Consider the following 56,683-nt stretch of genomic DNA (forward strand, 5'->3'; position numbering starts at 1 on the left):
AGGTGATCGCCGCCGATGGCACCGAGGCGCCGTACGATCGCCTGCTGCTGGCCACCGGCTCGCTGCCGATCGTGCTGCCGGTGCCGGGCAAGGAGTTGAAGGGCGTGATCGGCTACCGCGACATGCACGACACGCAGACCATGATCGACACCGCAACGCGCAAGCGCCACGCGGTGGTGATCGGCGGCGGCCTGCTCGGCCTGGAGGCGGCGAACGGGCTCAAGCAGCGCGGCATGAAGGTGACCGTGGTGCATCTGGCCGACTGGCTGCTGGAGCGCCAGCTCGATCCGGTCGCCGGGCAGTTGCTGCAGCAATCGCTCAGCGAACGCGGCCTGGAGTTTCGCCTCGGCACCTCCACCACCGAACTGCTCGGCAACGCCGACGGCGAAGTGGTGGCGGTGAAGTTCTCCGACGGCAGTGAAGTGCCGGCCGACCTGGTGGTGATGGCCGCCGGCATCCGCCCCAACATCGGGCTGGCGCAGGCCGCCGGCATCCACTGCACGCGCGGCGTCGTGGTCAACGACACGCTGCAGACCTTCGACCCGCGCGTGTACGCGGTCGGCGAATGCGCCAGCCACCGCGGCATCGCCTACGGCCTGGTCGCGCCGCTGTTCGAGCAGGCCAAGATCTGCGCCAACCACCTGGCCGGGTTCGGCATCGGCATCTACCGCGGCTCGGTGGCCTCGACCAAGCTCAAGGTCACCGGCATCGACCTGTTCTCCGCCGGCGATTTCATGGGCGGGGAGGGCAGCGAGGAGATCGTGCTGTCCGATCCGGCCGGCGGCGTCTACAAGAAGCTGGTGCTGAAGGACGATAAGCTGGTTGGCGCCTGCCTGTACGGCGATACCAACGACGGCGCCTGGTATTTCCAGCTGCTCAAGGACGCCAGCCCGATCGGCGAGCGCCGCGAGCGGCTGATGTTCGGCGAAAGCGCGCTCGGCGACGCCGGCACCGCCGGCCAGGACCGAGCCAGCGCGATGCGCGACAGCGACGAGGTATGCGGCTGCAACGGCGTGTGCAAGGGCACCATCGTCAAGGCGATCAACGCGCAAGGCCTGTTCACCGTCGACGAGGTCAAGAAGCAGACCAAGGCGGCCAGTTCCTGCGGCTCGTGCACCGGCCTGGTCGAGCAGATCCTGATGAACTGCCTGGGCTCCAACTTCCAGCAGACGCCGAAGACCAAGGCGGTCTGCGGCTGCACCGACCTCAGCCACGGCGAGGTCCGCCAGGCGATCCGCGAGGGCAAGCTGCTCACGCATGGCGCGGTGTACACGCAGTTGCAGTGGCGCAGTCCCAACGGCTGCGCCACCTGCCGCCCGGCGATCAATTACTACCTGCTGTCGACCTGGCCGCGCGAGGCGGTGGACGATCCGCAGTCGCGCTTCATCAACGAGCGCGCCCACGCCAACATCCAGAAGGACGGCACCTTCTCGGTGATCCCGCAGATGAAGGGCGGGGTGACCAACGCCTCGGAACTGCGCCGCATCGCCGACGTGGCCGACAAGTACGCGGTGCCGATGGTCAAGGTCACCGGCGGCCAGCGCATCGACCTGCTCGGCATCCGCAAGGAAGACCTGGTGGGCGTGTGGAAGGACCTGGGGATGAAATCCGGGCACGCCTACGGCAAGTCGATCCGCACGGTGAAGACCTGCGTGGGCAGCGAGTTCTGCCGCTTCGGCACGCAGAACAGCACGCAGATGGGCATCGACCTGGAAACGATGCTTGCCAACATGTGGAGCCCGCACAAGGTGAAGCTGGCGGTGTCCGGCTGCCCGCGCAACTGCGCCGAATCCGGGATCAAGGACGTGGGCATCATCGCCGTGGAGTCGGGCTGGGAGTTGCATATCGGCGGCAACGGCGGCATGAAGACCGAAGTCGCCAAGTTCCTGGTCAAGGTCAAGACCGCCGAGGAGGTGAAAGAGTACACCGGCGCGTTCCTGCAGCTGTACCGCGAAGAGGCCTACTACCTGGACCGCACCGTGCACTACATCGAGCGTGTGGGCATGGACTACATTCGCCAGCGGGTGATCGAGGACGCGCCCAACCGGCGTGCGCTGTACGAGCGGCTGCTGTACGCGCTGGAAGGCCTGCCCGATCCGTGGGCCGAGCGTATCGCCGGTGCCAGGCAGCGCGAATTCCAGCCGCTGCGCGTGGCCGCGCCGCTGGCGCTGGTGGAGGACTGAGCGATGCACGCAGCCGCTTCCGACCTCGTCGCGTCCGACAGCAGCGCCGCCGACGCCAGCGCCCGCCACTGGATCCGCATCTGCCGGCTCGACGACATCCCCGCGCTCGGTGCGCGCGTGCTGGAGATCTCCGGCATCGACCCGATCGCGCTGTTCCGCACCGCCGGCGACCGTGTGTTCGCACTGGTCGATCGTTGCCCGCACAAGGGCGGGCCGCTGTCGCAGGGCATCGTCGCCGGCGACAGCGTCACCTGCCCGCTGCACAACTGGAACATCGCCCTGGACAGCGGCCAGGCCTGCGCGCCGGACGTGGGCTGCGCGCGCCGCTACCCGGTGCGGGTGGACGACGGCGAGGTGTGGCTGTCGTTGCAGAGCGCCGCATGATGGACGGCGCGCACGTGCCCGCAGCGAACGCGGCCGCGGACAACGCGGCGCGGCGCACGCTGACCCGTTCCACCTGCTGCTACTGCGGGGTCGGCTGCGGCGTGCTGATCGAGACCGAGCACGGCGCCGACGGCGCGGCGCGCATCGTCGGCATCGAGGGCGACCCGGAACACCCGGCCAACTACGGCCGGCTGTGCAGCAAGGGCCGCACCTTGCCGGAGACCGTGCGCAGCCTGCATGGGCGCGCGCTGCAGCCGGAACTGCGCACGCACCGCGACGCGCCGCGGCGCGCGGTGAACTGGGCGGTGGCGCTGGACAGCGTGGCCGAGCGCCTGGCCGGCATCGTCGAGCGGCACGGGCCGGACGCAGTGGCGTTCTACCTGTCCGGGCAGTTGCTGACCGAGGACTACTACGTCTTCAACAAGCTGGCCAAGGGCCTGATCGGCACCAACAACATCGACACCAATTCGCGGCTGTGCATGTCCAGCGCGGTCAGCGGCTACAAGCTGGCGCTGGGTGCGGACGGCCCGCCGACCTGCTACGAAGACCTGGAACTGGCCAGGACCGTGCTGCTGGCCGGCAGCAACATGGCCTATGCGCATCCGGTGCTGTTCCGCCGGCTCGAGGACGCACGCGCGCGCGATCCGGACGTGCGCTGGATCGTGGTCGATCCGCGCCGCACCGACACCGCGGCGATGGCCGATCTGCATCTGCCGATCCAGCCCGGCACCGACGTGGCGCTGTTCAACGGCATGCTGCATCACCTGATCTGGGAAGACCGCATCGACCGCGCGTTCATCGCCGCGCACACCCAGGGCTTCGCCGAGCTGCGGCAGACGCTGCGCGAATACACCCCGGCGATGGCCGCCGACATCTGCGGCATTCCGGTCGCCGATCTGGTGCAGGCGGCGGAATGGTTCGGCCGCGATGCGCCGGCGCTGTCGCTGTATTGCATGGGCCTGAACCAGTCCGCGCACGGCACCGACAAGAACCTGGCGCTGATCCACCTGCACCTGGCCACCGCGCAGATCGGCAAGCCCGGCGCCGGCCCGTTCTCGCTGACCGGGCAGCCGAACGCGATGGGCGGGCGCGAGGTCGGCGGCATGGCGACGATGCTGGCGGCGCACCGCGAGATCGCCAGCGCCAGCGATCGCGCCGAGCTGGAAGAGCTGTGGCAATTGCCGGCCGAGCGCCTGTCGGCGCGCCCGGGCCTGCCGGCGGTGGCGCTGTTCGATGCGCTGCGTAGCGGCGAAGTCAAGGCGGTATGGATCGCCTGCACCAATCCCGTGCACTCGATGCCGGACATCGCCCAGGTGCGCGACGCGCTGCGCCAAGCCGAGCTGGTGATCGTGCAGGACGCCTTCGTGCACACCGATACGGTGCCCTACGCCGACGTGCTGCTGCCGGCGGCGAGCTGGGGCGAGAAGGACGGCACGGTGACCAATTCCGAGCGCCGCGTCTCGCGCGTGCGCAAGGCGCTGCCGGCAGCGGGCGCGGCCAGGCCGGACTGGTGGATTGCCAACGAGGTGGCGCGGCGGCTGGAAGCGCGGCTGGACGCGCCGGCCGCCGGCTCGCGTTTTGGCTTCGCCGATACCGCGGCGGTGTTCGACGAGCACCGTGCATTGACGGTCGGCCGCGACCTGGACATCGGCGGACTCGACTACGCGCGGCTGGACGCGCAAGGCCCGCAGCAATGGCCGCTGCCGGCCGGCGCCGCACACGGCCAGGCGCGGCGCTATGCCGATGGCGTGTTCGCCACCGCCGATGGCCGTGCGCGCTTCCATCCCACGCCGTACAAGCCGGTCGCCGAACCGACCTCGGCGCGGTTTCCGTTGAGACTTTTGACCGGCCGCCTGCGCGACCAGTGGCACGGCATGTCGCGCAGCGGCCGGGTGCCGGCACTGTTCGCGCACAGCCCGCAACCAGGCCTGCGCATGCATCCGCAGGACGCCGCACGGCGCGGGCTGCGCGACGGCGACCTGGTGCGCATCGTCAGCAAGCGCGGCAGCCTGGTGTTGCCGCTGGAGGCGTGCGAGGAAATGCGCTCGGGGGACGTGTTCGCGGCGATGCACTGGAACGCGCAGTTCCTGGACAGCGGCGGCGTCAACGAACTCAGCCTGGGCACGGTGGACGCGCGTTCGCAGCAGCCCGAGCTCAAGCACGCCGCGGTGCGCGTGGAGAAGGCCGAATTCGGCTGGCACCTGCTGCTCGCGCGGCGCGGCGATGTGCTCGCGCTGCAGGCCGCGGCGCAACCGTGGCTGCGCGACCTCGGCTATGCCGCGTTGAGCCTGCAGGCCGAGGCCGGCGAACAGGAGCAGGCGTGGCTGGTGCTGCGTGCCGCCGCCGAGCAGGCACCGGCGCCCGCGCAGCTGGAAGCGCTGGCCGCGGCGCTGACGCTGGCCGGCGGCGACGCCGATACCCTCGAATACCGCGACGCACGCCGCGGCCTGCTCAAGCGCGTGGCCTGGCGCGGCGCGGCGCCGGTCAGTCATCTCGATGGCCTGCTGCTGGCCGGCGCGCAGCGCGATGCCGGCGGCGAAGCGTTGCTCGAGCGCGCGTTGAGCGGCGAAGCCTGGCACGGCGCGCGGCTGGCGGCATTCGCCCAGGCCGGCGGCGCGGCGCGCGATCCGGTGGTGTGCCAATGCACGCAGGTGCGCGAATCGGCGATTCGCACCGAAGCCGCGCGCGGCGCGGCGCCCGCCGAGATCCGCACGCGGCTGGGCTGCGGCAGCGTATGCGGCTCGTGCATGCCGCAGGTGCTGCGGCTGTGCGCCACGGCGGTGCGCGCATGAGCGGTCGCAATTTCCAGATCGCCTGTGTGCCGGCTGTCGAGTGCGCAAGAAGCGCTGTATGCGCCTGCCACACGAATGGCGAAGCGAGGCGACAACGCGCGTGGCGGGCGCGTGCAGGCGGCGTTGCGGATGCGCGCAGCTGTGCACCGGCGGGTCCGATGTCTCGGGTGTTGTTCCTTCTTCCTGGGTGGAGTCTGCGATGAACGATGCAAGCGTGTCTGGTGTGCATGTCGGTGGAGTGGTGCTGCTGTCGGCCGGTCCTGGTGACCTGGAACTGCTGACGCTGAAGGCGGTCAAGGCGCTGGCCGCGGCGCAGGTGCTGTTGCTCGACGATCTGGTCAATCCCGACATCGTGCAGTTCGCGCCGCAGGCGCGGGTGATCCGCGTCGGCAAGCGCGGCGGCTGCCGGTCCACACCGCAGGATTTCATCTGCCGGCTGATGCGGCGCTATGCGCTGCAGGGTGCCAACGTGGTGCGTGCCAAGGGCGGCGAAGCGCTGCTGTTCGGCCGCGCCGGCGAGGAGATCGCGTTCCTGCGCGCGTCGGGCGTGGAGGTGCGTATCATCAATGGCGTCAGTGCCGTGTTCGCTGCGGCGGCCGGGCTGGGCATGTCGCTGACCCATCGCGATCACTGCCACGGCATCACCTTCGTCACCGCGCATACCCAGGACCATGGCGAGCCGGACTGGGCGGCGCTGTGCGCCACCCGCACCACGCTGGCGATCTACATGGGCATGAGCCGCATCGCGGCGCTGACGGCGGCCTTGCTAAGCCACCTGCCTGGCGCTACGCCAGCGGCGGTGGTGCAATCGGCGAGCCTGCCGCAGCAGGCGCAGTTGCTGACGACGCTCGAGCGCCTGGCGGCCGATGTGGAAGGCCTGGGCATCTGCGCACCCGGGGTGATCCTGATCGGCGGCGCGGTGGGCGAAGCGCAGGTGCAGCCGTTCGTGCAGTCGCACGCAATGCAGGCGATAGCGTGATTCTTGTGGGAGCGACTTCAGTCGCGACGGGCGTCACCGGTAAAGCCCGTCGCGACTGATGGTTTGAGGCCACCCAGAGTCGCTCCCACAAATGACAGCATCGGCATCGGAATTCACCAGCGCTCCCTGTAGGAGCGGCTTCAGCCGCGACGAACGCAGTCGCAGTGCGTCGACATCGCACAACACCCCGAAGCCGACGACCTCGAGCCATCGCGACATCTTGAACGCTGATGGGCTACCGGCTACGGATACAGTCGCGGCTGAAGCCGCTCCTACAGTGCACCGCATGCAATGTGCCGCGGTCCTGTAGGAGCGGCTTCAGCCGCGACGAGCGGAGTCGAAATGTCTCGGCATCGCATAACGCTCCGAAGTCGATGACCCCGAACCATCGCGACATCCTGAATCCGGATGGGCTGCCAGCTGCGGATACGGTGGCGGCTGAAGCCGCTCCTACATAGGCGGGTTTGTCTGTGCGGAGAGCGGCCCAGCAATCGATCTGGGCCGCTGTCTGCTACCGCTTCGGCTACGCCGCCGGTGCCGGCGGCGGCGCCGCATTCTGGTGTTGGGACGCGGCGACCTTGCCGTCGCGTTCCGCGGCCAGCAGGGTCAGCGAGCGGCAGATGCCATGCCATTGCGAGCCGCCGGGCAGGCCGTGTTCGTGATCGCGTTCGGCGGTATCGATCAGCACGCGCCAGTGCTCGCCTTCGACCATCGGCAAGGTGAAGGTCACTTCCTCGGTGGCGCCGTTGACGATCATCAGCAAGGTCACGTTCGACGCCGCCTGGCGCAGGCCGCTGGACGGCGCCCTGCCGTCCAGGCGCATCATCAGTGCGCGGGCGTGCGGGTCGTGCCAGGACGCCTCGTTCATTTCCTCGCCGTCCGGCGCCAGCCAGCTCACGTCCTTGATGCCCAGTTCTTCGTCGTAGACGCCGTCGAAGAAGCGCGCGCGGTGCAGCAGCGGGTAGTGCGCGCGCAGATGGGTCAGGCGCGTCACGAACGCGGTCAGCCGCTGCGCGCGCTCGCCGCTTTCCCAGTTCAGCCAGGTCAGTTCGTTGTCCTGGCAGTAGGTGTTGTTGTTGCCGCCCTTGCTGCGCCCGAACTCGTCGCCGGCCAGCAGCATCGGCGTGCCCTGTGACAGCAGCAGCGTGGCCAGCATGTTGCGCATCTGCCGCAGGCGCAGCGCGTTGACCTGTTCGTCGTCGCTCTCGCCCTCCACCCCGTAGTTGGCCGAGATGTTGTTGTCCGAGCCGTCGCGGTTGTCTTCGCCGTTGGCTTCGTTGTGCTTGTGCTCGTAGCTGACCAGGTCGTGCAGGGTGAAGCCGTCGTGGGCGGTGACGAAGTTGACCGAGGCGGTGGGGCGGCGGCCGCGGTGGTTGAACAGGTCGGCCGAGCCGGTCAGGCGCGTGGCCAGTTCCGCCAGTTGGCCTTCGTCGCCGCGCCAGAACGCGCGCACGTTGTCGCGGAACTTGTCGTTCCATTCCGACCAGCCGGGTGGGAAGCCGCCGACCTGGTAACCGCCAGGCCCCACGTCCCACGGTTCGGCGATCAGCTTGACCTGGCTCAGCAGCGGATCCTGGCGGCAGGCGTCGAGGAAGCCGCCCTTGGGATCGAAACCGTGGTGTTCGCGGCCGAGGATGGTGGCCAGGTCGAAGCGGAACCCGTCCACGTGCATCTCCGAGACCCAGTAGCGCAGCGAGTCGTTGACCATGCGCAGCGCGCCGGCATTGGTCAGGTCGAAGGTGTTGCCGGTGCCGGTGTCGTTGATATAGAAGCGGCGGTTCTCGGCCAGGCGGTAGTAACTGGCGTTGTCGATGCCCTTGAACGACAGCGTCGGCCCCAGTTCGTTGCCTTCGGCGGTGTGGTTGTAGACCACGTCCAGGATCACTTCCAGCCCGGCGTGGTGTAGCCGCGCCACCATCTGCTTGAACTCGGCCACGGTGCGCGTGGCCATGTAGCGCGGCTGCGGCGCGAAGAAGCCGATGGTGTTGTAGCCCCAGTAGTTGCGCAGGCCCTGCTTGAGCAGGTATTCGTCGTCGACGAAGGCATGCACCGGCAGCAGCTCCACCGCGGTCATGCCGAGCCGCTTGATGTGCTCCACCACCTCGTCCACCTTGAGCCCGGAGAAGGTGCCGCGCCAGGCCTCGGGCACCGACGGGTGGCGCATGGTGGTGCCGCGCACGTGGGTCTCGTAGATCACCGTGCGGTCCCACGGCGTCTGCAGGCGCTGATCCTTGCCCCAGGTGAAGGCCGGATCGATCACCGCGCACTTGGGCACGTAGGCGGCGCTGTCGCGGCGGTCGAAGCTCAGGTCCGCGTCCTTGTGGCCGATGGTGTAGCCGAATAGCGCGGGCGCCCATTTCAGCTCGCCGACCAGTTGCTTGGCGTAGGGATCGAGCAGCAGCTTGTTGGGATTGAAGCGGTGTCCGGCGTCGGGCGCGTACGGACCGTACACGCGATAGCCATACAACTGGCCGGGGCGTGCGTCGGGCAGGTAGCCGTGCCAGATCTCGTCGGTGTACTCGGGCAGCACGATGCGCTCGACCTCGCGGCCGCGCTCGTCGAACAGGCACAGCTCGACCTTGGTGGCGTTGCTCGAGTACAGCGCGAAATTGACGCCCAGGCCGTCCCATGTGGCGCCGAGCGGATAGGAGCGGCCTTCGCGAATGCGGGAGCGGCGGGCGAGCTTGCGAAGCGGCATGCGAAATCCTTACGACGTGGCGGGGCCGTTGCCGGCCGGGGAAAGCGAGTGGTCTTGCGGATCGGCGCGGGCTTCGGCGTCGACCAGGCGTTCGGCCATGGCCCAGTGGCGGGCGGCGCGGCCGTCAGGCCGGCCTTCGGCTTCCCAGATTTCGTGTGCGAGTTGTTCGATGCGGCGCTGGCGTGTGTCTGCGTCCATGGCGGTCTTGTCAGGGGAAGGTGGCCAGCACGGCCACCGGCATGTCAGGGAACGGCGACCAGCACGGCCACCGGGAACTCGGCGAACAGGTCCGCCACCGGCATCGAGGCCGATGCCGCGAGGTCGCGCCCGCTCAGCACGTTCTTGTACTGTGCCGCGGGCAACGTCAGAAAGGTGTTATGCCAATCCAATTGCGCGCGTAACGGCGCCGCCGCATCCAGCGCTTGCGCCGCGGCGGTGAGGCGCGGCACCACCACCAGCAGGGTCTTGCCGGCGTGTTCGCGCGCGAAGCCGAGCACGTGTTGCGCGTGCGGGCCCTGCGCCTGCAGCGGGCGATAGCCGCCATGCGCGAACAGCGCCGGATGCGCGCCGCGCAGGTGCAGCAGCTGCGCGGTCAGCCAGGCCTTGATGTGGCCGCTGTGCCAGTCGCGCAGCAGCGCCGACGCTGCGGTGTCGTCGTGCAGCCAGGCCTGGCGCAGTGCGTAATCCACCGGGCGGCGGTTGTCCGGATCGACCAGCGACAGGTCCCAGCCTTCGCTGCCCTGGTACAGGTCGGGCACGCCAGGCACGCTCAGCCGCAGCGTGGTCTGCACCAGGCTGTTGAGCGCGCCGGCCGGGGCCAGCGCGGCCGCGGCCTGCGCCAGCGCCTCGCGCAGCGGCGCGCCGGCCGGCGCCAGCAGCGCCGCGTCCAGCAGCGCGCGCGCGCCGCGTTCGTAGGCTTCGTCCGGCCAGGTCCAGTAGGTGCGCAGCTTGGCTTCGCGTGCGGCCTTCAGCTGCCAGGCGCCGATGCGCTCGGCGTAGTCGGCCAGGCCGGCGGCATCGTCGCTGGCCAGTTCCAGCGGCCAGGCGGCGACCAGCATCTGCCACAGCATCAGCACGTCGCCGGGCAGCGGCGTGGCGCTACCGGCGGGCAGCAGGTCGGCGGACAAGGCCTGCAAACGCGCCACCTGTTCGGCCCACCACGGCGCCTGCGCACTGAGCACGGCCAGGCGCATGCGCACGTCTTCGCCGCGCTTGTGGTCGTGGGTGGCGGTGGCCAGCAGCGCGCGCGGGTGCTGCTGCGCGCGTGCGGCATTGGCGGCGTGGAAATCTTTCGGCGCCCACGCGAACACGTCCGGGTCGCTGCCGACCTCGTTGCGCGACAGCAGCACGCCGTGGCGGTAGAACGCGGTGTCCTCGACCGACTTGGCATTGAGCGGCGCCGACAGCTGCTCGATGCGCCGGCGCACGATGCGCCGCAGCGCGATCTGCGCCTTGCCGGTGCCGCGGCCGTCGCGGCTCCAGCGCTCGATCGCGTCGATCGCCGCGCACACCCGCGGCTCGGCACCATTGCGCGCACGCTGCGCGGCCTGGGCCAGGCGCGCCGCATCGGCTTCGTCCAGGCCATCGGGGCCGGCGTAGGTGCGGTACACCTCGAAGTGCCGCAATAGCGCCATCAGCCCGCGCGCCAGCATCTGCGGGCTGAACTCGCGGGTGGCCGGGTCCAGGTGCGCGGCGGCGGCCAGCGCCTGCACGGTGCGCACGAACTCGGTCTGCAGCGAACCTTGCAGGATCTCGTCGCGCGCGGCGCGCTGCTCCTGGCCGAAGTCGCCGCTGCGGCCGGTCTCGCGGCGCCACAGCGCGGTCAGCGGCGCGGCGCCGGCCGGGTCGTGCAGCACGCCGGCGACCTGGTCCATGAAGTCGTAGCCGGTGCTGCCGTCGCACGGCCAGTCGCTGCGCAGGGTTTCCTGCGGCGCCAGGATCTTCTCGATGTACAGCGCGATGCCGCCAGCGGCGATGCCGCGGCGGCGCCCGGCACGGTCCAGCTGCGCGCGCAACCGCTGCACGTAGCCGGTGGGATCGGCCAGGCCATCGACGTGATCCACGCGCACGCCGTCCAGGTGGCCTTCGGCGACCAGCCGCAGCGGCAGTTCGTGCACCGCGGCGAACACCTCGTTCTGCTCCACGCGCAGCGCCGCCAGCGAGGTGATGTCGAAGAAGCGGCGGTAGTTGAGCATGTCGTTGCCGACCCGCCACCACGCCAGCCGGTAGCACTGGCGTTCGATCAGCCGATGCAGCGCGTCGTCGCCCAGCCGCGCGGCGTCGTTGAGCCGTGCCGCCCAGGCCTGGCGCGCGGCCGGCGGATCCTGGGCCACGGCGCCTTCCAGGCGGATCGGGAAGCGCTGGTCGTGGTGCTCCAGCTGCACCTCGCCGTCCTCGGCCACGCGCAGCTGCAGCGCGCCTTCGCTCAGCGCCTGCGCATAGCTGCGGTCCAGCACCGGCAGCCACAGCTTGCCGTCGCGGCCGGGCGCGCGCCAGTCGATGTCGAACCAGCCGGCGTGGCGGCTGCGCCGGCCATGCTTGAGCACGTCCCACCACCACGGATTGGCCGCGTGCGCCGCCATGTGGTTGGGCACGATGTCCAGGATCAGGCCCATGCCGTGCGCGCGCGCGCGCTCGGACAGCTGCAGCAGCGCCGGTTCGCCGCCGAGTTCGGGATTGACCTGGCGCGGATCGGTGACGTCGTAGCCGTGCGTGGAGCCCGGCACCGCGGTACCGATCGGCGACAGGTACAGATGGCTGATGCCCAGGCCGGCGTAGTAGGGCACCTGCGCGGCGGCGTCGAGCAGGGTGAAGCCGGCGTGCAATTGCAGGCGCGCGGTGGCGCGCAGCGGGGTGAAGCTCATGCGTCGGTTCCTTGCGCGGGGGAGGCGTTGCGGCGCGCGCGCGCGAACGCCTCCAGACGGGTGTCGAGCGGTGCGCCGGCGGCCGCGGTGTCCGCCGCTGGCAAGCGCCGGCGCCAGTTCGGGTGGCCATCGACGGTGCCGGGCAGATTGGGTTGCTGGTCCAGGCCCAGCGCGTCCTCGGCCGGCACCAGTGCCAGCGGCGAGGGCGTGGCGGCGACGAAGCGCAGCGCGTCCAGTTCCGGGTCCTGCGCCTGCGGCAGCGCCGCGGCGACCGCGGCGTCCATGCGCGCCACGTCGGCGCTGCGGGTCAGGTGGTCGGCGCGTTGTTGCGCGGCATCGGACAGCTGCAGGCGGCGGCGCCAGTCGATGTCCTCGCCGCGGCGCCAGCCGCGCAGCGTCGGCAGGTCGTGGGTGGTGGTGGTGGCGATGGCATCGCCGCGCCATTGCGCCGGCGCCAGGAACGCGCCCTTGGCGTCGCGGGTGAACAGCAACACATCGATGCCCATCACTCCGCGCTGCGACAGTTCGGCGCGGATGCCGTCCGGCACCACGCCCAGGTCTTCGCCGATCACGATCGCGCGGTGCCGCCACGATTCCAGCGCCAGCAGGCGCAGCAGGTCGTGCAGCGGATAACGCAGGTATACGCCGTCGGCCGAACTGGCGCCGCGCGGGATCGTCCACAGCCGCAGCAGGCCGAGGATGTGGTCGATGCGCACGCCGCCGCGGTCGCGCATCACCGCACGCAGCAGTTCGATGAAGGGCGCGAAGCCGCTGGCGCGCAGTCCGGTCGGCGAATAGCCGCCGATGCCCCAGGCCTGGCCGTCGCCGTTGAACGCATCCGGCGGTGCGCCCAGTTCCAGCCCGGCCAGCACCGCCTGCGGCCAGGCCGCGGCCTCGGCGCCGCCGGGATCGAAGCCCACCGCCAGGTCGGCGATCAGGCCGATGCCCATGCCGGCAGCGCGCGCCTGCCGCTGCACGCCGGCCCAACTGAGCGCGGCCAGCCACTGCGCGAAGCTGTGCAAGGCTGGATCGGCATCGCCGAAATCGCGCGCGGCGAAGGCGGCGTAGTCGCGCAGCACGGCGCCGCGTTCGTGCTGGAACGCAGCGAAATCCGTGTGCGGCGCGGCGTCGGCCTGAGCGAAATCGGCATGCAGCTGGCGCAGCCACTGCCACTTCGCCGCGGCCGAGGCCGGCCAGTCGATCAGCGCGCGCGTCTGCGCGTCGGCGAAGGCCTGTTCCAGCCCGGCCGCCTGCATGGCGCGCTGCGCTGCCGCGGCGCCAAGCACGCGTGCCGGGGCGGCCTGCAGCGGATCCAGGAAGCGGCGATCGCCCGGCGAATACGGGCTGTAGTGCGTGCCGATCGGCCGCGCCGCATGCACCGGACTCAGCGCGATCGCATCGCCGCCGGCACGCGCGATGCGCTCGGCCCAGGCGGCGACGCCGTCCGCATCGCCGATGCCGGCGTCGCCTGGGCCTTGCGCCGAATACACCTGCAGCGACAGGCCCCAGCGCCGCGGCGCATCCTCGCCGACCGCGTCGGCCACGCCGTAGCAACGCGCCGGCGCCACCGCCAGCGTGGTGTGGCGGTCGCCGTGCTGCAGGGTCCAGTAGCCGTGGGCATCCAACGCGGCGACGCGGCCCCGCGCATCGAAGCGGCCGTCGCGACTGCTGCCGTCCTCGTGCTCGAGCCGGTACGCCGCGCCCGGCGTGCCGCCGGCGTCGATCGGCGTGCCGACGTCGGCGGTCAGCAGCGGCGCGGCGCTGCCGCCGCCGGCCTGCAGCTGGCGCAGGCTGTCGCGGCAGGCGGCGTCATCGTGCGCGTCCAGGCCGAGCGCGCCGAGCACGCTGCGCAGCGTGTCCGGGCCGACCGTCCGCGGCGTGTCGGATGCGTCGATCCAGTCGACCAGCAGGCCGGCGGCGGACGCCAGGGTGTGCAGGGGTGTATCGGTCATGAGCGAGTCGGGGCCGCGGCAATGAGGAAAGAAGGACGCACAGCCGTCGCCGTGCGCGCGGCGCACCTGTCAGCCAGGCGCACGCTCGCGGGCGACGAACGGAATGGGCAGCTTGCCGGAAGCGCTGTCGCGATGGCGTCGCGACAGCCCGCGCTCACGTTGCGGAACCGGCTCGGTAGCGGGCGACGAAGGCGTTCGGCGGCAGCTGCGCCGGATCGTCGCCAGCGTTTTCGGCATGCACCGTCACGCCGGGCAGATCCAGCGCCACCGGCGTGTCGCCGAAGTTCGCGGCCACGTGCCACTCGCCGTTGCCCAGGTTCCAGCCGGCGGCCACCGCTTTCGGCCCCAGCGTGCGCGCGCCTATCGCGCGCGCCTGGGGCAACGCCGGCACCAGGTGCTGGCGGCGCAACGCCATCAGCGCCACGAACCAGTCGCGCCAGCGCGCGCCGTCGCCATGGGTGGCATCGCTGATGTCGGCGATGGAGGCTTCGAACGTGCTCGGCGCGTTCGGGTCGGGAATGGTCGCGCGCTGCGCGGGATCGGCGAACGCGGCGAAATGCGCGAACTCGCGGCGCCGGCCTTCGCGCACCGCCTCGTCCAGCGGCGGCGCGAAGTCGGTGAAGAACAGGAACGGGGTGCGGCTACCCCACGGCTCGCCCATGAAGAACAATGGGATCATCGGGGTCAGCGCGGTCAGCGCCAGCGCCGCGCGCAGCGCCGGTTCGGACACCTGGGTGATCAGCCGGTCGCCGCGCGCGCGGTTGCCGATCTGGTCGTGGTTCTGCGCGAAGATCACGAACTTGTGCGGCGGCAGCTGCGCGCTCGGCTCGCCGCGCGCATGCCCGCGGTGGTCGGCCTGGCCCTGGTAGGCGAAGCCTTCGCCCAGCACCCGCGCCAGGTGCTGCGCCGGCGCATCGGCGAAGCCTGCGTAGTAGCCCTCGTCCTCGCCGGTCAACAGCACGTGCAGGCTGTTGTGGAAATCGTCGTCCCATTGCGCGTTGTAGCCGCGCTCCAGCACGCCGGCCTGGTTGGCCTCGTTTTCCAGCACCAGGTGCACGTGGCGCCCGGCCGGCACGCTGGCCGCGATCGCCTCGCGCAGCGTGTCCAGGAACGCGTTCGGCACGATCGCGTGCACCGCGTCCAGGCGCAGGCCGTCGAATCGGTATTCGTGCAGCCACATCAGCGCGTTGTCGATGAAGTAGCGCTGCACCGGCGCGAGCCGGAAGTCGATCGCCGCGCCCCACGGGGTCGGCGCGTCTTCGCGAAAGAACGCCGAGGCGTACTGGCCGAGGTAATTGCCATCCGGGCCGAAGTGGTTGTAGACCACGTCCAGGAACACGCTCAGGCCCAGGCCGTGCGCCTCGTCGATCAGCGCCTTGAGTTCGTCCGGATGGCCGTAGGCCGCGGCCGGCGCGTACGGCAGCACGCCGTCGTAGCCCCAGTTGTGGCGGCCGGGGAACGCGGCCAGCGGCATCAGTTCGATCGCGGTGACGCCCAGCGCCGCCAGCGTGCGTAACTGCGCGCGCAGCCCGGCGTAGCCGCCGCAGGCACCCACGTGCAGTTCGTAGAACACCGTTTCCGCCCACGGCCGGCCGCGCCAGGCGTCGTGCTGCCAGCGATAGCCGTCGCTGGCCAGCACCGCGCTGGCGCCGTGCACGCCGTCGGGCTGCCAGCGCGAGGCCGGGTCCGGCACTGGTTCGCCGCCGTCGATCGCGTAGCGGTAGCGGGTGCCGGCGGCGCAGGCCACGGTCGCGGTGAAATAGCCGTCCGCGGCCGCGGCCAGGGGCTGCCGTGTGCCGTCGTCGAACACGATGTCGACGCTGCTCGCGTCCGGCGCCCACAACACGAAGCCGACCTTGCCGTCGGCGGTGGGCCAGGCGCCCTGGCGCAGCGCCGTGGGCGAAGCGGTGGCGGCGTTGCCGGTCGGCGTTGCGCTCGTTGCGATATTCACGTCAATGCTCCGCTTGCAACCAGAGGGTGGACAGCGGCGGCAAGGTCAGCGCCAGCGATTGCGCATGCCCGTGCATCGGCTGCGCGACGCTGCGCAAGGCGCCGCCGTTGCCCTGGTTGGAGCCGCCGTAATGGCCGCTGTCGGTGTTGAGGATTTCGCGCCACAGCCCGCCGCGCGGCACGCCGAGGCGGTAGTCGTGGTGCACGTTCGGGGTGAAGTTGCTCACCGCCAGCAGCGGCGGCGCGCCGCCGGCGCGATCGTGGCGGACGAAAGCGAACACGCTGTTGCGGTGGTCGTCGGCCACGCTCCATTCGAAGCCTTCCGCTGCGCGGTCGCTGCGGTACAGCGCCGGCAATGCGCGCAGCTGGCGGTTGAGGTCGCCGACCAACCGCGCCACGCCGCGGTGCTCCGGGCGCTGCGCCTGCGCCCAGTCCAGCGCGCGGTCGTGGTCCCATTCCTGCCACTGCCCGAACTCGCCGCCCATGAACAGCAGCTTGCGTCCCGGGTGCGCCCACATGAAGGCCAGATAGGCACGCAGGTTGGCGAAGCGCTGCCAGGTGTCGCCGGGCATCTTCGCCAGCAGCGACCCCTTGCCGTGCACCACTTCGTCGTGCGACAGCGGCAGCACGAAGTGCTCGGAGAACGCGTAGACCAGGCCGAAGCTCATCTCGCTGTGGTGGTGCTGGCGGTGGATCGGGTCGCGCCGCATGTAGCTCAGCGTGTCGTGCATCCAGCCCATGTTCCACTTGTGGCTGAAACCCAGCCCGCCCTGTTCGGGCGGTGCGGTCACGCCCGGCCAGGCGGTGGATTCCTCGGCGATCACCCGCACCCCGGGGAAGCGTTGCGCGATCTCGGCGTTGAGCCGGCGCAGGAACGCGATCGCCTCCAGGTTCTCGCGCCCGCCCTGGGCGTTGGGCACCCATTCGCCCTCGTTGCGGCCGTAATCGCGGTACAGCATCGCCGCCACCGCATCCACGCGCAGGCCGTCGACGTGGAAGCGCTCGATCCATTCCAGCGCGCTGCCGATCAGGTAGGCGACCACTTCGGCGCGGCCGTAGTTGTAGATCAGCGTGTTCCACTCGCGATGCACGCCTTCGCGCGGATCGGCGTGTTCGTACAGCGCGGTGCCGTCGAAGCGCTGCAGGCCGTGCGCGTCGTCGGGAAAGTGCGCGCCGACCCAGTCCAGGATCACCCCGATCCCGGCCTGGTGGCAGGCATCGACGAAGCGCGCGAAACCGTCCGCGTCGCCATGCCGCGCGGTCGGCGCGAACAGGCCTAGCGGCTGGTAGCCCCAGGAGCCGCCGAACGGATATTCGGTGATCGGCAGCAGTTCGATATGGGTGAAGCCCAGTTCCTGCACGTACGGGATCAGCTGCGCGGCCAGCGCGTCCCACTGCAGCGGCTGGCCGTGCGCGTCGTGGCGCCAGGAGCCGGCGTGCAGCTCGTAGATGCTCATCGGCTGCGCGGCGCCGGCGCGCGTTTCGCGCTGCGCCAGCCAGGCCGAATCGTGCCAGGCGAAGTCGGCGGCGCTCGGCACCACCGAGGCGGTATCCGGCGCGCGCGTGCTGTGGCGGGCGACCGGGTCGGCCTTGCGCGGCAGCGGCGTGCCGTCGGCGTCCAGGATCTCGTATTGGTAGTGCTCGCCGCCGCGCAGCCCCGGCACGAACAGTTCCCAGACGCCGGCCTGGCGATGCAGACGCAGCGGATGGCGGCGGCCGTCCCAGCCGTTGAAGTCGCCGACCAGCGCGACCCGCCGCGCATGCGGCGCCCACACCGCGAAGCGCACCCCGTCGACCGTGCCGATACGGGTGTGGTGCGCGCCCAGCGCGGTGCGCAGCGCGGCGCCATCGCCCTCGGCCATGCCTTGCAGCCAGGCCTCGTCCAGCACCGGGCCGAACGCGTACGGATCGTCGATTTCCTGCACCGCGTCCGGCCACACGATGCGCAGCCGATAGGCTGTCGTGGTCTTCAGTTCGCCTTCGAATACGCCCTCGGCCTCCGGGTGCGCGCGCATCCGCGCCACCAGTTTGCCGTTGCCGTCGAGCAGGCCCAGCGCATCGGCGCCTGGCACCAGCGCGCGCACCCGGAGCACGCCGTCGTCGCCGGCGTGCGGGCCAAGCCAGGCGAACGCATCCGCTGCCTCGCCGCGCGCCAGCGCCTGCAGGGCGAGGCGTTCGCGCTCGTCGTTCGCCGCTTCCAGCGGCGCGTCCCACACCGGGATCGCGTCCGGCGCCTGTTCCCGTTCGCTCATGCCACCGCCGGCGACAGCGGAGCAGTGCGGTCGTACAGGGCCATGTACTTGCGCCCGGCCAGATCCCAACCGCTGGGCCGCAGCATCGCCGCGCGGCGCATCGCCTGCAGCAGACCGGGCAGGCGGAAGGTGCGGAACACCCGCTGCAGGCAGCGGCGCAGGCCATCGGCGGACGGCTCCTCGAACAGGAAGCCGGTCACGCCATCATCCACGGTATCGATCAGGCCGCCGGTGGCGTGCGCGATCGGCAGGCTGCCGAAACGCTGCGCGTACATCTGGCTCAGCCCGCAGGGTTCGAAGCGCGACGGCATCAACAGGAAGTCCGAACCGGCGAACATGCGCCGCGCCAGGCGCTCCTCGAAGCCGATATGGGCGCCGACATGGCCGGGGAAGCGCCGCGCCAGCGCAGCCACCGCCTGCTCGATCTGCGGCTCGCCGCCGCCGATCACCACGATCTGGCCGCCGGCGGCGACGATCTGCGGCGCCACCTCGCAGATCATGTCCAGGCCTTTCTGGTGCACCAGCCGCGACACCACCGCGAACAGCGGGCCGTCGCTGTCGATCAGGCCGAACGCGCGGCGCACCTGGGCCGCGTTCTCGCGCTTGCCCTGGACCTGGTCGATGCCGAAATGGGTATGCAGGTGATCGTCGGTCCGCGGGTCCCAGCTGGCGTCGATGCCGTTGACGATGCCGCTGAGGCGGCCGCTGGCGGCATGCCGTGCAAGCAGCGTGTCCAGGCCGCAACCCTGCGCCGGGCCGGTGATCTGCGCGGCGTAGCTGACGCTGACCGTGTTGACGTGGTCGGCGTGGACGATGCCGGCGCGCAGGAACGACATCTGCCCGTAGAACTCCAGGTCCTGCAGGCCGTTGTCGGGAATGCCTAGCGCGTTGGCCATCGCGTACGGGAACAGGCCCTGGTAGGCAAGATTGTGGATGGTCAGCAGGCACGGCGTGCGCCCGCCGGACCAGCGCACGTAGGCGGCGGCCAGCGCGCACGGCCAGTCGTTGAGATGCAGCAGGTCCGGATTCCAGTCCAGCCCGGCGCGGCCGCCGGCGATCTGCGCGGCGGCATGCGACAGCGTGGCGAAGCGCAGCGCGTTGTCTTCCCAGTCGCGGCCTTCGCTGGACACGTAGGGCGAACCCTGGCGCTCGAACAGCTGTGGGCACAGCAGCACGTACACGCACAGGCCGTCGGGGCGGTCCGCGCGGCCCAGCGCGCAGGCCGGCAACCCGGCGTGCGCGGCGATGTGGCCGACGATCTCCAGCGGACCGGTCTTGCGCAGCACCGCCGGGTAGCCAGGGATCAGCACGCGGATGTCGCAGCTGCCGCGCAGCGCGCGCGGCAGCGCTGCGGCGACGTCGCCCAAGCCGCCGGCCTTGATGAAGTCGGCCATTTCCGAGGTCACGAACAGGCTGGCGCGGCGCGGCGCCGGCTGCAGCTTGACGGTGACTTCAGCGGTGCGGATGAAGCGTCCGCGCGCATCGCGGTGGCGGCGCCGGGGCGCGCGCAGGACCGGGTGGGTGTCGCGTTGTCTATCGGGCAGATCGGCGGGCGGGGGAGGCGACATTGGCGATTCCGTCGGGGAGGGGGGGACGGGCACACGGAAAACGACTGCCGTCGCGTGTCCGCAGCGGGCGCGCGACGTGAAACCGGAAAAAAGAGGGGCAGCAGAACCCAGTGGGTCAGCGCCTCTTCAGTAATGTACGAACGCAGCGATAAAAGGGGCGTGAAGCGCGTGGCTTGTCTACGCTGCGCCCGCCGCGTTACCGCATAGTGATTTCGCCGCAATACAGTGGGTTAGACCCGCACAGCCGATGAACCGTTTAGTTTCCTTTCCGGTGCCGCCGTCCGCCACGCCGCCCGGCATGAATGCGCAGGTTGCGCTGTCTTCATCGGGCCTGTGCTGCAATGCCGGCATGAACCAACCGGACCCAAGGATGCGACGTGAGCTCGACGGCTTCGTATTGGATGCCGTCCTCGCCGCGGCGCCGGACGGCGTGCTGCTGCCGCAGATCCGCATCTCGGACGCGCAGGGCGCGGTGTTGAGCCGGCATGCGTTCGATGGCGTGTACTTCGGCGATGTTCGCGCGGGGGAGCACTTCGTCGCCGAACGTCTGGCGGCGATCCGTTCGGCGCAGTATGGGAAATTGGTGTTCGGCTGAGCTGCGGCGTGCTGTCCGCAGCACCGGCTCAGGCCGTGCATCGGCCTTCCGTCAGTGCGCTGGCTGCAGGCGCTGCAGCGCCGCCAGCAAGCCGGCATGGCTGTAGGGTTTGGGCAGGAAGCCGGTATGCGTCGGCAGCGCGGCGGTGTCGGGATGCTTCATGCCGGAGGTGAGCAGGGCCGGGATCGTGACCGCGCGCCGGCGCAGCTCGCGCACCATGGTCACGCCGTCGCAGCCGGGCATCTGCACGTCGCTGAAGATCAGGTCCACATCGGGATCCTGTTCGAGCAAGGCGAGCGCCTCGCGGGCGGTGCCGGCGGACAAGACCCGATAGCCGTCGGCGTCGAGCATCATCCGAGCCAGTTCGCGAATCGTCTGGTCATCCTCAACCAAAAGAATGGTGGTGAGGGCGCAAGTGCCACGCATAATGCTGATACCGCCGCGTTTTCAATACCGGCAGCTTCACGATTCAGCAGTGAAGCGCTGGTGACGCTGCGGTGATGCCGATATGCTCGACCCACTCATCGCGAGACCCCGCTTGTCCACTCACGTCCGCTATCGACAGATCGTCGAACTCTCGCACGACTGCATCAAGGAGATCGGCCGCGACGGTGTCGTGCGTTCGATCAACACGCGCGGTCTGCGCCTGCTCGGTGCGGCCGAGCCCAAGCATGTCGTCGGCCGCGCCTGGCAGGATCTGTGGCCGGAGGAGATGCGGCCGCTCGCGGAAGCGGCGTTCGCCGCGGCCTTGCGCAACGAGCAATACGAATTCTGGGCGCAGCGCGAAACCTTCGACGGCCGGCCACGCTGGTGGCACGTGCAGGCCAGCCCGCTGACCAACGTCGATGCCGAAGTGGAAAGCGTGCTGGTGATCAGCCGCGACGTCACCCAGCATCGCCAGATCGAGGAGGCCCTGCGCACCCTGGGCGATCTGCCGCAGGCCGGCGCCGGCGCACCGGCGCAGGTCGTCGGCGAGATGCTGGGACAGCAGTTGCAGGCCGAGCACATCGAGCTGCGCGGGCAGCTGGACATCGCCCTGGCCGCGCAGCGCGTCGCCGAGCGGGCCATGACCCAGGCGCAGAAAGGCGAGGCGATCGGGCAGATGCTGGCCGGCATCGTGCACGACTTCAACAACATGCTGCAGACCGCGATGACCTCGGTGAGCATGGTCGCCGAGCATCCGCAGCGCTTGCAGCCGGACCAGCGCAAGCTGCTCGGCATCGCCGGCGAGGCGCTGCAACACGGCGCGCGGATGACCCGGCGCCTGCTCGGCTTCGCGCGTGCGCACCCGGTCAAGCCGCAGTGGCTGGATCTGTGCGAGGTGGTCGCGCATATGCAGCCGCTGCTGGCGCAGGCCTTGGGCGGCGAAATGAAGCTGCAACTGACCAGCCTGGCCGGCGGCGCCACCACCTATGCCGACCGCAGCTCGGTCGAGCAGGCGGTGCTGAACCTGGCCTTGAACGCACGCGACGCCTGCCAACCCGGCGACGTGGTGTCGATCCGCTGCGGCAGCCTGCAGGTACCGCCGGGGCAGGCGGCGGCGATGCGCCAGCCGGGCCGCTACGTGACCCTGTCGGTCAGCGATCAGGGCGAGGGCATGTCCGAGGACACCAAGTCGCGGCTGTTCGAGGCCTATTTCACCACCAAGCCCGAGGGCAAGGGCACCGGCCTGGGCCTGGCCCAGGTCTACGGGCTGGTGCGCCAGGCCGGCGGCTTCGTCGACGTGGACTCCGAACTGGGGCGCGGTACCACCATCACCCTGGCGTTCCCGTACGTCGCCGAAGCGCCGCCAGGCGAGGGCAGCGACAGCGCCGCGCTGCCGGCGCCGGCCTGAGCTTCCCCGCCTCAGCGCGCCGGCAGGCGCTCGCTCAGGCTGACCGCGAACGCCTCGTGCAGCAGCCGCAATGCGCGCTGCTGCCGCGCTGCGCCGAACGTGGCGCAACACGACGGCGGCATCTGCACCTGGAACTCGCGCATCCGCGCATCGACCGCCGTCGCCAGCAGGCAGGCGTCGGTGGCCACGCCGGTGACCACAATGCGGGTGACGTGCAACTGCGCCAACAGGATCTGCAACGCCGAGTCCAGGAACGCCGAGTGCTTGGGCTTGAGCACGTAGTAGTCCTGCGGTTGCGGCGCCAGCAGTTCGGCGATCTTCGCGCCGCGCTGCGCCGGATCGGCGCACAGCCGCCACAGGCCTTCGAAATCGGTCTGCCAGTCGGCGAAGTTGTCGTTGGCGAACAGCACCGGCCAGCCGCGGCGATGGAACCGCGCGCGCAGCGCCGCGATGCGCTCCGCCACCGGCAGCGCCGCCCTGGCCAGGCGCGCACCGTCGGGGAAATCGAAGCGGCTGATCATGTCCACGATCAGCAGGGCCGGCCGGTTCATGGCGCCCGCCCGCGCTGCAGGCGCCGCCGCTTCAGCGTCTGCAGCAGCTGTCCGGCCACGGCGGTCAGCAGCACCAGCGTATTGGTGGTCACGAACACGTAATTGCGCAGCGCCAGGCTGTAGACGACGAACAGCAACGAAGCGCCGATCTGGCCGGCGAACAGCCAGGCCGACACCGCCTGCAGGTCGGGCGCGCGCCACTGCGTGTGGATCTGCCGCAGCAGCGTCGCCACCAGCAGCAGTGTCGCCGCCCAGCCGATCAGGTCCATCGGGTTCATGCGGGCCTCCCGCGCGGGCGTGTTGCTGCGCCCTGCCGCAGCGATTGCGTAGCGCCGCGATAGCTGCGCGGCCGGGCGGCCCGGCCTGCGGCCGGCATCGCTGTCTGAAATGAGGGACGCATCTGCACTGCCTCCTGCGGACCGCTTCCCATGTTCTCCGGGCGCGGTGAAACGCCGGTGAGCGGTATTTGTGCATGCGGTGAAACGCGGATCGGCGCCGGAATGGCTGAACGAACCTGCCGGCGGCAGCGTCGCCGCGCGCTTGGCCATCTTCGCGAAAGCTTACTATTTAAGGTTTACAGTGGCGGCCGTATTTTGCCCGCCGACAGGAGAGAACGTGGGTACGAGTGGGAATCACCGCAAGACGGCGCCGGTAGCGGCGCCAGGATCCGCCGCGTTGCGCGCTTGCGCGGACGCATCGCCGCGTCGTGGCGCTGCCCGACGAGGCTGGCGGAACGCATGAGCATGGTCGCCCCCACACCGACCCTGCCCGATTCCGTTGTGCTCGATGCCGGCCACGCGGTGCTGCCGCCCGAGGCGCCGTTGCCGATGCCGGTGCAATCGCTGCGCCAGGGCAAATTGCGCAACAAGCGCCTGCCCAGCACCCCGCCCGGCATGTTCTGGCGGCGGCTGTACGTGTTCGGCAGCACTGCGCTGATGACCGCCTACGCCAGCGTGCTGATCGGCAAGGTGCTGCTGATCGGCGGGGTCAGCGTGCTCGAAGCCTGCCTGATGGCGCTGTTCATTCCCCTGTTCGCGTGGATCGCGTTTTCGTTCGTCAGCGCGCTGGCCGGATTCGTGACCCTGGTGTTCGGCGGCGGGCGCAAGCTCGGCATCGATCCGGACGCGCCGCTGCCGTTGGTGCGCAGCCGCACCGCTTTGCTGATGCCCACCTACAACGAAGATCCGCACCGGTTGATGGCCGGGCTGCAGGCGATCTACGAATCGGTCGAGGCCACCGGCCAGATCGCGCACTTCGATTTCTTCATCCTCAGCGACACCACGCGCGCCGCGGTCGGCGCCGAGGAAGAGCAGGTCTACGCCGAACTGGTCGAACGCACCGGCGGCCAGGGCCGCATCTACTACCGGCGCCGCGCCGACAACGCCGAGCGCAAGGCCGGCAACATCGCCGACTGGGTGCGCCGCTTCGGCGGCGCCTACCCGCAGATGCTGATCCTGGACGCCGACAGCCTGATGACCGGCGAAACCATCGTGCGCTTGGTCGCGGGCATGGAAGACCATCCCGACGTCGGCCTGATCCAGACCTTGCCGGAAGTGGTCAACGGAAACAGCCTGTTCGCGCGCATGCAGCAGTTCGGCGGCCGCGTCTACGGACCGGTAATCGCCTACGGCGTGGCCTGGTGGCACGGTTCGGAGAGCAACTACTGGGGCCACAACGCGGTGATGCGCACCCAGGCCTTCGCCGAACAGGCCGGCCTGCCGGCGCTGCCGGGGCGCAAGCCGTTTGGCGGCCACGTGCTCAGCCACGATTTCGTCGAGGCCGCGCTGATGCGCCGCGGCGGCTGGGCCACGCACATGGTGCCGTACCTGCAGGGCAGCTACGAAGAGGGCCCGCCGACGCTGACCGACCTGCTGGTGCGCGACCGCCGCTGGTGCCAGGGCAACCTGCAGCACTCCAAGGTGGTGTTCGCGCGCGGCCTGCACTGGATCAGCCGCATGCACATGATGATCGGCATCGGCCATTACTTCACCGCGCCGATGTGGGGCCTGCTGATGCTGATCGGCATTGCGATCCCGCTGCAGAGCGATGGTTTCGACCTGGTCGCCAAGGTGGTGTCACCGTTCTCGCCGGCGCGCTACTGGCACCAGCAGGACTCGACCCGGGTGTTCTGGGTGTTCGCGGTGACCATGTTCGTGCTGCTGGCGCCGAAGGTGCTGGGCTACTTCGCCATGCTGCTCAAATCCGAGGAGCGGCGCGGCTGCGGCGGTGCGCTGCGCGCGCTGCTGAGCATGCTGCTGGAAACCGTGCTGGCGGCGCTGATGGCGCCGGTGGTGATGTACGTGCAGTCGCGCGGCGTGGCCGAGGTGCTGGCGGGCAAGGACTCGGGCTGGGACGCGCAGCAGCGCGACGACGGCCGCCTGTCGTGGCTGGCGCTGGCGCGCAGCTACGGTGGGCTCAGCGCGTTCGGGCTGCTGATGGGCGGGATGGCCTACGTGGTGTCGCCGTCGCTGGCGATGTGGATGGCGCCGGTGGTGATCGGCATGGCGCTGGCGATTCCGGTGGTCGCGGTGAGTTCCTCGCGCGCGGCCGGGCTGTGGCTGCGCCAGCTGCGCATCCTGGCCATTCCCGAAGAGCAGAAGCCGCCGGCGGTGCTGCTGCGCGCGGGCGAATTGCGCCGCGCCGCCGCCGCCCGCCGCGCTGACGGCTGACGCGGCAGGCATAATGCGCCCCATCTCGATGGGGACCGCGCGCATGCTGGAAACAGTGGAACACGAAACCGCCGCTTCGCCGGCATGGACCGTGCTGTGGTTGCACGGACTCGGCGCCGACGGCCACGACTTCGCGCCGCTGGTGCCGGAGTTGCTGCGGCCGGGCTGGCCGGCGTTGCGCTTCGTGTTTCCGCATGCGCCGGTGCGTGCGGTGACGATCAACAACGGCGTGCGCATGCGCGCCTGGTACGACATCGTCAGCCCGGATTTCTCCAATCGCGCCGACAGCGCCGGCGTCGCCGCGTCGGTCGCCCAGGTCGAGGAATTGATCGCGCGCGAACATGTGCGCGGCGTGCCCGCCGAGCGCCTGCTGCTGGCAGGTTTCTCGCAGGGCGGTGCGATCACGCTGGCGACGGGACTGCGCCGCGAACGGCCGCTGGCCGGGTTGATCGCCCTGTCCACCTACCTGCCGGAGGTGGCCGACGTGGCCCGCTGGCATGCGCCGGCGGCGCTGTCGCAGCCGCTGTTCATGGCCCACGGCCAGGGCGATCCGGTAATCCCGCAGCCCTATGCCGAGCAGACCGCGCAGGCGCTGCAGGCGCTGGGTATGCCGGTGCAGTGGCAGCGCTATCCGATGGCGCACCAGGTCTGCGCCGAGGAGATCGCGGATCTGCAAGACTGGATGAGCGCGCGCTTCGCCGCTGGCTGAGGCGCGACCGCGGCGCCGGGCTGCGCGCCGGTCCCGCGGCGACAGGTGCTGCGGCGCGGATGACGGCCCGCCAGCGGCAGGGCTACTATGCGGCGAGACCGCGCTCCAGCGCACTGAGGTGACGTACGTGAAGGTGGTGATCGCCGACGACGAACCCCTGGCACGCGAGCGCTTGCGCGCGCTGCTGGCCGAGCATGCCGGCGTCGAGGTGGTGGCCGAGGCCGGCAATGGCCTGGAAACGCTGCGCGCCTGCGCCGAGTTGCGTCCGGATCTGGTGCTGCTGGACATCGCCATGCCCGGCGTCGACGGGTTGGAGACCGCGCGCCACCTGGCCAGCTTCGAGCCGCGCCCGGCGGTGGTGTTCTGCACCGCCTACGACGCGCACGCGCTGTCCGCATTCGAGGCCGCGGCGATCGACTACCTGATGAAGCCGGTACGCGCCGAGCGGCTGGCGGCCGCGCTGGAGCGCGCGCGCACCTTCATGGCCGGCCGCGGCAGCGCCGCGGCGGTGTCGTCGGCGCAGCGCCGCAGCCATCTGTGCGCGCGCCTGCGCGGCAGCCTGCGGCTGATCGCGGTCGACGACATCCACTACCTGCAGGCCGAGGAAAAGTACGTGGTGGTGCATCACGCGCGCGGCGAGGACCTGATCGAGGAGTCGCTGAAGTCGCTGGAAGAGGAGTTCGCCGAGCGCTTCGTGCGCATCCACCGCAACTGCCTGGTCGCGCGCCACGAACTGGTCGAGCTGCGGCGTCTCGGCGAGGGCCAGGTGCATGCGGTGCTGCGCCATGGCAAGCAGCCGCTGGAGGTGAGCCGGCGCTGCGTGGCGCAGCTGCGGCAGGAGATCCGCCATCTTTGAAAGCAGGGATTGGGGATTCGGGATGAGTGGCCGGTCGGCTTTGGGATTTGGGATGACCGGTGACCGGGCGTGCGCCTGTGCAAGCGCGGCGATCGGCCGCGCCCGTGGGCCTTCGCGGTAGCGGCCGGTGGCGGCGCTTTCCGCGATAATGGGCGCATGAAGATCCTGCGCATCGCTACCCGCAAGAGTCCGCTCGCCCTGTGGCAGAGCGAACATGTCGCCGAACGCCTGCGCCAGGCGCACCCGCAGCTGGACGTGGTGCTGGTGCCGATGAGCACCCGCGGCGACGAAGTGCTGGACCGTTCGCTGGCGGCGATCGGCGGCAAGGGCCTGTTCCTGAAGGAGCTGGAGCTGGCGATGCTGCGCGGCGAGGCCGACTGCGCGGTGCATTCGCTGAAGGACGTGCCGATGGAGCTGGACCCGCCGTTCGTGCTGCCGGCGATCCTGGCCCGCGCCGATCCGGCCGACGCGCTGATCTCCAATCTGTATGCGTCGCTGGAGGCGCTGCCGCTGGGCGCGCGGGTGGGCACTTCGTCGCTGCGCCGGCAGGCGCAACTGCGCGCGCGGCGCCCGGACCTGCAGTTGCTGGACCTGCGCGGCAACGTCAACACGCGCCTGGCCAAGCTCGACAACGGCGGCTACGACGGCATCGTGCTGGCCTGCGCCGGCTTGCAGCGGCTGGGCCTGGAGGCGCGCATCACCCAGCGCCTGCAGGCGCCGGACTGGCTGCCGGCGCCGGCGCAGGGCGCCATCGCGGTGGAATGCCGCGGCGACGACGCGGCCGCGTTGGGCCTGTTCGCCGCGCTCGACGACGCCGCCACCCGCAGCTGCGTGGAGGCCGAGCGGGCGATGAACCGCGCGCTGCACGGCAGTTGCCACGTGCCGGTGGCCGCGTTCGCGCACTGGCAGGGCGAAGATCTGCTGCTGCAGGGCATGGTCGGCGGCGTCGCCGACGGGCGACTGGTGCGTGCCGACCTGCAGCGCAGCGCGCAGGACCCGCAGGCGCTGGGCGAGGCGGTGGCCGAAGCGCTGCTCGGCGCCGGCGCCCGCGAACTGCTGGACGCCGCGCTGCCGGCCTGAGCGCAGGCCGGCACCAATCCGCTAGCCAACCTGTAGGAGCGGCTTCAGCCGCGACAGGCACCATCGGTAAAGCCTGTCGCGGCTGAAGCCGCTCCTACAGAAACGTGGTCAGCGCGAAACGCGCGAGTCGAATGGCAGGCTCAAGCGGCGCCTGCCGTTACGAATCCCGACTCCCCAATCCCCAATCCCGGCCTCACTTGAACTTGTAGACCACATTCATCGTAGCCAGCGTATCGGTCTTCTTCTTGTCGTCGCTGACATCGCTGTTGTGGCGCGCCTGCCAGCCGGCCTTCAGCGCCAGCCGCGAGTTCATGCTGACCGAGATGCCCAGGTCGTTCTGCGCGAAGGTGTTGTAGGAGCCGGATTCGACCAGCAGGGTATTGGCCAGCTCGGTGTTCTCGGTCAGGCCGTACTTGAAGTCGACCAGGCCGCGGCCGATCAGCCCGGTTTCGGTGCGGTCCTCTTCCACGTCGTGGGCGCGGCGCACGCCGGGGCCGATCTGCACGTCCAGGCTGCGGTGGTCGCCATCCATGATCCGCGTGCCGTAGCCGATGCCGATCGTGGCCAGGCGGTCGTAGGTAGCGAAATCGTCGCGCTCGTAGCGCAGCGAGGCGGTCAGCTGGCGGTGCTCGCCCAACTGCAGCGCGCTGCCGGCGCTGCCGGTGTAGCGGTTGGAGGTGGTCTGGCGCACGCGCTCGGTGCTGCCGTCGTCGTTGGTATTGGTGTACTCGGCGCTGGCGCGCAAGGCGAACAGGTCGATGCTGTGGATCCAGTCGCCGTCCAGGTACTGGCCCTTGAGCCGGCCGTTGAAACTCTCGTTGGAACTGTTGCCGCGCGAGGAGGAGAGTCCCAGCTCGCCGGAGCCGCTCCACGGTGAACTGCCCGGTTCCGCCGGCGGGGCGGGCACATCGGCGGCCAGGGCCGTGGAGGTGCACAGCAGCAACAAGGTGATGGCGGATACTACGGTGGCGCAGCGGGGCATGGCTTTACTCTCCGGTTGAGGACGCAGCCTTCGGCTAACGAAATGGAAACGATTTCATCATACCGGATCTACATGACGCCCCGGCCGCCACCCGGCCCCGGCTTCATCGTCGGTTCGGCCGCGCCGCCGCGGTTCGGGCGCGCGAGCGGCCGCGGCGCGTTTTTCCGCCACGGACTTCGGACATAATCGGGGCCATGGACCGCTACGAACGCATCAATGCTCTGCACCGGCTGCTCAAGTCCGCCCGCTATCCGGTGACGGTGGCGCGGCTGCAGGACGAATTGAGCTGCTCCCGCGCCACCGTCTACCGCGACCTGGCGTTCCTGCGCGATGCGCTGATGGCCCCGGTCGAGGGCGACGGCGAGGCCGGGTTCCGCTACGAGTCCGGCGAGAGCGACCGCTTCGAACTGCCCGGGCTGTGGCTCAGCTCCGAAGAGCTGCACGCGCTGCTGGCCTCGCAGCAGTTGCTGGCGCGGACCGGCGGCGGGGTGCTGTCCTCGGTGCTGGCGCCGCTGCAGCAGCGCATCGAGAGCCTGCTGGCGGCGCAGGCCGGGGCCACCCACTGGCCGGTGGAACGGGTGCGGGTGATTCCGCACCGCGGGCGCAAGCTCGACGAGGCCAGTTTCCGCACCGTCGCCTCGGCGGTGCTGGAGCGCAAGCGGCTGTCGTTCGACTACCGCGCGCGCTCCACCGACGAATCGACCAAGCGCACGGTGTCGCCGCAGCGCATCACCCACTACCGCGACAACTGGTACCTGGACGCCTGGGACCACGGCCGCGACGCGGTGCGCAGCTTCGCCGTGGACCGCATCAACCATGCGCGGCTGCTCGACCAGGTGGCGCAGGACGTGGCGGACGAGGAACTGGATTCGCAGCTGGCGGCCAGCTACGGGATCTTCTCCGGCGCGCCCAAGGGCTGGGCGACGATCGTGTTCAGTCCCAAGGCGGCGCGCTGGGTCGCCGACGAGCACTGGCATTCCAAGCAGCAGGGGCGCTTCCTGGCCGACGGCCGCTACGAACTGAAGGTGCCGTACAGCGTCTCGCGCGAGCTGCTGATGGACGTGCTGCACTACGGGTCGGACGCGGAAATCGTCGAGCCGCGTTCGCTGCGCGAACAGGCCAAGTCGCTGCTGTCGCTGGCGCTGAGCAACTACAGCGACGACTGAGGCGTTCGCGCCGCCGCTGCCGTCGTTTTTTTGTAGGAGCGGCTTCAGCCGCGACAGGCATTATCGATAGCTGATACCGCCTGTCGCGGCTGAAGCCGCTCCTACAGTGTGTCCGGCGGGTTGCCGCCGCTCAGGATGGCGCCGATGTTGCTCTCGATCCAGTCCACCAGCGCCTGCACATGCGTCGCCGCGTCTTCGCCCAGCGGGGTCAGCGCATATTCCACATGCGGCGGGACCACCGGATAGGCGGTGCGTTGCACCAGGCCATCGGCTTCCAGCGCCTGCAGGGTCTGCGACAGCATCTTCTCGCTGACCCCTTCGAGCTTGCGGCGCAGGTCGCCGAAACGATGCGTGCCCTTGCGCAGCGCCACCAGCACCAGCACGCCCCAGCGGCTGGTCACATGGCTGAGGACGGCGCGCGAGGGGCAGTGCTGCGCGAACACCTGGCCGCGGGTGGGATCCGTGGTGGGGACGCGCGGCGCAGTGCCGGGGATGTCGGACGGAACGCTGGCCAATCGGTGCACCTGTCTGGGGGACGGACCAGCCCGATCATACGGGGGCCGGCTGGCGCCTCGCTGAGCGGCAGGCGATGGCGGTGCAACCTATTCGGTGATCGGCGACACGCCTCAGGGCTTGCTCGGCACTTCGAAACCGAGCTTGCCGACCTGGTCGCGGCGCTGCGCCACGCGCTTGAGCTTGTCCACCTTGACCCCGTAATCGTGGTCCAGCTTGCCGACCAGCTCGCGATACTGCTTGTAGTCCATGTCCGGCGTGCGCGAGAACACCCAGGCCAGATCGCGGCCCGGATAGTCGATCAGCGCCCAGGAATAGTCCGGCGCCACTTCGAGGATGCGGTATTTGGTCGGGACCACGGCGAAGAACCAGGTGGTCCAGCGGCGGTCGCCGCTGCCTTCCTTGACCGTGGCGCGCGAGGTGACTTCCTTGACCGGTTCGTCGAAGCCTTCGCGGTACTGGTAGCGCACGCCGATCTTGCCGTCTTCCTTGAGCGTGTACTCGTCGCTGCTGGCGACATGGCCGCGCTCGGCGAAATAGGGCACGTGGGCGATCACGTACCAGCGGCCCATGAAGCGCTGCAGGTCGATCGGCGGCTGCGAGGGCTCTTGCTCCGGGGATTTCGCCCGCGCCGCCGGCAGGGGAACGGCCATGCCGAGCAGCAGCACGGAGGCGAACAGGGAAAGCAGGCGCATAGGGCAAGGATCCGGGGCTTGAAGAGACACGCTACCCAGTATCGGGCGAAAGTGATGTCAATAGTGGGTCGCAGCCGTTGAGATGGCCGCGCGGCAGACTGCACGCCTCAGCCCTGCTCCGGAGTCGCCGCCATGCCGATCGCCCGTTCGTCCCGCCCCGCTCACGCCCCGCACCCCGCCCTGCGTCGCCTGGTGCGGCAGGCGCTGCTCGCCGGCCTGGCCCTAGTGCTGGTGTGGCCGGCGGCGCGCGGCTACAGCGAATGGCTGGGCTGGCGGCCGCTGTGGCTGCTGGGCATGCCGCTGAGCGCGTGGTGGGCACTGCACCGCTTCCCGCTGCCGCTGCGGCCGTTGCGGCGGGTCCTGGCGCGGGTGCGGCCACGGGTGCAGGCGCGGCGCCGGCGTGCGCCGGCCTGGCGGGTCAGCCGCGCAGCCTGACCTTCGGCAGGGGAGGGCCGCGGCCCTGCGTGCTACGGTTCCGGGCTGTTCTCCTGGACGTGACCCATGCCCTCTCTTGCCCATGCCTGCCTGCTCGCCGGACTGATCGTCTCCGGCACCGCCGCGGCGAAGGAAACCGCGATGCCCCAAGATTCCTATGCCTGGCTAGAAGACGTCACCGGCGCCAAGCCGCTGGACTGGGTCAAGGCGCAGAACGCCAAGACCGAGGCGCGGCTGACCGCGCAGCCGGGTTTCCAGGCGCGCGAGGCCGGCATCCGCGAAGTGCTGGACTCCGACGCGAAGATCCCGGCGGTGCAGAAGATCGGCCCGTACTACTACAACCTGTGGAAGGACCGCGAGCACGAGCGCGGCCTGTGGCGGCGCACTACCCTGGACGAATACCGCAAGCCCGAGCCGAAGTGGGAGACGGTGCTGGACCTGGATGCGCTGAACAAGGCCGAGGGAGAGAACTGGGTGTGGCATGGCGCCGACTGCCTGCGCCCGGACTACCGCCGCTGCCTGATCGCGCTGTCGCGCGGCGGCGCCGATGCCGACGTCACCCGCGAGTTCGACCTGGGTTCCAAGCAATGGGTGAAGGACGGCTTCTTCCGCCCCGAGGCCAAGGGCGGCCTGGGCTGGATCGACGCCGATACCGTCTACCTCTACACCGATTTCGGCGCCGGCTCGCTGACCAGCTCGGGCTATCCGCGCGTAGTCAAGCAGTGGAAGCGCGGCACCCCGCTGCAGAGCGCGAGCCTGGTCTACGAAGGCAAGCCGGAAGACATGTACATCGCCGCGATGCACGACGACACGCCCGGCTACGAGCGCGATTTCGTCAGCCGCACGCTGGCCTTCTATAACGACGAGATGTACCTGCGCGGCGCCGACGGCCGCCTGCGCAAGATCGACGTGCCCAACTCGGCCAGCAAGCGCGTGCACCGCGAATGGCTGACCCTGCAGTTGCGCGATCCGTGGACCGTGGACGGCACCACCTATCCCGCCGGTGCGCTGCTGGCCGCCAGGTTCGACGACTTCATGGCCGGCAAGCGCGCGTTCCGGGTATTGTTCACGCCGACCGACAGCACCTCGCTGGAGGGATTCGCGTGGACCAAGTCGACGCTGGTGCTGAACGTGCTGGACGACGTCAAGAGCCGGCTATGGGTGCTGACTCCGGGCGACGGCGAGTGGGCGCGCGCGCCGTTCCCGGTCGGCGACCTGGCCTTCGGCAGCATCAGCGTCGATGCGGTCGATGCCGACGAGAACGATCAGGTGTGGCTGACCTCCACCGATTTCCTGACCCCGACCACGCTGATGCTGGCCGACGTGCAGCGCGGCCCGCAGAGCATCGAGACGCTGAAGGCGATGCCGAGCTTCTTCGATGCGTCCAAGGACGCGATCGAGCAGCACTTCGCCGTGTCCAAGGACGGCACCAAGGTCCCGTACTTCCTGGTCCGGCCGAAGCAGCTCAAGCTGGACGGCAGCCATCCGACGCTGCTGTACGCCTACGGCGGCTTCGAGGTCTCGATGACCCCGTTCTATTCCGGCGGCCTCGGCCGCGCCTGGCTCGACCAGGGCGGCGTGTACGCGCTGGCCAACATCCGCGGCGGCGGCGAGTACGGCCCGCGCTGGCACCAGGCGGCGCTGAAGCAGAACCGGCACAAGGCCTACGAGGACATGGCGGCGGTGGCGCAGGACCTGGCCGCGCGCAAGATCACCTCGGCCAAGCACCTGGGCGTGCAGGGCGGCAGCAACGGCGGGCTGATGGCCGGCAACATGCTGGTGCAGTACCCGCAGCTGTTCGGTGCGGTGGTGGTGCAGGTGCCGCTGCTGGACATGAAGCGCTACAGCCACTTGCTGGCCGGCGCTTCGTGGATGGCCGAGTACGGCAATCCGGACACTGACGATTGGACCTACATCCAGTCCTTCTCCCCATACCACTTGTTCGATCCGAAGAAGACCTATCCGCCGGTGATCTTCCTGACTTCCACCCGCGACGACCGGGTGCATCCGGGCCATGCGCGCAAGATGGCGGCGAAGATGATCGACGCCGGCAAGGACGTGAGCTATTACGAGAACACCGAAGGCGGCCACGGCGGGGCGGCCAACAATGCGCAGGCTGCGCATATGCAGGCGCTGGCGTATGGGTTTCTGTGGGAGCGGCTGAAGGATTGAAGGCTCGGTAGCGGACGGCCGCAGCGATGCGGCCGCCCCGCTGCGAGCGTTTGCAGTTCTAGCAAGGCGGGGGTAACTCCAGGGCCTGAGCAACGGCAAAGGCTTGAGCAACAGCAAAGGCTTTCGCGCCCTTGGCGCAAGTCACTTTTGTCTTGGCAAAAGTAACCAAAACCGCTGTCGTCGACGCGATCCGATGCGATAAAGCCGCATCGGTTCCCTGCGCTCCTCGGCACAAGCGGCACGGCGCCAAACTCGCTTCGCTCAAACAAGGGCGCCTCTTCGGCCGCTTGCGCCTGCGGTGCTCGGCTCGCTTTAAGGCGAAGACAATCAAAAGCCAGAGCCAGAGCCAGAGCCAGAGCCAGAGCCACAGCCACAGCCACAGCCACAGCCACAGCCACAGCAAAAACCAAAGCCAAAGCCAAGACGGCGTTGGCTACGCGATGTGGCCTTTGGCGATCTTTCGCCTGGTTTCGGTCTGCAAGGTGATTGCGATCGGCAGCGCCTGAAGCGCTTACGGTTCGGGGTGGCGATTCCAACGTTCCAGCCCGCGGGCAATGCGTGCCACCGCTTCCTGCAGCCGCGGCAGGCTCTGCGTGTAGGCGATGCGTACGTGTTGGCGCGCGCGGTGATGGCCGAAGTCCACGCCGGGGGTGAATGCCACGTGCTCGGTTTCCAGGAAATGCGCGCAGAACGCCTGCGCGTCGTCGGTGAAGGCGCTCACGTCGGCGTACAGGTAGAACGCGCCCTGCGGTTCCACTTCGATGCGGAAGCCGAGTGCGCGCAGCGCCGGCAGCAGGTAGTCGCGGCGCTGGCCGAATTCGGCGCGGCGCGCTTCCAGGATCTGCAGGGTTTCCGGCAGGAAACAGGCCAGCGCCGCATGCTGGGCGATGCTTGAGGCGCTGATGTACAGGTTCTGCGCCAGCTTCTCCAGCGACGGCACCGCCGCGCGCGGCGCCACCAGCCAGCCCAGGCGCCAGCCGGTCATGCCGAAGTATTTGGAGAAGCTGTTGAGCACATAGGCGCCGTCGTCGACCTCGAGCACGCTGGGCGCGTCGATGCCGTAGCTGAGGCCGTGGTAGATCTCGTCGACCACCAGGTGGCCGCCGCGTGCCTGCAGGGCCTGCGCCAGCGCGGCCAGTTCGGCGCGGTCCAGCAGGGTGCCGGTCGGGTTGGCCGGCGAGGCGACCAATGCGCCGACGCTGTCGGCGTTCCAGTGCGCGTCCAGCAAGGCCGGGGTCAACTGGTAGCGGCTGTCCGGGCCGACCGGCACCAGCTGCGCCGCGCCTTCGACCAGGCGCAGGAAATGCCGGTTGCACGGATAGCCGGGGTCGGCCATCAGCCAGCGCTTGCCCGGGTCGACCAGCAGCGCGCTGGCCAGCAGCAACGCGCCGGAACCGCCGGGGGTGATCATGATCCGCGCCGGGTCCAGGTCCACGTCGTGGCGTTGCCGGTAGAAGCCGGCCAGCGCCTCGCGCAGCGCCGGCAGCCCGCGCGCGGCGGTGTAGCGGGTGTGGCCGGCCGCGAGCGCGGCCTGGCCGGCGGCGACGATCGGCGCGGCGGTGGTGAAATCCGGTTCGCCGATCTCCAGGTGGATCACGTCGTGACCGGCGTGTTCCAGTTCGTTGGCGCGGGCCAGCAGCGCCATCACGTGGAACGGTTCGATGTCGCGGCTGCGCTGGCTGTAGGCGGGCAGCGCCTGCGGCGCGGGACGGGATTCGGTCGGAAGCGGGTTCATGGCCCGATGATAGAGGAGCGCGGCGCACGAAATCGTTGCGCGCTTGCCAGGATGCGGCGTTGCGCGGAGACTCGGCCGGCATCGTGCGGCGCCACGCCGCATGCCTGCCGTCTCCCGGCCCGGGCGGCGCGTCCTCAGTTGCGTTACTGCCGCCGGAGCCCCATTAGATGCATCACCGTTCCCTGCTAGCGAGCTTTCTGCTGCTCATGACCGCGCCCTTCGCTTCCGCTCTCGCCACCGACGCCACCCCGCCGCATCCGGCCAAGCAGCCGCACACGGTCAAAGCGCCGTTCGGCGCCACCCGCCAGGACGACTATTACTGGCTGCGCGACGACAAGCGCGAAAACCCGCAGATGCTGGCCTATCTCAACGCCGAGAATGCCTACGCCGACCAGGTGCTGAAGCCGCTCAAGCCGCTGGAAGACACGCTGTACAAGGAGATCGTCGGCCGCATCAAGCAGGACGACAGCAGCGTGCCGTACCGCGAGCGCGGCTACTGGTACTACACCCGCTTCGAGAGCGGCAAGGACTATCCGGTACACGCGCGGCGCAAGGGCAGCATGCAGGCGGCGGAGGAAATCCTGCTCGACGTCAACGCGATGGCCGCGGACAAGGGCTATTTCAGCCTGGGCGATGCGGTGGTCAGCCAGGACAACCGCATCCTGGCCTGGACCGAGGACGACGTCGGCCGCCGCCAGTACGTGGTGCGCTTCAAGAACCTGGACACCGGCGAACTCTACGCCGACCGCGTGCCGGGCGTGTCGCCAGACGTGGTCTGGGCGGACGACAACAAGACCCTGTTCTACGTCGAGAACGACCCGGAAACCCTGCTCACCGTGCGCGTCAAGAAGCATGTGCTGGGCACGCCGGCGGCGCAGGACGCGCTGGTCTACGAGGAGAAGGACGACAGCTTCTACATGGGCCTGGGCCGCAGCCGCGACGACAAGTACATCCTCATCGGCGTGGAGAGCACGGTGGCCTCCGAGCAGCGCTACGCGCCGGCCGCCGACCCGCAGCATTTCACGGTGCTGGCGCCGCGCGAGCGCGACGTCGAGTACAGCGCCGACCATTTCGACGGGCGCTGGGTGATCCGCACCAACTGGAAGGCCAAGAACTACGCGCTGATGACCGCGCCCGACGGCGCCACCAAGCGTTCGCAATGGCAGGCCTGGCTGCCCTACGACGAGAAGGTGTTCATCGACGGCTTCGAGCTGTTCGACGGCTACACCGCCATCGCCGAGCGTTCCGATGGCCTGGAGCGGATCCGCCTGCACTTCGCCGACGGCAAGGAGGATTACGTCAAGGCCGACGAGCCGGCGTATTCGATGGGCCTGTCGGTCAATCCCGAGGCGGACACGCCGTGGCTGCGCTACAGCTACACCTCGCTGACCACGCCGGCCACCACCTACGAACTCAACACCCGCACCGGCGAGCGCAAGCTGCTCAAGCAGCAGCCGGTGATCGGCTACGACGCCGACAAGTTCCAGACCGAGCGCGTGTGGGTGACTGCGCGCGACGGGGTCAAGGTGCCGGTGTCGCTGGTGTACAAGAAGGGCTTCAAGAAGGATGGTACGGCGGCGCTGTACCAGTACGCCTACGGCAGCTACGGCATGTCCACCGATCCCAACTTCAACCTGCCGGTGGTCAGCCTGCTCGACCGCGGGGTGGTCTACGCCATCGCGCATATCCGCGGCGGCCAGGAGATGGGCCGCGACTGGTACGACCAGGGCAAGCTGCTGCACAAGAAGAACACCTTCACCGACTTCATCGACGTCACCCGCGGCCTGGTCAAGCTGGGCTATGCGGCGCCGGACCGCGTCGCCGCGGCCGGCGGCAGCGCCGGCGGCCTGCTGATGGGCGCGGTGGCGAACATGGCGCCGCAGGATTACCGGGTGCTGGTGGCGCAGGTGCCGTTCGTCGACGTGGTCACCACCATGCTCGACCCGAGCATTCCGCTGACCACCAACGAATACGACGAGTGGGGCAATCCGGAGCAGAAGCAGTACTACGACTACATGCTCGGCTATTCGCCGTACGACAACGTCGCGCGCCAGGCGTATCCGGCGCTGTTCGTCGGCACCGGCCTGTGGGATTCGCAGGTGCAGTACTGGGAGCCGGCCAAGTGGGTGGCCAAGCTGCGCGACGACAACACCGGCACCCACCCGATCGTGTTCCGGGTCAACATGGAAGCCGGCCACGGCGGCAAGTCCGGGCGTTTCCGCCGCTACCGCGAACAGGCCGAGTCGTACGCGTTCATGCTCGACCAATTGGGTGTGGAGCAGGCGGCGAAGTAAGAGGATTGGCGTGGTGTTCTGTCGCGGCTGAAGCCGCTCCTACAGTGCACCCGGCCCGCTTCCTGTAGGAGCGGCTTCAGCCGCGACAGATTCCGAAGTCGCTGACTGACGGATCCCGCATCGCGACTGAAGTCGCTCCCACAAGGAGGCGGTGCGCCGCATGCCGGCTGAGTGCACTGTGGGAGGGACTTCAGTCCCGACTGCACGAAGCCCGGCAAGCACGTCGCTCCGCTGCTCGCAAACGAACTCGCCCGCGCAAGCGGCGAGCGCCGAGGATGCATATCCCGCGTCGCCGTCCAGCCGCGGCTTTATCATGCGCCGATGGAACCCCCTTCCCGTTTCCGCTGGGCCTGGTGGCTGCTGGCCTATGTCAGCCTGGCCACGGGCATCGTCGGCATCTTCGTGCCGGGCTTGCCGACCACGGTGTTCGTGCTGATTTCGGCCTATGCCGCCTCGCGCGGCTCCGAGCGCCTGCGCCGGCGGTTGCTGGAGGATCCGCGTTTCGGCGCCAGCATCCGCGACTGGGAAGCGCACGGCGCGGTCAGCCGCCGCGGCAAGTGGATGGCCACGCTGACCATGGCGGTGTGCGCGCTGGTGCTGCTGTTGTTCGTGCACAAGCCGTGGGTGCAGGTGGTGGCGATCGGCTGCATGAGCTGCGTGGCGCTGTGGCTGTGGCTGCGCCCGGAGCCGCCGCCGCGCGAGTGAAGCGGGATCGCGCGTCTGCATCGGCCCCGGCATCGCTGGCGCAGCGTGGCAGGCGGCACAGCCGGTTCATGCCCTTCTGGCTATACTCGGCGCATGAGCACATCGTTCCGTCATCCGATCCGTATCGCCCTGTTCGGCGCCGCCCTGCTGGCGCTGTCCGGGTGCGGCAACAAGGGCCCGCTGGTGATGCCGCAGAAGCCGGTACCGGTGGAAGCCGCACCGGCCGCCGCGCCCGATGCGACGCCGCCCGCCACCACCGATCCGGCCGGCCAGGCGCAGCCGGTCGATGGCCAGCAGAAGCCGACCGACGACACCAGCACCACGCCCACCGATGGGAATGAGTGAGGCCAGCGTCGCGGCGCGCCTGCGCTTTTCCAAGATGCAGGGCGCGGGCAACGATTTCGTGGTGCTCGACCTGCGCGACGGCACCCCGCCGCCGGACGCCGCGCTGGCGGTGCGCCTGGCCGACCGCCATTTCGGCGTCGGCTGCGACCAGCTGCTGACCATCGAGGCGCCGCGCAGCGCGGACGCGGTGGCCAGCTACCGCATCTGGAATACCGACGGCAGCCTGGCCGGGCAGTGCGGCAACGGCGCGCGCTGCGTCGCCGCCTGGCTGGTGCGCGACGGCGCCGCTGGCAGCGACCCCTTCGTCATCGACAGTCCGTTCGCCTCGCATCGCATCGAACGCGGCGCCGACGGCCAGTTCGCGGTGGCGATGGGCGTGCCGCGCTTCGCTCCGGAGGACGTGCCGCTGATCGGCTTCCCGCGCATGCGCGAGGAGTATGTGCTGCCGCTGCAAGGCGGCAGCGTGCGCTTCGGCGCGGTGTCGATGGGCAATCCGCATGCGGTGCTGGAAGTGGGCCTGGTCGATGCGGCGCCGCTCGAGCGGCTGGGGCCGTTGCTGCAGCAGCACGCGTCGTTTCCCGATTCGGTCAATGTCGGCTTCGCCCAGGTGATCGACCGCGGCCATGTGCGCCTGCGCGTGTACGAGCGCGGCGTCGGCGAGACCCTGGCCTGCGGCAGCGGCGCCTGCGCGGCCGCGGCGGTGCTGATCCAGCGCGGCCGCGTGGACCGCGACGTGCGCGTGGTGCTGCCCGGCGGCGAGCTACGCATCCGCTGGCCGCACGACACGGCGCCGGTGGTGATGTCCGGGCCGGCCGCATTCGTTTTCGATGGGGAGTGGATCCGATGAGCGAGACCCAGGACAAGATCGGCGCGCACGAAATCGCCGCATGGCTGCGCCGTCATCCGGCGTTCCTGAAACAGTTCCCCGACCTGGCGCTGACCCTGGTGGTGCCGCGCGACGACGGCCCGACCGCGTCGCTGGCGAGTTACCAGCTGGAAGTGCTGCGCGACAAGAACCGCGAGCTGTCGCGGCGCCTGTCCGAGCTGGCCGGCAATGCCCAGGTCAACGAGCGCCTGGCGGTGCGCACCCACCAGCTGACCCTGGCGCTGATGCGCCAGACCAGCGCTGCCGACAGCGTGCGCGCGATGGCCGCTTCGCTGCAGGAGGATTTCCAGGGCGACCTGGTCAGCATCGTGCTGCTGCGCCCGCTGCCCGGGCTGGAACAGGCGCCGTGGCTGCAGATCCTGGCGCAGGACGATCCGCGGCTGGCGCCGTTCCGTGACTGCCTGCAGGACGGCGAGCCGATCTGCGGCCGCCTGCAGCCGGAGAAGCAGGCGCTGCTGTACGCCGAGCGCATCGAGGAAGTGCAGTCCACCGCGCTGCTGCCGCTGCCGGGCGTGGGCCTGCTCGCGGTCGGCAGCCGCGATCCGAACCGCTTCTATCCCGGCATGGGCACTTTGTTCCTGCGCATGATGGGCGAGTCGCTGACGGTGGCGCTGCAGCGCTTCGCATGAGCGTCGGGACTCGGGACTCGGGACTCGGGACTCGGAAAAAGCGCGCCGATGCGTCCGCGGTCGATGCCGAATCCCCAATCCCGAATCCCCAATCCCGGTTCCTCAGCTATCTGCAAGTCGAACGGCGCATGTCCGCGCACACGCTGGACGCCTACCGCCGCGACCTCGCTGCGCTGGCGGCATGGGCGGCGGACAATGCCGGCGCCGACATCGCCGCGCTCGGCGCCGAGCAGCTGCGCCATTTCATCGCCGCCGAGCACCGCCGCGGGCTGTCGCCGAAGAGCCTGCAGCGGCGCCTGTCGGCGTGCCGCAGTTTCTATGCCTGGTTGCTCAAGCACGGCCAGATCGCCGCCAGCCCGGCCGCCGCGCTGCGTGCGCCGAAGGCGCCGCGCAAGCTGCCGCAGGTGCTGGACGCGGACGAGGCGGTGCGCCTGGTCGAAGTGCCGACCGACGTGCCGCTGGGCCTGCGCGACCGCGCGCTGCTGGAACTGTTCTATTCCTCCGGGCTGCGCCTGAGCGAGCTGTGCGCGCTGCGCTGGCGCGATCTGGATTTCGCCAGCGGCCTGGTGCGCGTGCTCGGCAAGGGCAACAAACAGCGGCTGGTACCGGTCGGCTCGCACGCGCGCAAGGCGCTGCTGGAATGGCAGGCGGAAACCAAGGCGGCGGCCGAGGCGCCGGTGTTCCCGGGCCGCGGCGGCGCGCCGATCGGCGCGCGCGCGGTGCAGATCCGGATCAAGCAGCTGGCCGGGCGCCAGGGCCTGTTCAAGCACGTGCACCCGCACATGCTGCGGCACAGCTTCGCCAGCCACATCCTCGAATCCTCCGGCGACCTGCGCGGCGTGCAGGAATTGCTCGGCCACGCCGACATCGCCACCACGCAGATCTACACCCACCTGGATTTCCAGCACCTGGCCAAGGTCTACGACGCCGCGCATCCGCGCGCCAAGCGCAAGTCCTGACCGGCCGAACGCAGACGGCGCGGCGGTACGTTCGCGCGCGCTTGTTCTGGATCAAGGCGCGCGTCGCTGCTGGCGCGGACACTGTCCGCCGAACGTGCAGCGAGGCAGGCCGATGGCGAAACCTTTCCCGTTGAAACCCGCGCATCCCGAGCGGATCTGCTGGGGCTGCGACCGCTACTGCGCGGCGGACGATCTTGCCTGCGGCAACGGTTCGGGACGGGTCATGCATCCGATCGAGATGCAGGGCGAGGACTGGTACCTGCTGTGGGGCATCGAACCGGAGCCGCAGCGCCCGAGTCGCGCCAAGATGGCCAACGGCCGACCAGCGGACGCTTGAACGGGCGGCGGCATGCCCCCACACCTGAAGAATCGCTCAGGAGGCCGCATGGACCCCAGTCAGAATCCCAACGTTTTCCACGCCACCACGATCCTGTCGGTGCGCCGCAACGGCCATGTCGCCGTGGCCGGCGATGGTCAGGTGACGCTGGGCCATACCGTGATGAAGGGCAATGCGCGCAAGGTGCGCCGGCTCGGCCGCGACGGCCAGGTGCTGGCCGGTTTCGCCGGTGCCGCCGCCGATGCCTTCACCCTGTTCGAACTGTTCGAGGCCAAGCTCGAGAAACACGGCCAGCTGACCCGCGCAGCGGTGGAGCTGGCCAAGGACTGGCGCACCGAACGCCGCCTGGGCAAGCTCGAGGCGTTGCTGGCGGTGGCCGACAAGGAGACCTCGCTGATCATCAGCGGCACCGGCGACGTGATCGAGCCGGAGGACGGCATCATCGCCATCGGCTCCGGCGGTTCCTACGCGCTGTCGGCGGCGCGCGCGCTGCTCGGCCACACCGAACTGGACGCCAAGACCATCGCGGTCGAGGCGCTGAACATCGCCGGCGACATCTGCATCTATACCAATCGCAACGTGGTGGTCGAAGAGCTGTGATTCGGCATTCGGGATTGGGGATTCGCGAAAGCGCTCCTTTCCCTGTGCCCGGACACGCATCGATCGTTCCCATTCCGCTTCTACCAATCCCGAATCCCCAATGCCCAATCCCGACACCTCAACCATGACCCCGCGCGAAATCGTGCAGGAGCTGGACCGCCACATCGTCGGCCAGCACGACGCCAAGCGCGCGGTGGCGATCGCGCTGCGCAACCGCTGGCGGCGCATGCAGCTGCCCGATGCGCTGCGCAACGAAGTGATGCCCAAGAACATCCTGATGATCGGCCCCACCGGCGTCGGCAAGACCGAAATCGCGCGGCGCCTGGCGACGCTGGCCAATGCGCCGTTCGTCAAGGTCGAGGCGACGCGCTTCACCGAGGTCGGCTACGTCGGCAAGGACGTGGAGCAGATCGTGCGCGACCTGGCCGACACCGCGGTCAAGCTGTATCGCGAGCAGGCCAAGGTGCGCGTGCGCACGCAGGCCGAGGAACGCGCCGAAGACCGCATCCTCGACGCGCTGCTGCCGCGGCGCAGCGCCGGCATCGGCTTCGATCCGGAAGCCGCGCGCAACGAGCCCTCGGCGCAGGACAACGACACCCGCAGCAAGTTCCGGCGCATGCTGCGCGCCGGCGAACTGGACGAGCGCGAGATCGAGCTGGACGTGGCGGTCAACGTCAGCATGGACATCATGACCCCGCCGGGCATGGAGGAAATGGGCCAGCAGCTGCGGCAGATGTTCTCCAACCTGGGCGGCAGCAAGTCGCAGTCGCGCAAGCTGACGATCAAGGCGGCGCGGCCGCTGCTGATCGAGGAAGAGGCCGGCAAGCTGGTCAACGAGGAAGACGTGCGCGCCGCGGCGATCGAGGCCTGCGAGCAGCACGGCATCGTGTTCATCGACGAGATCGACAAGGTCGCCAAGCGCGGCGAGGCGGGATCGTCCGGCGGCGACGTGTCGCGCGAAGGCGTGCAGCGCGACCTGCTGCCGCTGGTCGAAGGCTCCAACGTCAGCACCAAGTACGGCACGGTCAAGACCGACCATATTCTGTTCATCGCCTCCGGCGCGTTCCACCTGGCCAAGCCCAGCGACCTGATCCCTGAGCTGCAGGGCCGCTTCCCGATCCGGGTCGAGCTGTCCGCGCTGTCCAAAGACGATTTCATCCGCATCCTCACCGAGCCGAAGGCGGCGCTGAGCAAACAGTACGAAGCGCTGCTGCTGACCGAAGGCGTGACCCTGAGCTTCACCGAGGATGCGATCGACCGCCTCGCCGAGATCGCGTTCCTGGTCAACGAGCGCCAGGAGAACATCGGCGCGCGGCGCCTGCACACGGTGCTCGAGCGCCTGCTCGATACCTTGAGCTTTGAGGCGCCGGATCGCGACGGGCAGAGCGTCGTGGTCGATGCCGCCTACGTCAACACGCACCTGGGTGAGCTGGTGCAGGATCCGGATCTGAGTCGTTACATCCTGTAACTCCGGGCTGCCGACTGGGCGCAGGCGAGCCTGCGCCGCAGTGCGCACAAATATTTGCTTGCGGTCGGTAAAGTTGTGGGAGCGACTTCAGTCCCGACGCTATTCACTATCGCGATGCCTGCGGCTTCGACGATTACCGCAGAAGCCGCAGGCACGCGCTCCGGGAGCGGGCGCTCACGCCAGGCGCGACAGCACGCTGACGGTGGGCTTGGCCAGATTGAGCGTGTAGAAGTGCAGCGACGGCGCGCCGCCGGCGAGCAGGCGTTCGCACAGCGCCGCGACCAGGTCGGCGCCGAACTCGCGGATCGCGTCGGCATCGTCGCCCAGGGCCTGCATGCGCTTGCCGATCCAGCGCGGGATCTCCGCGCCGCATTGCTCGGAGAAACGCCGCAGCTGGCTGAAATTGGAGATCGGCATGATCCCCGGCACGATCGGGATCTGCACGCCGAGCTTGCGCACCGCATCGACGAAATGGAAATACGCGTCGGCGTTGTAGAAGTACTGGGTGATCGCGCCATCGGCGCCGGCGTCGACCTTGGCCTTGAAGTGGCGCAGGTCGCTCAGTGCGTCGCTGGCCTGCGGGTGCGTCTCCGGATACGCACCGACCTCCAGATGGAAGGCGTCGCCGTGCTCGGCGCGGATGAAGGCGATCAGGTCCGCGGCGTAGCGCAGGTCGCCGGGGTGGCCCATGCCCGAGGGCAGATCACCGCGCAGCGCGACCAGGCGCCGGCAGCCGATCGCGCGGTACAGCTTGAGCAGCTCGCGGATCTCTTCGCGGCTGCCGCCGACGCAGGACAGATGCGGCGCCGCATCGAAGCCGTGGTGCTGCTTGAGGTGGCGCACCGTCTCGGAGGTGTAGCTCAGCGTCGAGCCGCCAGCGCCGAAGGTGCACGACACGTACTCCGGTGCGTAGGTCTTCAGGCGCGCGGCGGTGCGGTCCAGCTGCGCACGCTGTTCGTCGGTCTTGGGCGGGTAGAACTCGAAACTGATGGCGGTCATGGGCGCGGCGCGTCAGGTGATTGACAGAGTATATCTCTTCATCCGGATGGATGTGCGGTCAAAGCCGGTCCCGGTTGTCCGCCGGCCGGCGCGAGCTGCGGCACAGCTGCGCGGCAGCGGACGCCGCCACACGGCTACGCAAGGCGCGCCAGGATCAGCGCTTCCACATCCGCGCCTGCCGCGGCGGCAGGTTGAAGGTGTAGCTGCTGCTGGAAATGCGCACCACGCTGCCCGAGCCGAGCGCGTCGCTGTAGTCCACGTTCCAGCGCAGCACGCTGCCGCTCATCGCCACCGTGGCGTTGACCGCGGTGCCGCACTTGTTGATGCCGACGATGCCCAGGTCGCCGCGGCGGAACAGCAGGTGGCAGGCGTCGTGCGACAGCACCTGCATGTCGCTGCCCTGCGCTGCGTTGTGGAAACCGATCATGCGCTTGAGGTCGTCGCGCTGATAGGCGTCCACCCAGCGGTTGTCGCCGCTCTCGTTGTTGTCCGAGTACACCATCGGCACGCCGCCGTTGCGGCCGAGCAGATAGGCGTAGGCCAGGGTCTCGTCGACCGGGTCGAGGATCGCGTAGCGGAAGCCGGCGTTGTTCGGGATGTCGTGGGTAACCGCGAAGGTCACCGCGCGCGCGCGCGGCAGGGCCTGGCCGTAGGCGCCCGGATCGACCAGCAGCTCCATGCTGCCGCCGTAGGCGAAGGCGTTGCGGATCGAGTTGAACAGCGGGAAATCGTAGGCCGCATGCGGCGTCGCCTGCAGGTAGGGCGCCAGGAACTGGTCGTAGTCGGCATTGCCGGCGCCGCCGCCGGTGATGACTTCGCCGAACACGTGCACGCCGGAACGGATGCCCGAATCCAGCACGCGGTTGAGGTGGTCGAAGGTCATGTGCTTGGCCGCGTCGATGCGGAAGCCGGTGACGCCCAGCGCCTTCAATGCCTGCAGATAGTTGCGTTCCTGCTGCACCCCCCAGTCGTTGCCGACCAGGTCGGGCAGGCCCGGATCGCTGCCGCCGCCGCAGATGCGGTAGGTACGAACCTGGTAGGCGTCGCTGTAGTCGGTGATGCATTGCGCCGGGCCGAAATCGCCGCCACTGAGGAAATTCACTGACAGGTCGCCGAACAGCCGCAGCGATGCGTAACGCGACGGATCGGCGGCGTACTGCGACAGCACCGCGCTGCCCGGATAGTTCAGGTCCGAACGCGTCGCCGCCTCGTTGGCCATGTGGTTGAGGACCACGTCGGCATAGGTTTCCACGCCGACATCGGCCAGCGCCTGCACCATGCTGGCGAAGTCCTCGGTGTCGCCGAGCGGGTTGTCGATCACGCGCATGTCCTGTGGCTGGTAGCGCGCCCACCAGGCGCTGCCCTGCGAGCGATACGCCGGCGCCACCATCACCTTGCGATAGCCGGCGGCGGCGATCTGCGCCGCGCGCGCTTCCACGGTGGCGTAGGGCCAGTTGAACGCGTGCAGGATGACATCGGCCTGGGCGCTGGCGGTGACCAGGGTCAGCAGCAGGCCGACGAGGAACAGGCGCCAGCGGTGCGGGCGCGGTGGGACGATCGGAGCGGCGGGCAGGTCGCGCATCACACGGGTCTCCTTGGTGGAAGTGCGCAGGCGAAGCGTCTGCGCGTGTGGGCTGCATCCCGCGGCGGCAGCGGCGCAGGGAGGCAGCGGTGAGCGATGCTAAGCGCGCATCGCGGCGCAACATGGGTGCGCTACATACGTATTCATTGTAGTGCCGGTCGAAAGCGGGATCGGTATCCGGTTCTCTGGTGTCGGCTGCGCGTGATGGCGCTGCGTTTCTTCGTGGCCTGTTAGGCAGGCGGATAGGTTTGCGTGCTGTCCGGCGAATGCAGTGCGCTGTTCCCGATGGGTCGCGCCGCACATCGCGGCAAGCTTGGAGATGCGATTGACTGCATGCATTCGGTCGCACGCGTGGTCCTTGGCGGTCGCGCGGCATGTTGCGATCGATGCGGCGCCGGCGGCCACGCACGTCAACGCAGACGTGCGTTGTCTCCCGCGCCGATCCACGCTGCGCTGCGCAAGGCAACCAGGTTTTTCCGATGCTAAAGTCACTCGCATCACCTTTACACGTGGACTGCACCATGACACTCGATGCCTTCTATCCCATCGGTACGCCCGGCACGCCATGGGGGCCGGCGGAAAAAGCGGCCTGGCTCTCGCGGCAGCGCCGGCAGCGCAGCTACCAGGCGGACGTCGTGGCGGCGATCGAGCGCCTGAGTGAGCGTTGGGATGTCGTCGAATACGGCGTGCTGGCGTATGCCGAAGACCGTTATCCGCTGCTGGTGCTGCGTAGCCGCGGATGGGACGACACGCTGCCGTGCATGCTGGTGACTGGTGGCGTGCATGGCTACGAAACCAGCGGCGTGCATGGCGCGCTGCAGTTCGCCGAAGGCCACGCGGGCGAGTACGCCGGGCGTGCCAACCTGCTGGTGGCGCCGTGCGTGAGTGCATGGGCCTACGAACGGATCCATCGCTGGAACGCGGACGCGATCGATCCGAACCGGTCGTTCCGCGACGGCAGCCCGGCGCAGGAATCGGCGGCGCTGCTGCGGCTCGTCGCGCCGCTGCGTGGGCGGATTGCGATGCACATCGACCTGCACGAGACCACCGACAGCGACGAGTCCGAATTCCGGCCGGCGCTGGCCGCGCGCGACGGTGTCGCCTACGAGCCCGATGGCATTCCGGACGGTTTCTACCTGGTCGACGACAGCGAGAACCCGCAGCCGGCGTTCCAGCAGGCGGTGATCGCGGCGGTGGAGCAGGTGACGCATATCGCGCCGGCCGATGCCGAGGGCAAGATCATCGGCTCGCCGGTGGTGGCGCATGGCGTCATCCGCTACCCGATGAAGAAGCTTGGGTTGTGCGCGGGCATCAGCGACGCGCGCTACACCACGACCACCGAGGTCTACCCCGACAGTCCCAGCGCCACGCCCGAGCAGTGCAATGCCGCACAGGTGGCGGCGGTTCGTGCCGCGATCGACTACGCGTTGGCGCATCCGTAGCCGGTGCCGCCTGCGTGATGGAATGCGCGGTGGTTTGTTCGTGCGGGATGCGCGCCGGGCAGTGCAGTACTGGCCCGCGTCGATGCCAAGTCCGACACCGCCCCATGACGGTCTTCTGTTCTTCATAGCAGGGGTTTCAACCCCGACGTCTTGCCGATAAAGCGTCGCAGTTGAAACTCCTCCTGCAGAAGCACGGGCAAAAATGCGGTGGCGATCGGAATCGATGCCTTGCCGACCGCCGCATGGCCATGCAGTTGTCCACGGTGTCCATCGCCTGCCGAGCACGCTACGCTAGCTCGCTCCTCGTGCCCGCAGCCGCCATGTCCATCGTCCTTACCCCCTTCGCCCGTACCCGCCTGTTCCCGCGCGACGCGCGCCGCAACGCGATCCAGGACTGCACGCCGGAACAGTTCGAGCGCCAGCTCAACGACGCCACGCCGCTGCGGGTGCTGGACGGCTACGCGCCGTTCTGCAAGTTGCACGTGCATCCCAACTGGACGTCCACCCGCTGCCTGACGGTGCCGATCACCGAGGCCAATCGCCACCTGCTGCGCTCCGGCTACGAAGCGCGCAGCAGGGAGGAACTGCCGGTGCTGGTGCGCTGGTTCGAAGGCGTCGAGCCGGCGGTCGCCGCGTACCTGCTGCCGATCCTCTACAGCCGCGAGCAATTGGCGCGCGAGGGCGCACCGATCGAGGCCGAATGGGGGGTGGTCGGCTGCCTCTATACCGCCGAGCCGCAGGAGATCCCGATGGCGCCGATCACCATGCTGCGCAACGCGCTGGGTGTGGAGGAAGGCGGCTCGGGTGTGGCGCTGGACCGCGAGGCGTACCGGCGCAGCGTGGCGTTCTGGGAGCGCAATGCGAACTGGCGGCCGTAGCCGCGTAGCGGCGTCGCCTTAGCGAGCGAGTGCCCGATTGCAGCGTGACCCGCCGTCGACGGGCGCGAGCTCGTCGTTTGCGCTCTCAGCGCAGCACGGGATTCGCCCAGACCACCAGCGGCGGCAACGCGCCGGCCGGCACTGCGTCGGCAGCGGCGACCAACTCGAGCACGCCGACGTTGCCGATCGGCAGTTCGACGGCCAGTGCCGCATCGCCGCTGCGCATCGGCGCGCTTTCGTACAGGAGCCTGGCGTCGCCGTAGATGCGGAACACGGTGGTGCCGGTGCCGCGCGCGGCGCTTTCCTGCAGCCCGAGCGATGTGCTGAACCTGGAGAACTCGCCGCGGGTGAGGATCTCCAGGCGCGAGTCGGCATGGGCGCCGATGCCGTATGCGTATGCGCTGCCGGCGATCTTCAGCGGCTGGCCATAGGGCGTGACATCGGCGCGCGGGGTGCCGGAGGCGGCGTCCAGCGCGGTGGCGTAGGTCGGCAGGCCGTCGGCGGCTACATGGATGCGCCCGGTCATTTCGCTCAGCAGCGTCGCGTCCGCTTCCACCGGCGCGCCCTTGACCTTGAGCATCACTGCTGCATGCGGCGCCAGGGCATAGCGCAGCGGGCCCTGATGCGACGGCAGGTCGCGGCGGCGCCACAGATCGCGCACCGCCAATGGCGTGCCCGCGGCCAGCTTCATCTGTCGCGCATCGACCTGCGCCACGGCCGCGGTGTCGCCGCGATTGAACAGCAGCACGGCGCGTTCGCCGCGCGCCGACAGCGGCTTGACCAGCACCTGCACCGGCGCAGCGTCGACCACCAGCGTAGCCTGGTTGCCGGCCGCATCCTGGTTGACCGCGATCACCTCGGGATTGCGCAACAGTTCGATCAGCGGATCCGGTGCGCGGGTCAGGTCGAACCCCAGCAGCAGCGGTGCGGACAGCATCGCCCACAGCGAGAAATGGGTGCGCGCTTCGGTCAGGTGCGCGGCGTCGAACGCGCCCAGGCCGACCGCCAGCATGTCCGGATCGTTCCAGCGGCCCGGGCCGGCGTACAGTTCGCGCCGCGAGGCCGAATCGAAGTTGTGCAGCATGCTGTCCCAGGTCGGCTCGATGTCCGGGCTGGTGCGCCACAGGTGGCCGTAGCTGCCGCCCCAGTCGCGCACGCCGGCCTCGCCCCAGGGGCAGATCGACAGCACGTAGTCGTTGTCGGGATTCAACGCGGCCAGCAGCCGGCCGATGCGCGCGTAGTGCGTTTCCACCGCATCGCGGTCGCTGCGCACGGCTTCGCCGCGCACGATCAGCGGGCGCAACGCGCGCTGGCCGGATTCGCGCACCGGCACGCTGTCGGCGGCGAAGTCGGCCAGGCCGCAGGCGTCCACCTTCAGGTAGTCGAAGCCCCAGTTCTGGAACATGGTCTTCAGGTCCGAGGCTTCGAAGCCCTGCAAGCCGATCTCGCGCTCGGCCACGCTGCCCACCGGCAGGTTGGGGCTGGTGCGGTCGAACGCCTGCGAGCAGGCGTTGCGTCCGGCGTCGGTGTACAGGCCGGCCTTGAAGCCGCGGGCATGCAATCCATCTGTCCAGGCACGGAAGCTGGTGCCGCCGTCGCCGGTGCTGGCGATGGGAAACATGGAGGTGCGGATGGCGATCTCGCCGCTGGCGCGGCGCTGCAACCACCAGCCGTCGTCGATGTTGATATAGCGGTAGCCGGCCTGCTGCAGGCCGCGGCGCTGGATGGCGTCGACCACCGACAGGATCCGCGCCTGGTCGACGTCGGTGCGGAAGGCGTTCCACGGATTCCAGCCCATCGGTGGGGTAGCGGCCGCGCCGTGGCCGTACACGCTGAAGCGGCCGCTGGGTTGCAGGGCGTCGTGGCGCTGCGCAGCGCTCGCGGCGACGGCGGTGGTGCAGAGCAGGGCGGCCAGCAGCGGGCGTTTCATCGGCGTGTCCTTGGCGGGCGCGGTCGGCGTCCGCGGCGATGCTTCAGCGGGAGGGAATGGCGGCCAGTTGCCGCGCGTAGAGCGCGGCCCCGTAGTGCGGGGCGTGCAAGGGCGCGCGCAGTTCGAAATCGCGAGCGGCCGCGTCCAGCGCCAGCCGCAACGGGCGCATCAACAGCTCGCCGGCGCTGAACGCGCCACCGGAATACGACACCGGCACCGGCTCGCCGGCTGCGAATCCGAGCGCGCCGCGCAGCGCCACCGCGATCGCCGCCAGTTCCTGGCCTGCGCGCTCGAAGATCGCCGTGGCCACCGCGTCGCCCGCCTGCGCGGCGCGCGAGACCAACGGCGACAGCCTGGCCAAGTCGCCGCGGCTGCCGACGCCTTCGCCGTAGACGTGCGCGCAGATGTCCAGGTCGTGCGCGCCCAGTTGGAAATGCTCGCGCAGCAGCGCATGCAGCGGACCGCGCGGCAGGCGCCCGTCGCTCATGCGCGAGAACGCGTTCAGGCCCTGCATCGCGATCCAGTAGGCCGAGCCTTCGTCGGAGAACGCCTCGCCCCAGCCGCCGCAGCGCGCGGCGGCGGCGCCGCGCCGGCCGTAGCCCATCGAGCCGGTGCCGGCGATGATGTTGATGCCGTCGGCGCAGGCCAGCGAACCGGCCCAGCCGCACACCATGTCGTTGTCGCAGGCGTAGCGGTCGTGGCCCAGCACCTGTGCCGGAATGCCCTGCAGCGCGGCGGTGGCGCGGCTGTCCTCGCCGTAGGCGGGCAGCCCGAAGAAGGCCTGCGCGACATCGGCCGGGACGCGCTGCAACTGGCCGAGGACCTGGCCGATGCCGTCCGCCAAGGTGTCGCGCACGCCGTCCAGGCCCACCTGCGGGTGATAGGTGGCGCCCAGCTGCGCCTCGGCCAGCAGCGCGCCGCTGGCGTCGATCGCGGCGAAGCGGGTCTTGCTGCCGCCGCCGTCGACGCCGAGGTAGAGCGCTGCGCTCATGCGTCCAACGCGTACAGACGTACGCCCTGTACGACGCGGTTGACCACCCCGGACGGATTCGGATTGTCCGGGGTCACGCCCATCGCGCGCGCGGTCAGGAACGCGAACAGCTGCGCGGCGGCGATGTACGGCCACAGCAGGTCAGCGTCCGCGGCCGCGTGCATGCCGGCAACCGCGAGCGTGTCCGCCTCCAGGCCCGGGCGCGGCTGCGCGGTGATCTCGACGATGCGTGCGGCGCAGCCATCGCGGCGCAGTTCGTCGAGCAGGTCGTGATCGTAGCGGCGCGTATAGGGATCGTTGGACACGAACACCAGCACCAGCGTGCGCGCGTTGACGAAGGTCTTCGGCCCGTGGCGAAACCCCAGCGGCGAGTCGTAGCAGGTGGCCACCGCACCGTTAGTGAGTTCGCCGAGCTTGAGCGTGGCCTCGCGCGCCAGGCCTTGCAGCAGGCCGCTGCCCAGGTACACCACGCGCTCGAAGCCGCCGCGCGCGAGCGTTTCCAGCAACGGCCGCGCGTGCAGCAGCACCGCGTCGACGGCGCGGCCGATCGGGCCGATGCGGGCATCGAGCGCACCGGCCGGCAGCAGTGCCGCCAGGGTCGCGTACATCATGCAGCTGAAGCTGGAGGTCATCGCGAAGCTGACGTCGTGGGTTTCCTGCGGCAGCAGCAGGGTCATGGCCCTGGCCACCGGCGCGCGCGCCAGCGCGCCGTCGCGGTTGCAGGTCACTACCAGGTGGCGCACGTCGGCGACCAGCGCTTCGGCCAGGTCCACCGCGGCCAGGCTCTCGGGGCTGTTGCCGGAGCGGCCGAAGGAGATCAGCAGCAGCGGCTGCGCCGGGTCCAGGTACAGCTGCGGCGCGCAGACGATGTCGGTGGTGGGCACCGCGTCCACGCGCGCGGCCAGCACGCGGTCCAGCAGCGGCGCCAGGCACTGGCCGATGTAGGCGGAGGTGCCCGCGCCGGTAAGGATCACCCGCGCGCGCGGGTCGTCGGCGATCGGTGCGGCGAAGGCCTGCAGCTGCGCATGCAGTTCGGCGACCAGCGCGTGGGTGCGTTCGAGCATGCGCGGCTGCTGCGCGATCTCGCGCGCGGTCCACAGCGCGCCGCTCGCGTGCAGTTCGGATTCGGCAATGCCGAGGGCATCAGGAGGGGTCATGGGCATGGCATGCATGGTGATAGTCGTCGAGAACGGCACTGACGTGGGCCATGACCAGGGACTGCGGATCGCGCGTCGCGGTCCCGGTACGGATGGCGTGCAATGCGTGGGGGAGATACTGGCCGAGGAGCGGCAGTGGCGGCGGATCGGCGCGCAGGTTGTCGAACAGGCGCATGCGCGCCTGCTCGATCTGCGCATCCGGCCAGTAGTAGCGGATGCGGTCGCTGAGGCTGTATTGCAGGTCGATGGCCAGGCCGCGGCCCTGCCCGTGGTAATAGCGCTGCCAGTGGCCGGGGGCGGCCCGCATGCGGCGCACGGTCACCTCGCGCAGGTTGGCGCGCTGGGTGGCGTCGATCCATTCGCGTTCGATGGCGTCCAGCGCCCACAGCGCTTCGCGCAGGGCAAAGGTCAAGCCGGGGCCGACCTTGAGGATGGCGAAGTGGTCGCGCACCAGCGCGTCCAGCGCCGCGCGCGTCTGGTAGTCGGTGGAGTGCGCTTCGAACACCATGCCCGGCACGGCGGTCACCGCCTGGCTCAGGTCGCGCGCCTTGCCGCTGTCGTAGTCGATGACGGCGTGATGGTCGAATTCCACGCCCGGTTGCACTACCGAGGCGATGACCCGGGCCCAGGCATCGCCCAGCCCGGCCTGCGCGAACGCGCTGCGGTGCGCTTCGATGGTGGCCAGCGCCGCGTCCGGCGTGGTCAGCGCCAGGCCGTCGATCGCTTCGGTGGCGCCGCCGGGCACCGGCACTTCGGTGCCGATCACGTACACCGGCGCTTCGCCGCCCGCCTGCGCCCACGCGTCTTCGGCGGCGCGGCACAGGCGCACCGCGCGGCGCACGATCTCCGCTTCGGGCAGCGGCTCGGGATCGTCGCTGCAGGCCATCGAGCAGTCCAGGTGGATCTTGCGGAAACCGGCGGCGACGTATGCGGCCACCATGACCTCGGCCTTGTCCATCGCTGCGGCGGCGTCCAGCGCCGTCCACGGGTTGGGACCGAGATGGTCGCCGCCCAGCGCGATGCGGCCGCGCTCGAAGCCGACCCGGTCGGCGATGGCGTACACGAACGCGACGAAGTCGGCCGGGCGCATGCCGGTGTAGCCGCCGTCCTGGTTGACCTGGTTGCAGGTCGCCTCGAACAGCACCAGCGGCTGGCCGTTGCGCTGCGCATGGCGCAGCCCGGCTTCGACGACGAGGGGATGGGCCGAGCAGATCGAGGTCACGCCGATGGCGTGGCCTTGCCGATGCCGCGCGATCAGGTCGAGCAGAGCGTGCATGGAAAATCCAGTCAGGGGGAAGAGGGCGGTGGCGGCGCGCGCTCGGGTTCGAGCACCAGCAGCAGCGAGGCGACCAGCGCCAGCACCAGGCCGATCGCCTTCAGCGGCCCCGGCACGATGCCGGCGAACAGCAGCGCCAGCACTGCGGTGACCAGCGGTGCGCCGGCATTGCTCAGCGGCGCCACGACCATGGCCTTGCCGTAGCGGAAGGCGTAGACCAGGGTCACCGCGCCCACCGCGTTGAGCAGCTGGATGGCGGCGGTCATCCACGGCCCGTCTAGCCCGGTGTTGATCGGCTGCCGCCAGTCGGTCATCGCCAGCGCCACCGGCGCCAGCAGCAGGGCGCCGAGCGTCATGTAGGCGAAGATGCTTTCCGCGCGCACGCTGTCGTTGGCCAGCTTCATGAAGAACGCCTGCACGCCCCACGCCAGCATGATCAGCAGCGACTGCAGGAACCAGCCCAGCCCGCCGCCGCTACCGCGGCCGAACGACAGGTCCAGCAGGGGCAGGGCGAGCAGCGCCAGCACGATGCCCAGCGTGCCCTGCCAGCCGGTACGCTCGCGCAGCAGCAGGAACGACAGCGCGATGGTCGCCACCGGCGACAGCGAGATGATCGGGAACACGAAGTACGCCGGGCCGATGGTCAGCGTGTGGAACAGCAGCATCTGCCCGCCGGCGCCGAGCAGGCCGATGGTCAGGCCGTAGCCGATCGCCCTGGGCGAGCGCTCCAGTTGCCAGCCGTTGCGCCACAGCAGGTACAGCGCCGGCGGCAGCATGGTCAGCGCCCACACGCAGTACACCAGCGTGTCGGGGAAGCCGTGCGCCGCCGACAGCGGCGACAGCGCGCCCCAGAATCCCCACAGCACCACCGTGGTCAGGGCGAAGACCAGCCAGGGCCGGCGCCGCGCGGCGTACGTCGGTGCCGCGCTCATGCCGGATCCCTGGCCGGCGTGGCCTGCAGGAACAGGAAGCGCTCGAAGCGCGCGGGCAGGAACGCGTGCGCGGCATCGACCACGCCGAGGTCGCGTTCGTTGAACAGATCGCGCACCTGCCAGCGGCCCGGCGCCAGGCCGCGCAGCTCGACCTTGCCGTCCCACTGCGGCGCATAGAACGTGTAGTACTGCGCGCCGTCCTTGCCGATCGCATGCGCTTCGGGCTTGTCGAAACCGATGTCGTACAGCGTGCCCAGGTACTCGCCCTTGGGCAGCATGTGGGTCTTGTACAGGTCCACCCACTTGCGCCACAGCGCTTCGCGCTCGGGCGTCAGCACGAAACCGCCCGGCGGCAGCGGCACCGACGGATGCTCGGTGTCCTTGGGCCAGGTGAACTTGCTGGAGATCACCGCGCCGACGCCGACGCTGGAGGCGAAATCGTCGCGGTTGTCCGACAGTTCCACATGGTCGCCGGCGTAGCTGCTGCGCGCGCCGATCAGCGCCTTGATCGACTTGCCCTTGCTGCGCACCTGCCACGACGACAGCGGGTCCGAGGACGGGTACTGGTCGGTGGCCGGCAGGTTGTGGAACGCGAACGCGGTGCCGCACGGGCACAGTTCCACCACCGCCTGCGGATTGGCCTGGTGCGCGGCGCGATAGATCGCCTCCCAGAACTTGGCCAGGCCTTCGACCGAATCGTTCGGGCTGGCGTGGTGGTGCGCGGGGTTGTAGCAGGGCGCGACGGCGTTGAGATGCTGGCCGTCGAGCTTGATGCCTTCGAAGCCCCAGTCGCCGATGGCCTTCTTCACCAGCGCCACGTAGAAGTCGATGGTCGGCTGGTAGGCCGGGCACTGGGTCAGCGCGTTCCACCAGGTCACGGTCTGGAAGGCGCCTTCCTTGTCCAGCAGCAGCATGTCCACGTGCTCGTGCAGCACGTCGCTGCCGGGGTCGGCGGCCAGCGGCGCCAGCCACAGGCGCGGGCGCATGCCGTGCTTGCGCACTTCGGCGGTGAACGCGCGCATGTCGGCATCGCCGCGCGGGAACTTGCGCCGGTCGATCTTCCAGTCGCCTTCGTTGGTCTGCCAGCCGTCGTCCAGCACCGCCCATTCGAAGCCGAGCTCGCGTGCCTTGGGCAGCGTGGCGAAGATCTGCTGCACGTTGAAATCGCGCTCGTAGCCCCAGGCGCACCAGATCGGCGCGAACGCCGAATCCGGCGGGCGCGGGCCCTCGATGCCCTCGGCGCGCATGAACGCCTGGTATTGCTGCAGCGGGGCGAAGAAATCGCCGCTGTGCACCGCCAGCAGGGTGCGCTCGGTGACCAGTTCCTGGCCGGGCGCCAGCGTCGTCGCCTGCGCCGATTCGATCGCGATCGCGGCGCCCGCGGCGGTGCGGCGCACCGGCATGTCCAGCGGCCGCGGCACCAGTTCGACGTGGCCCACGGCGATGCCGACGTCGCGGCGCCAGAGATTGGCCACAGGCGTGCCGCCGCCGTAGTCGGAGGAATCCATCGCCAGCGTGTTGCGCTGCGCGAAGCCGTCGCCGAGCGGTTGCACCCAATCGCGGCGGTCGGTGTGGGTGGCGCCGGAGAAACTCCAGAAGCCGCCGGCCACGGCCGGCAGTTCGTGCGCGCCGTTGCGCCAGCCGGCCACTTGCAACGCG

At 69.8% G+C, this 56,683-nt stretch carries 47 protein-coding genes (2 of these 47 only partly in view); 25 read left to right on the top strand and 22 right to left on the bottom strand.

Annotated elements, in window-relative coordinates; translation table 11 throughout:
* The 4 genes from nirB to cobA all read left to right on the top strand — a co-directional run.
* Positions 1 to 2,183, top strand: the 3' portion of a protein-coding gene (gene nirB / locus HEP74_RS03460; RefSeq protein ID WP_255427943.1) for a nitrite reductase large subunit NirB. Its footprint begins 235 nt before the window's first position; the window shows 2,183 of its 2,418 coding nt (coding positions 236-2,418); the start codon falls outside the window, past its left edge; its stop codon occupies positions 2,181 to 2,183.
* Between the two features lie 3 nt (positions 2,184 to 2,186).
* Complete coding sequence (nirD, locus tag HEP74_RS03465) at positions 2,187 to 2,567, top strand: nitrite reductase small subunit NirD (protein WP_255423660.1); 381 nt, start codon at positions 2,187 to 2,189, stop codon at positions 2,565 to 2,567.
* Positions 2,567 to 5,359 carry a nitrate reductase gene (locus HEP74_RS03470; RefSeq protein ID WP_524540785.1) on the top strand — a complete coding sequence of 931 codons (2,793 nt, stop codon included), beginning with the start codon at positions 2,567 to 2,569 and terminating at the stop codon, positions 5,357 to 5,359. Before nirD ends, HEP74_RS03470 begins: the two co-directional genes overlap by 1 nt.
* A 238-nt stretch (positions 5,360 to 5,597) precedes the next feature.
* Positions 5,598 to 6,338, top strand: a complete 741-nt coding sequence (cobA, locus tag HEP74_RS03475; protein ID WP_221893182.1) for a uroporphyrinogen-III C-methyltransferase — start codon at positions 5,598 to 5,600, stop codon at positions 6,336 to 6,338.
* 523 nt (positions 6,339 to 6,861) lie between these two features.
* Here cobA and glgX read toward each other — a convergent pair.
* The 7 genes from glgX to glgA all read right to left on the bottom strand — a co-directional run bounded on the left by glgX (position 6,862) and on the right by glgA (position 19,622).
* Entirely contained in the window at positions 6,862 to 9,036 is a 2,175-nt protein-coding gene (gene glgX, locus HEP74_RS03480) for a glycogen debranching protein GlgX (RefSeq protein WP_185815202.1), read from the bottom strand.
* Positions 9,037 to 9,045: 9 nt separating this feature from the next.
* Positions 9,046 to 9,234 carry a DUF2934 domain-containing protein gene (locus HEP74_RS03485; protein ID WP_038238289.1) on the bottom strand — a complete coding sequence of 63 codons (189 nt, stop codon included), beginning with the start codon at positions 9,232 to 9,234 and terminating at the stop codon, positions 9,046 to 9,048.
* A 44-nt stretch (positions 9,235 to 9,278) separates the two neighbouring features.
* Positions 9,279 to 11,900 (bottom strand): malto-oligosyltrehalose synthase, encoded by a 2,622-nt coding sequence (treY, locus tag HEP74_RS03490; RefSeq protein WP_185815203.1) that lies wholly within the window; start codon positions 11,898 to 11,900, stop codon positions 9,279 to 9,281.
* The gene (gene malQ, locus HEP74_RS03495) at positions 11,897 to 13,852 is read right to left on the bottom strand and encodes a 4-alpha-glucanotransferase (RefSeq protein WP_185815204.1); all 1,956 of its coding nucleotides are present in this window, start codon (positions 13,850 to 13,852) and stop codon (positions 11,897 to 11,899) included. The genes treY and malQ overlap by 4 nt, the downstream gene beginning before the upstream one ends.
* Before the next feature lie 154 nt (positions 13,853 to 14,006).
* Entirely contained in the window at positions 14,007 to 15,743 is a 1,737-nt protein-coding gene (gene treZ, locus HEP74_RS03500; RefSeq protein ID WP_185816484.1) for a malto-oligosyltrehalose trehalohydrolase, read from the bottom strand.
* A gap of 61 nt (positions 15,744 to 15,804) precedes the next feature.
* On the bottom strand, positions 15,805 to 18,054 hold the full coding sequence (locus HEP74_RS03505) for a 1,4-alpha-glucan branching enzyme (RefSeq protein ID WP_255427878.1): 2,250 nt from the start codon (positions 18,052 to 18,054) through the stop codon (positions 15,805 to 15,807).
* The gene (gene glgA, locus HEP74_RS03510) at positions 18,051 to 19,622 is read right to left on the bottom strand and encodes a glycogen synthase GlgA (protein WP_185815205.1); all 1,572 of its coding nucleotides are present in this window, start codon (positions 19,620 to 19,622) and stop codon (positions 18,051 to 18,053) included. Before glgA ends, HEP74_RS03505 begins: the two co-directional genes overlap by 4 nt.
* A 247-nt stretch (positions 19,623 to 19,869) precedes the next feature.
* Between glgA and HEP74_RS21875 the strand changes: the two genes are divergently transcribed.
* The gene (locus HEP74_RS21875) at positions 19,870 to 20,217 is read left to right on the top strand and encodes a hypothetical protein (protein ID WP_255427879.1); all 348 of its coding nucleotides are present in this window, start codon (positions 19,870 to 19,872) and stop codon (positions 20,215 to 20,217) included.
* Between the two features lie 51 nt (positions 20,218 to 20,268).
* Here HEP74_RS21875 and HEP74_RS03520 read toward each other — a convergent pair whose 3' ends face one another.
* Positions 20,269 to 20,568 carry a response regulator gene (locus tag HEP74_RS03520; protein ID WP_255427880.1) on the bottom strand — a complete coding sequence of 100 codons (300 nt, stop codon included), beginning with the start codon at positions 20,566 to 20,568 and terminating at the stop codon, positions 20,269 to 20,271.
* Between the two features lie 187 nt (positions 20,569 to 20,755).
* Between HEP74_RS03520 and HEP74_RS03525 the strand changes: the two genes are divergently transcribed.
* On the top strand, positions 20,756 to 22,051 hold the full coding sequence (locus HEP74_RS03525; RefSeq protein ID WP_185815207.1) for a two-component system sensor histidine kinase NtrB: 1,296 nt from the start codon (positions 20,756 to 20,758) through the stop codon (positions 22,049 to 22,051).
* An 11-nt stretch (positions 22,052 to 22,062) separates the two neighbouring features.
* On the opposite strand, the gene HEP74_RS03530 is transcribed toward HEP74_RS03525, so the two are convergent.
* Together HEP74_RS03530 and HEP74_RS03535 are read right to left on the bottom strand one after the other, a co-directional pair.
* The gene (locus tag HEP74_RS03530; RefSeq protein WP_185815208.1) at positions 22,063 to 22,602 is read right to left on the bottom strand and encodes a cysteine hydrolase family protein; all 540 of its coding nucleotides are present in this window, start codon (positions 22,600 to 22,602) and stop codon (positions 22,063 to 22,065) included.
* Positions 22,599 to 22,880: a hypothetical protein gene (locus HEP74_RS03535; RefSeq protein ID WP_185815209.1), complete on the bottom strand. Its 282-nt coding sequence runs from the start codon at positions 22,878 to 22,880 to the stop codon at positions 22,599 to 22,601. The genes HEP74_RS03530 and HEP74_RS03535 overlap by 4 nt, the downstream gene beginning before the upstream one ends.
* A gap of 459 nt (positions 22,881 to 23,339) precedes the next feature.
* Here HEP74_RS03535 and mdoH point away from each other — a divergent pair, with 459 nt between their 5' ends.
* The 4 genes from mdoH to hemC all read left to right on the top strand — a co-directional run bounded on the left by mdoH (position 23,340) and on the right by hemC (position 27,916).
* Positions 23,340 to 25,271 carry a glucans biosynthesis glucosyltransferase MdoH gene (mdoH, locus tag HEP74_RS03540; protein ID WP_185815210.1) on the top strand — a complete coding sequence of 644 codons (1,932 nt, stop codon included), beginning with the start codon at positions 23,340 to 23,342 and terminating at the stop codon, positions 25,269 to 25,271.
* 43 nt (positions 25,272 to 25,314) lie between these two features.
* Positions 25,315 to 25,980 (top strand): alpha/beta hydrolase, encoded by a 666-nt coding sequence (locus tag HEP74_RS03545; RefSeq protein WP_185816487.1) that lies wholly within the window; start codon positions 25,315 to 25,317, stop codon positions 25,978 to 25,980.
* A 127-nt stretch (positions 25,981 to 26,107) separates the two neighbouring features.
* The gene (locus tag HEP74_RS03550; RefSeq protein WP_185816488.1) at positions 26,108 to 26,836 is read left to right on the top strand and encodes a LytR/AlgR family response regulator transcription factor; all 729 of its coding nucleotides are present in this window, start codon (positions 26,108 to 26,110) and stop codon (positions 26,834 to 26,836) included.
* A gap of 156 nt (positions 26,837 to 26,992) precedes the next feature.
* Entirely contained in the window at positions 26,993 to 27,916 is a 924-nt protein-coding gene (gene hemC / locus HEP74_RS03555) for a hydroxymethylbilane synthase (protein ID WP_185815211.1), read from the top strand.
* A gap of 193 nt (positions 27,917 to 28,109) precedes the next feature.
* Here the strand turns inward: hemC and HEP74_RS03560 are convergent, their stop codons facing one another.
* Positions 28,110 to 28,898, bottom strand: coding sequence for a DUF481 domain-containing protein (locus HEP74_RS03560; protein WP_185815212.1), 789 nt, complete (start codon positions 28,896 to 28,898; stop codon positions 28,110 to 28,112).
* A 194-nt stretch (positions 28,899 to 29,092) separates the two neighbouring features.
* Between HEP74_RS03560 and HEP74_RS03565 the strand changes: the two genes are divergently transcribed.
* Positions 29,093 to 30,064 carry a helix-turn-helix transcriptional regulator gene (locus HEP74_RS03565; protein WP_179567441.1) on the top strand — a complete coding sequence of 324 codons (972 nt, stop codon included), beginning with the start codon at positions 29,093 to 29,095 and terminating at the stop codon, positions 30,062 to 30,064.
* 101 nt (positions 30,065 to 30,165) lie between these two features.
* On the opposite strand, the gene HEP74_RS03570 is transcribed toward HEP74_RS03565, so the two are convergent.
* Together HEP74_RS03570 and HEP74_RS03575 are read right to left on the bottom strand one after the other, a co-directional pair.
* The gene (locus tag HEP74_RS03570; protein ID WP_255427881.1) at positions 30,166 to 30,588 is read right to left on the bottom strand and encodes a winged helix-turn-helix transcriptional regulator; all 423 of its coding nucleotides are present in this window, start codon (positions 30,586 to 30,588) and stop codon (positions 30,166 to 30,168) included.
* A gap of 102 nt (positions 30,589 to 30,690) precedes the next feature.
* Positions 30,691 to 31,272, bottom strand: a complete 582-nt coding sequence (locus HEP74_RS03575; RefSeq protein WP_185815214.1) for a lipocalin family protein — start codon at positions 31,270 to 31,272, stop codon at positions 30,691 to 30,693.
* Between the two features lie 132 nt (positions 31,273 to 31,404).
* Here HEP74_RS03575 and HEP74_RS03580 point away from each other — a divergent pair, with 132 nt between their 5' ends.
* The 3 genes from HEP74_RS03580 to HEP74_RS03590 all read left to right on the top strand — a co-directional run bounded on the left by HEP74_RS03580 (position 31,405) and on the right by HEP74_RS03590 (position 34,385).
* Positions 31,405 to 31,707 (top strand): hypothetical protein, encoded by a 303-nt coding sequence (locus HEP74_RS03580; RefSeq protein WP_185815215.1) that lies wholly within the window; start codon positions 31,405 to 31,407, stop codon positions 31,705 to 31,707.
* A 66-nt stretch (positions 31,708 to 31,773) separates the two neighbouring features.
* Entirely contained in the window at positions 31,774 to 33,879 is a 2,106-nt protein-coding gene (locus HEP74_RS03585; protein WP_185815216.1) for a prolyl oligopeptidase family serine peptidase, read from the top strand.
* 131 nt (positions 33,880 to 34,010) lie between these two features.
* The gene (locus HEP74_RS03590; protein ID WP_185815217.1) at positions 34,011 to 34,385 is read left to right on the top strand and encodes a hypothetical protein; all 375 of its coding nucleotides are present in this window, start codon (positions 34,011 to 34,013) and stop codon (positions 34,383 to 34,385) included.
* Between the two features lie 5 nt (positions 34,386 to 34,390).
* Here HEP74_RS03590 and HEP74_RS03595 read toward each other — a convergent pair whose 3' ends face one another.
* Entirely contained in the window at positions 34,391 to 35,614 is a 1,224-nt protein-coding gene (locus HEP74_RS03595) for a pyridoxal phosphate-dependent aminotransferase (protein WP_185815218.1), read from the bottom strand.
* Positions 35,615 to 35,820: 206 nt separating this feature from the next.
* Here HEP74_RS03595 and HEP74_RS03600 point away from each other — a divergent pair, with 206 nt between their 5' ends.
* The 9 genes from HEP74_RS03600 to hslU all read left to right on the top strand — a co-directional run bounded on the left by HEP74_RS03600 (position 35,821) and on the right by hslU (position 43,837).
* Positions 35,821 to 37,908, top strand: a complete 2,088-nt coding sequence (locus tag HEP74_RS03600) for a S9 family peptidase (RefSeq protein WP_185815219.1) — start codon at positions 35,821 to 35,823, stop codon at positions 37,906 to 37,908.
* A 321-nt stretch (positions 37,909 to 38,229) separates the two neighbouring features.
* The gene (locus tag HEP74_RS03605) at positions 38,230 to 38,613 is read left to right on the top strand and encodes a YbaN family protein (RefSeq protein ID WP_185815220.1); all 384 of its coding nucleotides are present in this window, start codon (positions 38,230 to 38,232) and stop codon (positions 38,611 to 38,613) included.
* Between the two features lie 93 nt (positions 38,614 to 38,706).
* Positions 38,707 to 38,958: an LPS translocon maturation chaperone LptM gene (gene lptM, locus HEP74_RS03610; RefSeq protein ID WP_185815221.1), complete on the top strand. Its 252-nt coding sequence runs from the start codon at positions 38,707 to 38,709 to the stop codon at positions 38,956 to 38,958.
* Positions 38,951 to 39,805, top strand: coding sequence for a diaminopimelate epimerase (gene dapF / locus HEP74_RS03615; RefSeq protein WP_185815222.1), 855 nt, complete (start codon positions 38,951 to 38,953; stop codon positions 39,803 to 39,805). The genes lptM and dapF overlap by 8 nt, the downstream gene beginning before the upstream one ends.
* Positions 39,802 to 40,473, top strand: a complete 672-nt coding sequence (locus tag HEP74_RS03620; protein ID WP_185815223.1) for a DUF484 family protein — start codon at positions 39,802 to 39,804, stop codon at positions 40,471 to 40,473. Before dapF ends, HEP74_RS03620 begins: the two co-directional genes overlap by 4 nt.
* Positions 40,474 to 40,601: 128 nt before the next feature.
* Positions 40,602 to 41,432: a tyrosine recombinase XerC gene (gene xerC, locus HEP74_RS03625; RefSeq protein ID WP_255427882.1), complete on the top strand. Its 831-nt coding sequence runs from the start codon at positions 40,602 to 40,604 to the stop codon at positions 41,430 to 41,432.
* 112 nt (positions 41,433 to 41,544) lie between these two features.
* The gene (locus tag HEP74_RS03630) at positions 41,545 to 41,769 is read left to right on the top strand and encodes a DUF3079 domain-containing protein (protein WP_185815224.1); all 225 of its coding nucleotides are present in this window, start codon (positions 41,545 to 41,547) and stop codon (positions 41,767 to 41,769) included.
* Positions 41,770 to 41,817: 48 nt separating this feature from the next.
* The gene (gene hslV / locus HEP74_RS03635; protein WP_003465879.1) at positions 41,818 to 42,369 is read left to right on the top strand and encodes an ATP-dependent protease subunit HslV; all 552 of its coding nucleotides are present in this window, start codon (positions 41,818 to 41,820) and stop codon (positions 42,367 to 42,369) included.
* 100 nt (positions 42,370 to 42,469) lie between these two features.
* A complete protein-coding gene (gene hslU, locus HEP74_RS03640) occupies positions 42,470 to 43,837 on the top strand; it encodes an ATP-dependent protease ATPase subunit HslU (RefSeq protein WP_185815225.1) in 1,368 nt (455 codons plus the stop codon).
* A gap of 174 nt (positions 43,838 to 44,011) precedes the next feature.
* Here the strand turns inward: hslU and metF are convergent, their stop codons facing one another.
* Together metF and HEP74_RS03650 are read right to left on the bottom strand one after the other, a co-directional pair.
* Positions 44,012 to 44,836: a methylenetetrahydrofolate reductase [NAD(P)H] gene (gene metF / locus HEP74_RS03645; protein ID WP_185815226.1), complete on the bottom strand. Its 825-nt coding sequence runs from the start codon at positions 44,834 to 44,836 to the stop codon at positions 44,012 to 44,014.
* Between the two features lie 154 nt (positions 44,837 to 44,990).
* On the bottom strand, positions 44,991 to 46,418 hold the full coding sequence (locus HEP74_RS03650) for an alpha-amylase family protein (RefSeq protein WP_185815227.1): 1,428 nt from the start codon (positions 46,416 to 46,418) through the stop codon (positions 44,991 to 44,993).
* A gap of 521 nt (positions 46,419 to 46,939) precedes the next feature.
* On the opposite strand from HEP74_RS03650, the gene HEP74_RS03655 reads away from it, so the two are divergent.
* A complete protein-coding gene (locus HEP74_RS03655) occupies positions 46,940 to 47,860 on the top strand; it encodes a M14 family metallopeptidase (protein ID WP_185815228.1) in 921 nt (306 codons plus the stop codon).
* A 320-nt stretch (positions 47,861 to 48,180) separates the two neighbouring features.
* Positions 48,181 to 48,738 carry a DUF3228 family protein gene (locus tag HEP74_RS03660; protein WP_185815229.1) on the top strand — a complete coding sequence of 186 codons (558 nt, stop codon included), beginning with the start codon at positions 48,181 to 48,183 and terminating at the stop codon, positions 48,736 to 48,738.
* An 85-nt stretch (positions 48,739 to 48,823) separates the two neighbouring features.
* Here the strand turns inward: HEP74_RS03660 and HEP74_RS03665 are convergent, their stop codons facing one another.
* The 6 genes in view from HEP74_RS03665 to HEP74_RS03690 are tightly spaced (at most 43 nt apart) and all read right to left on the bottom strand, a layout consistent with a single transcriptional unit that may run on beyond the window.
* Complete coding sequence (locus HEP74_RS03665; RefSeq protein WP_185815230.1) at positions 48,824 to 50,668, bottom strand: NPCBM/NEW2 domain-containing protein; 1,845 nt, start codon at positions 50,666 to 50,668, stop codon at positions 48,824 to 48,826.
* Between the two features lie 43 nt (positions 50,669 to 50,711).
* Entirely contained in the window at positions 50,712 to 51,659 is a 948-nt protein-coding gene (locus HEP74_RS03670) for an N-acetylglucosamine kinase (protein WP_185815231.1), read from the bottom strand.
* Positions 51,656 to 52,816 (bottom strand): SIS domain-containing protein, encoded by a 1,161-nt coding sequence (locus HEP74_RS03675; protein WP_185815232.1) that lies wholly within the window; start codon positions 52,814 to 52,816, stop codon positions 51,656 to 51,658. Before HEP74_RS03675 ends, HEP74_RS03670 begins: the two co-directional genes overlap by 4 nt.
* Positions 52,803 to 54,092 carry a D-tagatose-bisphosphate aldolase, class II, non-catalytic subunit gene (locus HEP74_RS03680; RefSeq protein ID WP_185815233.1) on the bottom strand — a complete coding sequence of 430 codons (1,290 nt, stop codon included), beginning with the start codon at positions 54,090 to 54,092 and terminating at the stop codon, positions 52,803 to 52,805. Before HEP74_RS03680 ends, HEP74_RS03675 begins: the two co-directional genes overlap by 14 nt.
* A gap of 11 nt (positions 54,093 to 54,103) precedes the next feature.
* Positions 54,104 to 55,024, bottom strand: a complete 921-nt coding sequence (locus HEP74_RS03685) for a DMT family transporter (protein WP_185815234.1) — start codon at positions 55,022 to 55,024, stop codon at positions 54,104 to 54,106.
* Positions 55,021 to 56,683 carry the 3' portion of a glycoside hydrolase family 36 protein gene (locus HEP74_RS03690; RefSeq protein ID WP_185815235.1) on the bottom strand. 449 nt of this gene lie beyond the right edge of the window, so 1,663 of the gene's 2,112 nt are visible here — the last part of the coding sequence; its start codon lies beyond the right edge, outside the window; it ends in the stop codon at positions 55,021 to 55,023. Before HEP74_RS03690 ends, HEP74_RS03685 begins: the two co-directional genes overlap by 4 nt.

It is taken from the genome of Xanthomonas sp. SS, from assembly GCF_014236835.1.
Taxonomy (GTDB): Bacteria; Pseudomonadota; Gammaproteobacteria; order Xanthomonadales; family Xanthomonadaceae; genus Xanthomonas_A.

Excerpts from the sequence above, each read along its gene's own strand:
- nirD (WP_255423660.1), top strand. The coding sequence starts at position 2,187 with ATGCACGCAGCCGCTTCCGACCTCGTCGCGTCCGACAGCAGCGCCGCC.
- HEP74_RS03470 (WP_524540785.1), top strand. The coding sequence starts at position 2,567 with ATGGACGGCGCGCACGTGCCCGCAGCGAACGCGGCCGCGGACAACGCG.
- glgX (WP_185815202.1), bottom strand. The coding sequence starts at position 9,036 with ATGCCGCTTCGCAAGCTCGCCCGCCGCTCCCGCATTCGCGAAGGCCGC.
- HEP74_RS03485 (WP_038238289.1), bottom strand. The coding sequence starts at position 9,234 with ATGGACGCAGACACACGCCAGCGCCGCATCGAACAACTCGCACACGAA.
- treY (WP_185815203.1), bottom strand. The coding sequence starts at position 11,900 with ATGAGCTTCACCCCGCTGCGCGCCACCGCGCGCCTGCAATTGCACGCC.
- malQ (WP_185815204.1), bottom strand. The coding sequence starts at position 13,852 with ATGACCGATACACCCCTGCACACCCTGGCGTCCGCCGCCGGCCTGCTG.
- HEP74_RS03505 (WP_255427878.1), bottom strand. The coding sequence starts at position 18,054 with ATGAGCGAACGGGAACAGGCGCCGGACGCGATCCCGGTGTGGGACGCG.
- glgA (WP_185815205.1), bottom strand. The coding sequence starts at position 19,622 with ATGTCGCCTCCCCCGCCCGCCGATCTGCCCGATAGACAACGCGACACC.
- HEP74_RS21875 (WP_255427879.1), top strand. The coding sequence starts at position 19,870 with ATGAACCGTTTAGTTTCCTTTCCGGTGCCGCCGTCCGCCACGCCGCCC.
- HEP74_RS03520 (WP_255427880.1), bottom strand. The coding sequence starts at position 20,568 with ATGCTCGACGCCGACGGCTATCGGGTCTTGTCCGCCGGCACCGCCCGC.
- HEP74_RS03530 (WP_185815208.1), bottom strand. The coding sequence starts at position 22,602 with ATGAACCGGCCGGCCCTGCTGATCGTGGACATGATCAGCCGCTTCGAT.
- HEP74_RS03535 (WP_185815209.1), bottom strand. The coding sequence starts at position 22,880 with ATGAACCCGATGGACCTGATCGGCTGGGCGGCGACACTGCTGCTGGTG.
- mdoH (WP_185815210.1), top strand. The coding sequence starts at position 23,340 with ATGAGCATGGTCGCCCCCACACCGACCCTGCCCGATTCCGTTGTGCTC.
- HEP74_RS03545 (WP_185816487.1), top strand. The coding sequence starts at position 25,315 with ATGCTGGAAACAGTGGAACACGAAACCGCCGCTTCGCCGGCATGGACC.
- hemC (WP_185815211.1), top strand. The coding sequence starts at position 26,993 with ATGAAGATCCTGCGCATCGCTACCCGCAAGAGTCCGCTCGCCCTGTGG.
- HEP74_RS03560 (WP_185815212.1), bottom strand. The coding sequence starts at position 28,898 with ATGCCCCGCTGCGCCACCGTAGTATCCGCCATCACCTTGTTGCTGCTG.
- HEP74_RS03565 (WP_179567441.1), top strand. The coding sequence starts at position 29,093 with ATGGACCGCTACGAACGCATCAATGCTCTGCACCGGCTGCTCAAGTCC.
- HEP74_RS03575 (WP_185815214.1), bottom strand. The coding sequence starts at position 31,272 with ATGCGCCTGCTTTCCCTGTTCGCCTCCGTGCTGCTGCTCGGCATGGCC.
- HEP74_RS03580 (WP_185815215.1), top strand. The coding sequence starts at position 31,405 with ATGCCGATCGCCCGTTCGTCCCGCCCCGCTCACGCCCCGCACCCCGCC.
- HEP74_RS03585 (WP_185815216.1), top strand. The coding sequence starts at position 31,774 with ATGCCCTCTCTTGCCCATGCCTGCCTGCTCGCCGGACTGATCGTCTCC.
- HEP74_RS03595 (WP_185815218.1), bottom strand. The coding sequence starts at position 35,614 with ATGAACCCGCTTCCGACCGAATCCCGTCCCGCGCCGCAGGCGCTGCCC.
- HEP74_RS03600 (WP_185815219.1), top strand. The coding sequence starts at position 35,821 with ATGACCGCGCCCTTCGCTTCCGCTCTCGCCACCGACGCCACCCCGCCG.
- HEP74_RS03605 (WP_185815220.1), top strand. The coding sequence starts at position 38,230 with ATGGAACCCCCTTCCCGTTTCCGCTGGGCCTGGTGGCTGCTGGCCTAT.
- lptM (WP_185815221.1), top strand. The coding sequence starts at position 38,707 with ATGAGCACATCGTTCCGTCATCCGATCCGTATCGCCCTGTTCGGCGCC.
- dapF (WP_185815222.1), top strand. The coding sequence starts at position 38,951 with ATGAGTGAGGCCAGCGTCGCGGCGCGCCTGCGCTTTTCCAAGATGCAG.
- HEP74_RS03620 (WP_185815223.1), top strand. The coding sequence starts at position 39,802 with ATGAGCGAGACCCAGGACAAGATCGGCGCGCACGAAATCGCCGCATGG.
- xerC (WP_255427882.1), top strand. The coding sequence starts at position 40,602 with ATGTCCGCGCACACGCTGGACGCCTACCGCCGCGACCTCGCTGCGCTG.
- HEP74_RS03630 (WP_185815224.1), top strand. The coding sequence starts at position 41,545 with ATGGCGAAACCTTTCCCGTTGAAACCCGCGCATCCCGAGCGGATCTGC.
- hslV (WP_003465879.1), top strand. The coding sequence starts at position 41,818 with ATGGACCCCAGTCAGAATCCCAACGTTTTCCACGCCACCACGATCCTG.
- hslU (WP_185815225.1), top strand. The coding sequence starts at position 42,470 with ATGCCCAATCCCGACACCTCAACCATGACCCCGCGCGAAATCGTGCAG.
- metF (WP_185815226.1), bottom strand. The coding sequence starts at position 44,836 with ATGACCGCCATCAGTTTCGAGTTCTACCCGCCCAAGACCGACGAACAG.
- HEP74_RS03650 (WP_185815227.1), bottom strand. The coding sequence starts at position 46,418 with ATGCGCGACCTGCCCGCCGCTCCGATCGTCCCACCGCGCCCGCACCGC.
- HEP74_RS03655 (WP_185815228.1), top strand. The coding sequence starts at position 46,940 with ATGACACTCGATGCCTTCTATCCCATCGGTACGCCCGGCACGCCATGG.
- HEP74_RS03660 (WP_185815229.1), top strand. The coding sequence starts at position 48,181 with ATGTCCATCGTCCTTACCCCCTTCGCCCGTACCCGCCTGTTCCCGCGC.
- HEP74_RS03665 (WP_185815230.1), bottom strand. The coding sequence starts at position 50,668 with ATGAAACGCCCGCTGCTGGCCGCCCTGCTCTGCACCACCGCCGTCGCC.
- HEP74_RS03670 (WP_185815231.1), bottom strand. The coding sequence starts at position 51,659 with ATGAGCGCAGCGCTCTACCTCGGCGTCGACGGCGGCGGCAGCAAGACC.
- HEP74_RS03675 (WP_185815232.1), bottom strand. The coding sequence starts at position 52,816 with ATGACCCCTCCTGATGCCCTCGGCATTGCCGAATCCGAACTGCACGCG.
- HEP74_RS03680 (WP_185815233.1), bottom strand. The coding sequence starts at position 54,092 with ATGCACGCTCTGCTCGACCTGATCGCGCGGCATCGGCAAGGCCACGCC.
- HEP74_RS03685 (WP_185815234.1), bottom strand. The coding sequence starts at position 55,024 with ATGAGCGCGGCACCGACGTACGCCGCGCGGCGCCGGCCCTGGCTGGTC.